41 protein-coding genes, 1 tRNA gene and 1 riboswitch are annotated in these 45,621 nt (G+C 74.0%); of the genes, 29 read left to right on the forward strand and 13 right to left on the reverse strand.

What is annotated here, in order from left to right:
* The first annotated feature begins 125 nt into the window (after nt 1-125).
* Nucleotides 126-770, forward strand: a complete 645-nt coding sequence (locus AB0O29_RS17025; protein ID WP_365152359.1) for a DJ-1/PfpI family protein — start codon at nt 126-128, stop codon at nt 768-770.
* Here AB0O29_RS17025 and AB0O29_RS17030 read toward each other — a convergent pair.
* Nucleotides 739-1,518 carry an enoyl-CoA hydratase/isomerase family protein gene (locus AB0O29_RS17030; RefSeq protein WP_365152361.1) on the reverse strand — a complete coding sequence of 260 codons (780 nt, stop codon included), beginning with the start codon at nt 1,516-1,518 and terminating at the stop codon, nt 739-741. The genes AB0O29_RS17025 and AB0O29_RS17030 overlap by 32 nt on opposite strands.
* Before the next feature lie 80 nt (nt 1,519-1,598).
* On the opposite strand from AB0O29_RS17030, the gene AB0O29_RS17035 reads away from it, so the two are divergent.
* Nucleotides 1,599-2,249, forward strand: coding sequence for a DUF308 domain-containing protein (locus AB0O29_RS17035; protein ID WP_365152363.1), 651 nt, complete (start codon nt 1,599-1,601; stop codon nt 2,247-2,249).
* A 94-nt stretch (nt 2,250-2,343) separates the two neighbouring features.
* Complete coding sequence (locus tag AB0O29_RS17040; protein ID WP_365152365.1) at nt 2,344-2,874, forward strand: ATP-binding protein; 531 nt, start codon at nt 2,344-2,346, stop codon at nt 2,872-2,874.
* A gap of 41 nt (nt 2,875-2,915) precedes the next feature.
* Here AB0O29_RS17040 and idi read toward each other — a convergent pair whose 3' ends face one another.
* The 3 genes from idi to AB0O29_RS17055 all read right to left on the reverse strand — a co-directional run bounded on the left by idi (nt 2,916) and on the right by AB0O29_RS17055 (nt 5,490).
* Nucleotides 2,916-3,518, reverse strand: coding sequence for an isopentenyl-diphosphate Delta-isomerase (idi, locus tag AB0O29_RS17045; protein ID WP_365152367.1), 603 nt, complete (start codon nt 3,516-3,518; stop codon nt 2,916-2,918).
* Between the two features lie 131 nt (nt 3,519-3,649).
* A complete protein-coding gene (locus tag AB0O29_RS17050; RefSeq protein WP_365152434.1) occupies nt 3,650-4,900 on the reverse strand; it encodes a bifunctional class I SAM-dependent methyltransferase/N-acetyltransferase in 1,251 nt (416 codons plus the stop codon).
* Between the two features lie 452 nt (nt 4,901-5,352).
* Nucleotides 5,353-5,490, reverse strand: a complete 138-nt coding sequence (locus AB0O29_RS17055; RefSeq protein WP_365152369.1) for a hypothetical protein — start codon at nt 5,488-5,490, stop codon at nt 5,353-5,355.
* On the opposite strand from AB0O29_RS17055, the gene AB0O29_RS17060 reads away from it, so the two are divergent.
* The 15 genes from AB0O29_RS17060 (at nt 5,458) to AB0O29_RS17130 (ending at nt 22,545) form a co-directional block, all read left to right on the forward strand.
* Nucleotides 5,458-7,095, forward strand: coding sequence for a DUF5941 domain-containing protein (locus tag AB0O29_RS17060; RefSeq protein ID WP_365152371.1), 1,638 nt, complete (start codon nt 5,458-5,460; stop codon nt 7,093-7,095). The two genes, AB0O29_RS17055 and AB0O29_RS17060, sit on opposite strands and share 33 nt — an antisense overlap.
* On the forward strand, nt 7,092-7,844 hold the full coding sequence (locus AB0O29_RS17065) for a phosphocholine cytidylyltransferase family protein (RefSeq protein ID WP_365152373.1): 753 nt from the start codon (nt 7,092-7,094) through the stop codon (nt 7,842-7,844). The genes AB0O29_RS17060 and AB0O29_RS17065 overlap by 4 nt, the downstream gene beginning before the upstream one ends.
* Nucleotides 7,832-8,893: an iron-containing alcohol dehydrogenase family protein gene (locus AB0O29_RS17070; protein ID WP_365152375.1), complete on the forward strand. Its 1,062-nt coding sequence runs from the start codon at nt 7,832-7,834 to the stop codon at nt 8,891-8,893. The genes AB0O29_RS17065 and AB0O29_RS17070 overlap by 13 nt, the downstream gene beginning before the upstream one ends.
* Nucleotides 8,871-9,650 (forward strand): CDP-alcohol phosphatidyltransferase family protein, encoded by a 780-nt coding sequence (locus tag AB0O29_RS17075; RefSeq protein WP_365152377.1) that lies wholly within the window; start codon nt 8,871-8,873, stop codon nt 9,648-9,650. Before AB0O29_RS17070 ends, AB0O29_RS17075 begins: the two co-directional genes overlap by 23 nt.
* Nucleotides 9,647-10,531, forward strand: a complete 885-nt coding sequence (locus AB0O29_RS17080; protein WP_365152379.1) for a glycosyltransferase — start codon at nt 9,647-9,649, stop codon at nt 10,529-10,531. Before AB0O29_RS17075 ends, AB0O29_RS17080 begins: the two co-directional genes overlap by 4 nt.
* A gap of 96 nt (nt 10,532-10,627) precedes the next feature.
* Nucleotides 10,628-11,563, forward strand: a complete 936-nt coding sequence (locus tag AB0O29_RS17085; RefSeq protein ID WP_365152381.1) for an ABC transporter permease — start codon at nt 10,628-10,630, stop codon at nt 11,561-11,563.
* Nucleotides 11,556-12,338, forward strand: a complete 783-nt coding sequence (locus tag AB0O29_RS17090; RefSeq protein WP_365152383.1) for an ABC transporter ATP-binding protein — start codon at nt 11,556-11,558, stop codon at nt 12,336-12,338. Before AB0O29_RS17085 ends, AB0O29_RS17090 begins: the two co-directional genes overlap by 8 nt.
* Nucleotides 12,339-12,659: 321 nt before the next feature.
* On the forward strand, nt 12,660-13,598 hold the full coding sequence (gene hpnC, locus AB0O29_RS17095) for a squalene synthase HpnC (RefSeq protein ID WP_365152385.1): 939 nt from the start codon (nt 12,660-12,662) through the stop codon (nt 13,596-13,598).
* Nucleotides 13,595-14,545 (forward strand): presqualene diphosphate synthase HpnD, encoded by a 951-nt coding sequence (hpnD, locus tag AB0O29_RS17100; protein WP_365152387.1) that lies wholly within the window; start codon nt 13,595-13,597, stop codon nt 14,543-14,545. Before hpnC ends, hpnD begins: the two co-directional genes overlap by 4 nt.
* Before the next feature lie 196 nt (nt 14,546-14,741).
* Nucleotides 14,742-16,133 (forward strand): hydroxysqualene dehydroxylase HpnE, encoded by a 1,392-nt coding sequence (hpnE, locus tag AB0O29_RS17105; protein WP_365152389.1) that lies wholly within the window; start codon nt 14,742-14,744, stop codon nt 16,131-16,133.
* Entirely contained in the window at nt 16,130-17,287 is a 1,158-nt protein-coding gene (locus AB0O29_RS17110; protein WP_365152391.1) for a polyprenyl synthetase family protein, read from the forward strand. Before hpnE ends, AB0O29_RS17110 begins: the two co-directional genes overlap by 4 nt.
* Nucleotides 17,288-17,402: 115 nt before the next feature.
* Nucleotides 17,403-19,460 (forward strand): squalene--hopene cyclase, encoded by a 2,058-nt coding sequence (shc, locus tag AB0O29_RS17115; RefSeq protein WP_365152393.1) that lies wholly within the window; start codon nt 17,403-17,405, stop codon nt 19,458-19,460.
* Entirely contained in the window at nt 19,460-20,095 is a 636-nt protein-coding gene (locus AB0O29_RS17120) for a 1-hydroxy-2-methyl-2-butenyl 4-diphosphate reductase (protein ID WP_365152395.1), read from the forward strand. Before shc ends, AB0O29_RS17120 begins: the two co-directional genes overlap by 1 nt.
* A gap of 6 nt (nt 20,096-20,101) precedes the next feature.
* Nucleotides 20,102-21,133: an adenosyl-hopene transferase HpnH gene (gene hpnH, locus AB0O29_RS17125; protein WP_365152397.1), complete on the forward strand. Its 1,032-nt coding sequence runs from the start codon at nt 20,102-20,104 to the stop codon at nt 21,131-21,133.
* The gene (locus tag AB0O29_RS17130) at nt 21,130-22,545 is read left to right on the forward strand and encodes an aspartate aminotransferase family protein (protein WP_365152399.1); all 1,416 of its coding nucleotides are present in this window, start codon (nt 21,130-21,132) and stop codon (nt 22,543-22,545) included. The genes hpnH and AB0O29_RS17130 overlap by 4 nt, the downstream gene beginning before the upstream one ends.
* 54 nt (nt 22,546-22,599) lie before the next feature.
* On the opposite strand, the gene AB0O29_RS17135 is transcribed toward AB0O29_RS17130, so the two are convergent.
* Complete coding sequence (locus AB0O29_RS17135) at nt 22,600-23,418, reverse strand: tyrosine-protein phosphatase (protein WP_365152401.1); 819 nt, start codon at nt 23,416-23,418, stop codon at nt 22,600-22,602.
* Nucleotides 23,419-23,734: 316 nt separating this feature from the next.
* A riboswitch (cyclic di-AMP (ydaO/yuaA leader) is annotated at nt 23,735-23,888 on the forward strand.
* Nucleotides 23,889-23,892: 4 nt separating this feature from the next.
* On the opposite strand from AB0O29_RS17135, the gene AB0O29_RS17140 reads away from it, so the two are divergent.
* The 8 genes from AB0O29_RS17140 to AB0O29_RS17175 all read left to right on the forward strand — a co-directional run bounded on the left by AB0O29_RS17140 (nt 23,893) and on the right by AB0O29_RS17175 (nt 31,298).
* Nucleotides 23,893-24,900 (forward strand): LysM peptidoglycan-binding domain-containing M23 family metallopeptidase, encoded by a 1,008-nt coding sequence (locus AB0O29_RS17140; protein ID WP_365152403.1) that lies wholly within the window; start codon nt 23,893-23,895, stop codon nt 24,898-24,900.
* A gap of 163 nt (nt 24,901-25,063) precedes the next feature.
* On the forward strand, nt 25,064-25,849 hold the full coding sequence (locus tag AB0O29_RS17145; protein ID WP_365152405.1) for an SGNH/GDSL hydrolase family protein: 786 nt from the start codon (nt 25,064-25,066) through the stop codon (nt 25,847-25,849).
* Nucleotides 25,850-26,060: 211 nt separating this feature from the next.
* On the forward strand, nt 26,061-27,272 hold the full coding sequence (locus tag AB0O29_RS17150; RefSeq protein ID WP_365152407.1) for an MBL fold metallo-hydrolase: 1,212 nt from the start codon (nt 26,061-26,063) through the stop codon (nt 27,270-27,272).
* A 236-nt stretch (nt 27,273-27,508) separates the two neighbouring features.
* Nucleotides 27,509-29,200 carry an ATP-binding protein gene (locus AB0O29_RS17155; protein ID WP_365152409.1) on the forward strand — a complete coding sequence of 564 codons (1,692 nt, stop codon included), beginning with the start codon at nt 27,509-27,511 and terminating at the stop codon, nt 29,198-29,200.
* 71 nt (nt 29,201-29,271) lie between these two features.
* Nucleotides 29,272-29,712: a roadblock/LC7 domain-containing protein gene (locus AB0O29_RS17160; RefSeq protein ID WP_365152436.1), complete on the forward strand. Its 441-nt coding sequence runs from the start codon at nt 29,272-29,274 to the stop codon at nt 29,710-29,712.
* A gap of 41 nt (nt 29,713-29,753) precedes the next feature.
* A complete protein-coding gene (locus tag AB0O29_RS17165) occupies nt 29,754-30,137 on the forward strand; it encodes a DUF742 domain-containing protein (RefSeq protein ID WP_365152411.1) in 384 nt (127 codons plus the stop codon).
* Entirely contained in the window at nt 30,115-30,750 is a 636-nt protein-coding gene (locus AB0O29_RS17170) for an ATP/GTP-binding protein (protein WP_365152413.1), read from the forward strand. The genes AB0O29_RS17165 and AB0O29_RS17170 overlap by 23 nt, the downstream gene beginning before the upstream one ends.
* Nucleotides 30,747-31,298, forward strand: a complete 552-nt coding sequence (locus AB0O29_RS17175; RefSeq protein WP_365152415.1) for a GAF domain-containing protein — start codon at nt 30,747-30,749, stop codon at nt 31,296-31,298. Before AB0O29_RS17170 ends, AB0O29_RS17175 begins: the two co-directional genes overlap by 4 nt.
* On the opposite strand, the gene AB0O29_RS17180 is transcribed toward AB0O29_RS17175, so the two are convergent.
* Together AB0O29_RS17180 and AB0O29_RS17185 are read right to left on the reverse strand one after the other, a co-directional pair.
* Nucleotides 31,279-32,169, reverse strand: a complete 891-nt coding sequence (locus AB0O29_RS17180) for a transketolase (RefSeq protein ID WP_365152438.1) — start codon at nt 32,167-32,169, stop codon at nt 31,279-31,281. The genes AB0O29_RS17175 and AB0O29_RS17180 overlap by 20 nt on opposite strands.
* A 71-nt stretch (nt 32,170-32,240) precedes the next feature.
* Complete coding sequence (locus tag AB0O29_RS17185) at nt 32,241-32,942, reverse strand: transketolase (protein WP_365152417.1); 702 nt, start codon at nt 32,940-32,942, stop codon at nt 32,241-32,243.
* A 166-nt stretch (nt 32,943-33,108) separates the two neighbouring features.
* On the opposite strand from AB0O29_RS17185, the gene AB0O29_RS17190 reads away from it, so the two are divergent.
* Nucleotides 33,109-33,182 (forward strand) — tRNA-Pro (locus AB0O29_RS17190).
* Between the two features lie 202 nt (nt 33,183-33,384).
* Complete coding sequence (locus tag AB0O29_RS17195; protein ID WP_365152418.1) at nt 33,385-34,689, forward strand: phosphatase PAP2 family protein; 1,305 nt, start codon at nt 33,385-33,387, stop codon at nt 34,687-34,689.
* On the opposite strand, the gene AB0O29_RS17200 is transcribed toward AB0O29_RS17195, so the two are convergent.
* The 5 genes from AB0O29_RS17200 to AB0O29_RS17220 all read right to left on the reverse strand — a co-directional run bounded on the left by AB0O29_RS17200 (nt 34,593) and on the right by AB0O29_RS17220 (nt 42,370).
* Complete coding sequence (locus tag AB0O29_RS17200) at nt 34,593-35,576, reverse strand: SigB/SigF/SigG family RNA polymerase sigma factor (protein ID WP_365152420.1); 984 nt, start codon at nt 35,574-35,576, stop codon at nt 34,593-34,595. The two genes, AB0O29_RS17195 and AB0O29_RS17200, sit on opposite strands and share 97 nt — an antisense overlap.
* A gap of 84 nt (nt 35,577-35,660) precedes the next feature.
* A complete protein-coding gene (locus tag AB0O29_RS17205; protein ID WP_365152422.1) occupies nt 35,661-37,958 on the reverse strand; it encodes a SpoIIE family protein phosphatase in 2,298 nt (765 codons plus the stop codon).
* A 9-nt stretch (nt 37,959-37,967) separates the two neighbouring features.
* Nucleotides 37,968-40,907, reverse strand: a complete 2,940-nt coding sequence (locus AB0O29_RS17210; protein ID WP_365152424.1) for a HAMP domain-containing protein — start codon at nt 40,905-40,907, stop codon at nt 37,968-37,970.
* A gap of 65 nt (nt 40,908-40,972) precedes the next feature.
* Nucleotides 40,973-42,073: a glutamate--cysteine ligase gene (locus AB0O29_RS17215; protein WP_365152426.1), complete on the reverse strand. Its 1,101-nt coding sequence runs from the start codon at nt 42,071-42,073 to the stop codon at nt 40,973-40,975.
* A gap of 66 nt (nt 42,074-42,139) precedes the next feature.
* A complete protein-coding gene (locus AB0O29_RS17220) occupies nt 42,140-42,370 on the reverse strand; it encodes a hypothetical protein (RefSeq protein ID WP_365152428.1) in 231 nt (76 codons plus the stop codon).
* Nucleotides 42,371-42,625: 255 nt separating this feature from the next.
* Here AB0O29_RS17220 and AB0O29_RS17225 point away from each other — a divergent pair, with 255 nt between their 5' ends.
* Complete coding sequence (locus AB0O29_RS17225) at nt 42,626-44,695, forward strand: SpoIIE family protein phosphatase (protein WP_365152430.1); 2,070 nt, start codon at nt 42,626-42,628, stop codon at nt 44,693-44,695.
* 72 nt (nt 44,696-44,767) lie between these two features.
* Here the strand turns inward: AB0O29_RS17225 and AB0O29_RS17230 are convergent, their stop codons facing one another.
* Entirely contained in the window at nt 44,768-45,418 is a 651-nt protein-coding gene (locus AB0O29_RS17230) for a DUF305 domain-containing protein (protein ID WP_365152432.1), read from the reverse strand.
* Between the last annotated feature and the right edge of the window lie 203 nt (nt 45,419-45,621).

Raw genomic sequence — 45,621 nt, forward strand, 5'->3', positions numbered from 1 at the left:
CCGCCCCGGACCCCTTTCCGTGCGCAGCACATTCCAGCCCCGCCGGCGTTTGAGGCGCGGGGGTCTGGGGGCGGAGCCCCCAGGAAACCCCGGCCCGCCGTCACGACAACCCCTCCGGAGGAGACATGCAGATCGCCGTCCTGCTCTACGACCGTTTCACCGCCCTCGACGCCATCGGCCCCTACGAGACCCTCAGCCGGCTCGACGGTGCCGAGACCGTCTTCGTCGCGGAGCGTCCCGGGCCGGTGCGCACCGACAACGGCGCGGCCGTCCTCGTCGCCGAGAAGGCGCTCGACGAGGTGACCCGCCCCGACATCGTCATCGTCCCCGGCGGCCCGCACCCCGAGATCGAGATGAAGAACCCCGCGGTCCTCGACTGGCTGCGCGCCGTCGACGCCACCACCACCTGGACCACGTCCGTCTGCACCGGCTCGCTGCTCCTCGCCGCCGCCGGCCTCCTCGAAGGGCGCCGGGCGACCAGCCACTGGCTCTACCTCGACCACCTGGCCCCCTTCGGCGCCGAGCCGACCGGGGAGCGGGTCGTCTTCGACGGGAAGTACGTCACCGCCGCCGGGGTCTCCTCCGGGCTGGACATGGGGCTCGGACTGCTCGGCCGGATCGCGGGGGACCAGTACGCGCAGACCGTGCAGCTGATGTGCGAGTACGACCCCCAGCCGCCCTACGACGCGGGTTCCCCGGACAAGGCCCCGGCCGAGATCGTGGCCCGGCTGCGCGCCGCTAGTCCCGTGACGGAGCGGGGCGCCAGCTGAAGTCGGGCTGCCGGCGTTCCAGGAAGGCGGCGACACCCTCGGCGGTGTCGCCGCTCGCGGCGGCCTGTGCGCTCCAGTACGCGTCCCGGTCGGTGCGGCCGTCCGCGAACTCCTTCGCCGCGGCCTGGGTCAGCCGTGACCGGGTGGTCAGGATCCGGGTGAACTCCGCCACCCGCCCGTCCAGCCGGCCGGCCGGCAGCAGCTCGTTCAGGAATCCGGCGCGCAGGGCGGTGTCCGCCCCGATCAGCTCCGCCGCGAACAGCAGGTACTTGGCCCACGCCGGGCCGACCAGCGAGGCCAGCCGCCGGGTGGAGGACGCCGGGTAGACGATGCCCAGCTTCGCCGGGGTCACCCCGAACCGGGCCCCCTCCTCCGCGAACCGCAGGTCGCACGCCGCCGCCAGCTGGCTGCCGCCGCCCACGCAGAAGCCGCGGATCGCCGCCACCGTCGGCTTGGGGAACGCGGCCAGGGCCTCCTCCGCCGCCACGGCCAGGGCCTGCGGGTCCTCGTCCCCCTTGAGGGAGGAGATGTCGGCGCCCGCGCAGAAGGTGGCGCCGGCCCCGGTCAGGACCAGCACCCGGACGGCCGGGTCGGCGGCCAGCGGCGGGAGCAGCTCCGGCAGGGCCCGCCACATCGCGGCCGTCATCGCGTTGCGTTTGGCGGGGTGGGAGACGGTGACCGTGGCGATCCCGTCGGCGACCGAGGTGAGCAGGGTCGCTTCCCCGGCCGTGTCCATGGCTGCGTCCATGCGCCGGATGCTATCCCGGGGCGACGATCCTATGATCAAGGGGACTCCGTCCCCGGGGGGTGCGAGGAGGTGGCACGCCCATGGGCGCCGACCGCGGTGAGCAGCAGCAGGACAAGAGCAGGCTGAACCGCAGCTTCGGGCTGCTGGCCCTGCTCGGGGTGGTCCTCGTACTGGCCGGGCTGGTGGGCCTGGTCTACGCCGGGGTGGCCACCCTGACCTCGATGTTCCTCTTCGGCTGGCTGCTGCTGCTCGGCGGCGTGGTGGGCCTGGTGCAGGCCGTGCAGTCCCGCAAGAGCAACTACTTCTGGCTGGCCGTGATCGTCGCCGCGGTCAACCTCGCCGCCGGGTTCGTGATCCTGCGCCGTCCCGAGGCGAGCGCCGAGGCGCTGACCATGTTCGCGGCGCTCCTCTTCCTCACCGGCGGGGTGTTCCGCCTCGCGGGCTCCCTGGTGGTGCGGGGGTCCAACTTCGGTCTCTCGCTCGTCCAGGGGGCCTTCGGCGTCCTGCTCGGCGTGCTGATCCTCTGGGGGTGGCCCGGCAGCAGCCTGTACGTGATCGGGACCTTCTTCTCCCTCGCCCTGCTGTTCGACGGGCTGAGCCTGATCGCGGTGGGCATGGGGGCCCGGCGGATCCTCGGCCTGGTCAAGGACGACCCGGGGACGGGCGGAGGGAAAGACGAGGCAGCCGCTGCCAAGCGGAGCGCACGGGATCAGGAACAGTCCAACAACTGACTCCGTCATACGCCGCCGGTCAGAAAGTGTCCGATTGCTGCTGACTTCTGGTCAGCGGCGCGGTCCGGACCAGGCTGCTCGCCACTCTTGACGCGTGGAGACGATCGAGCGTGAAGACGGGGGCCGGAAGATGGACGACAGCGGGAGCATCCCGCAGGCCAGGGGGGGTGAGGCGGCGGCTCCGGCCGACCCCCTCACGTACGAGGGGGTGTGGCGCTTCACCGCGCCGGCGGTAGAAGAATCCGTTCCGCAGGCCCGCCGGGCGGTCCGCGACCTACTCGGCCGCCAGGGGGTGCCGGCCACGCAGGACCTCGTGTACTCCCTGCTGCTGATCGTCTCCGAGCTGGTGACGAACTCGGTCCGGCACGCCGCCCTGCTCTCCCCGGAGGTGGCCGTCGAGGTGGCGGTGGGCCGGGAGTGGGTGCGGGTGGCCGTCGAGGACGACCACCCGTACCGGCCCAAGGCCCTGGAGGCCGACTTCGGCCAGACCGGCGGCCGGGGCCTGCTGCTGGTCCGGGAGGTCACCCTGGAGGCCGGCGGGGTGTGCGACGTCGAGCACACCTCCACCGGCGGCAAGGTGATCTGGGCGGCCCTGCCGCTCCAGGCCCCGGCCCGCCCCCTCTGAACCCCGTCCCCACCCCGCCCCCTACCTGAACGGCGTAGCGGCTACCAGCCGGCCGCGTCGCCGGTCAGCTCGCGGATCGCGGGACGCGCCGCGTCGAGCACCGTCATGAACCAGGCCGAGAACGGCACCTCCGCGTGCCGCTTCGCCAGCTCCTCGGCCGTGACGAAGGCGGTGTCCCCGACCTCCTCCGGATCCGGGTCCAGAGAGGCCTGGGCAAGTCCCACGAACAGGTGGTTGTACTCCTGCTCCACCAGGCCCGACGCGGGGTCCGGGTGGTTGTAGCGCACCGTCCCCGCCTCCGCGAGCAGCGAGGGCGACAGGCCGAGCTCCTCGTGGGTGCGCCGGGCCGCCGCCGCGAACGGGGACTCGCCGGGGTAGGGGTGGCCGCAGCAGGTGTTCGACCAGACGCCGGGGGAGTGGTACTTCCCGAGGGCGCGCTGCTGGAGCAGCAGCCGGCCCTGCTCGTCGAAGAGGAACACGGAGAACGCCCGGTGCAGCAGACCGGGGGCCTGATGCGCGGAGAGCTTCTCCGCCGTGCCGATGGTGTTGCCGGACTCGTCGACCAGTTCGAGCATGATCGATTCTTGAGAGCCGGTGCCGGCGGACGCGCTGCTGTTGGCGTCAGTGGCTGATGTGGTCGGCATACCCATCCTTCGCTTCGGACTTCGGTCTTCAGTCTGCCGTACAAAAGAGGCTTGTCCCCACTTCGGCCATCCGCGCATGTCCGCCCCCCGCCGCGTGATAAACGGCGGAGGGCGGACGAGCTGTCAGCGCATCAGATCCCGAACGGGGCCGGATACCCGATCGTGCCCGCCGGCACCGGAACGGAATCGTCCAGCACCAGCGCCATCATCGCCTCGTCGGGCACCTCGAAGGGCGGCCGGATCCCGTAGCGGGACGCCGGGACGAACCCGAAGCGCGGGTAGTACGACGGATGCCCCAGGACCAGCACCAACGACTCCCCGCGCCGCGCGGCGGCCGCGAGCAGCGCCCGGACGACGGCGCTGCCCGCGCCCGAACGCTGCAGGGCGGGGTCGGCCGCCACCGGCGCGAGCGCGAGCGCCGGTACGCCGTCCACCGTGCACCGGGTCAGCAGCGCGTGCGCCGCCACCCTCCCGTCCGGGCCCTCGGCCACGTACGAGAGGCCCGGGAGCCAGGACCCGTCGGCGCGCAGCGCGTCCACGAGATCAGCCTCCAGCGGGGTCTCGAAGGCCGCCAGGTTGACGGCCCGCACGGCCCCGGCGTCGGCGGCGGTCTCCGGCCGGGTCCGCCAGCGGCCCCCGCCCGGGGCTCCGTCCCCGGCGGTCACCGGGGCCAGCACCCAGCTCCGGTAGCCGTACTCGTGCCCGTGCCGCTTCCGTACGGCGAGCTCCTCGCGCACGCCGGCCAGCGCCGCCGCCCGCGCCGGGGTGTCGGCCGTGTACGCAGCGGCCCGCTCGCCGAGCGGCCCGTAGTAGCCGGCCCAGTCGGAGTCCGGCTGGAGGAAGCCGCCCAGCAGCCGGTAGCCGGCCGCCTGGACGGCCGCGGTGTTGCGGGCGGTGGAGCGCAACGGGTACTGCGGGTCCCAGAAGGCCCGGGCCCCGGCCGAGGGCTCGGCGGCGGTCCACTCGCACTCGGTGAGGACGAGCCGGCCGCCGGGCGCGAGCAGCCGCCTCCACTCGGCCAGCGCCCGGTCGAAGCCGAGGACGTAGGCGGATCCCTCCGCCCACACGAGGTCGAAGGAGCCGTCCTCGAAGGGGAGCGCGCCCATGTCGGCGCGCACCGCGCGCAGCCGCCCGTCGAGGCCCCGGGCCGAGGCGGCGGCGCGCAGCTCCTCCAGGAAGGGCTCGTGCAGGTCGACGGCGGTCACCTCGGCGAGGCCCGCCCCGCCCGCCTCGGCGGCGAGCAGCAGGGCGCTGCGGCCCGGACCGCAGCCGACGTCGAGGACGCGCGGCCGCTCGGGCAGCGGCCCGCACAGGGACAGCAGGTGCCGGGTGGAGGTGTCGGAGCCGGGGGCCTGCCGGGGCAGCCCTCGGTGCAGCTCCATGAAGGCCGCGAAGACCTCGTCGTCGGAGCTGTCGTGATCGGTGGTGGTGCTGGTGTTGTCGGTCAACGTGAACCCTTGAACGGGGGCTCCGGCCGACGGGGCCTGTCGCTGTGTGCGAGAAAGAGGATCAGACCCGGCCGGACGCCCGGGAAGACGGGGAGATGTACCGGAGTTCGCTGCGCACGGCAGCGATCGCTGCGACGGTCATCAATCCACCTCTTCCACGTTCCGAGTCGGCGTCCACCTTAACATCCGCTCTCAAACCGGACGGATGGGGGCCGAACGGCTGATGAATGCCGCCTTCCATTCATCCGATAGCCTCTGCCGACAGCCGCTGCCCCCGTGCCGCCGCGCTTTCTGCCGCCGCCCACGAGGCGCCCGCCCGGAATGTTCGTTGCAAGGAGTGAGTTCGTCTGTCGACCGTCATCCTCACCGGCCTGCCGGTCCCCGGATCACCGCTTGAAGACGAGCTCCGTCTCCTCGGGTTCGACGTCCGCCCGGTCCCCGCTCCCGAAGACACCGCCGCGGCCCTGGCCGGCGTGCCGGCCGGGGAGCGGGTGGCCGTCGTCGACGCGGGCTTCGTCGGGCACGCGCACGCGCTGCGCCTCGCGCTGACCGACCCGCGTTTCGACGCCTGCGCCGTGACCGGCGCCTTCGCCGTCCAGGCCGGGGCCCGCGCGGCCCTGGAGCGGGCCGCAGAGCCTTCCCCGGACGGCGAGGGCCCGTACCCGGACCGGCTCGCCGCCGCCGTCGAGGCCGCCGGGACCGCCGTGCAGTGGCCCGAGCTCGGCACCCTGGTCGCCGCCGTCCCCTCGACCGGGGCGGAGCGCGCCGAGGCGCTGGCCGCCGTCGCCGCCGTGGACGACGAGGCGGTCCGGCTGCGCACCGCCGTGAAGTCCCGCGACGGGTTCTTCACCACCTTCTTCATCAGCCCGTACTCGCGCTACATCGCCCGCTGGTGCGCGCGCCGGGGGCTGACCCCGAACCAGGTCACCACCGCCTCCCTGCTGACCGCGCTGATCGCGGCGGGCTGCGCGGCCACCGGCGAGCGCTGGGGGTACGTCACCGCCGGCGTGCTGCTGCTCGTCTCCTTCGTCCTGGACTGCACGGACGGGCAGCTCGCCCGCTACTCGCTCCAGTACTCGACGCTGGGCGCCTGGCTGGACGCCACCTTCGACCGGGCCAAGGAGTACTCCTTCTACGCGGGGCTCGCGCTGGGCGCGGCCCGGGGCGGCGACGACGTCTGGGCGCTGGCGCTCGGCTCGATGATCCTGATGACCTGCCGGCACGTGGTGGACTTCTCCTTCAACGAGGCCAACGTCGACGCCACCGCCGCGGGCAAGTCCGTCACCGGCAGCCCCACGGCCGCCCTCTCCACCCGCCTCGACAGCGTCGGCTGGACGGTCTGGGTCCGGCGGATGATCATCCTGCCGATCGGTGAGCGCTGGGCGATGATCGCGGTCCTCACCGCGGCGACCACCCCCCGGATCGTCTTCTACGCCCTGCTGATCGGCTGCGCCTTCGGCGCGCTGTACACCACGGCCGGCCGCGTCCTGCGCTCGGTGACGCGCAGGGCCGAGCGCACCGACCGGGCCGCGCGGGCCCTGGCCGACCTCGCCGACTCGGGCCCGCTCGCCGGGCTGGTCGCCTCCCACCCGCTGCGCACCCTGCGCCTGCCCTTCGCCGTGCTGGGCGCGGTCGTGCTGGTCGGCGCCGCCTGGTACGAGCCCTACGGCAGCCTGATGGTCGTCTTCGCCGCCCTGCTGTACGTCCTGCTCAGCGGTGACGCCGTGGGCGCCCCGCTGCGCGGCCCGCTGGACTGGCTGCTGCCCCCGCTGTTCCGGGCCGCCGAGTACACGACCGTGCTCCTCCTCGCCGTCAAGGCGGACGTCCCCGGGGCCCTTCCGGCCGCATTCGGACTGGTCGCGGCGGTCGCCTACCATCACTACGACACCGTCTACCGCATCCGCGGTGGCTCGGGCGCCCCGCCGCGCTGGCTGGTGCGGACGACGGGCGGCCACGAGGGCAGGGTCCTGCTGACCGCGGCCTTGGCCGCCGTCGTCGCCCGTGACGCGTTCCCCGTCGCGCTCACGGCCCTGGCCGTGTTCGTGGCTCTGGTGGTGCTCGTGGAGAGCATCCGCTTCTGGGTCTCCGCCGGAGCACCCGCCGTACACGACGAAGGAGAACCCGCATGATCGGCCTTGTACTCGCTGCCGGTGCCGGACGCCGTCTGCGTCCCTACACCGACACCCTGCCCAAGGCGCTCGTGCCCGTCGGCCCCGAGGGGCGGGAGGACAGCCTGACCGTCCTCGACCTGACCCTGGGCAACTTCGCCGAGGTCGGCCTCACCGAGGTCGCCATCGTCGTCGGCTACCGCAAGGAGGCCGTGTACGAGCGCCGCGAGGCCCTGGAGGCCAAGTACGGGGTCAAGATCACGCTGATCGACAACGACAAGGCCGAGGAGTGGAACAACGCCTACTCCCTGTGGTGCGCGCGTGAGGTCCTCAAGCAGGGCGTGATCCTCGCCAACGGCGACACCGTCCACCCGGTCTCCGTCGAGAAGACCCTCCTCGCCGCCCGCGGCAACGGCCAGAAGATCATCCTCGCCCTCGACACGGTCAAGAACCTGGCCGACGAGGAGATGAAGGTCGTGGTCGACGGCGCCGAGGGCGTGCGGAAGATCACGAAGCTGATGGAGCCGTCCGACGCGACCGGCGAGTACATCGGCGTCACCCTCATCGAGCCCGAGGCCGCCGAGCAGCTGGCCGAGGCCCTGAAGACCACCTTCGAGCGCGACCCCGACCTCTACTACGAGGACGGCTACCAGCAGCTCGTCAACGACGGCTTCACCATCGACGTCGCCCCCATCGGCGACGTGAAGTGGGTGGAGATCGACAACCACGACGACCTCGCCAAGGGCCGGACGATCGCATGCCAGTACTGACGCGGCTGATCCCCTCGCCGGTCGTCGTCGACATCAGCTGCGGGGCGATGGACAAGCTGGACGGCATCCTCGCCGACCAGCGGATCTCCGCCTCCGGCCGGCTCGCGATCGCGATCAGCGGGGGCTCCGGGCAGGCGCTGCGCGCCCGCCTGGAGCAGGCCCTGCCGCACGCCGACTGGTACCCGGTCGTCGACGGCACCATCGACTCGGCGGTCAAGCTCGCCGACGACATAAAGGGCCGCCGCTACGACGCCGTCGTGGGCCTGGGCGGCGGCAAGATCATCGACGTGGCGAAGTACGCCGCGGCGCGGGTCGGGCTGCCCATGGTGGCCATCGCCACCAACCTCTCCCACGACGGCATCTGCTCCCCGGTGTCCATCCTGGACAACGACAACGGCCGGGGCTCCTACGGGGTGCCCACGCCGATCGCCATGGTCATCGACCTCGACGTGATCCGCGAGGCGCCCACGCGCTTCGTCCGCGCCGGCATCGGCGACGTGATCTCCAACATCTCGGCCATCGCCGACTGGGAGCTCTCGCACAAGATCACCGGCGAGGCCGTGGACGGCCTGGCCGCCGCGATGGCCCGCACGGCCGGCGAGTCCGTGCTGCGCCACCCCGGCGGCTGCGGCGACGACGAGTTCCTCACCGTGCTCTCCGAGGCCCTCGTCCTCTCCGGCATCGCCATGTCGATCAGCGGCGACAGCCGCCCCTCGTCCGGCGCCTGCCACGAGATCAGCCACGCCTTCGACCTGCTCCACCCCGGACGCTCCGCGCTCCACGGCGAGCAGGTCGGCATCGGCGCCGCCTTCGCCATGCACCTGCGCGGCGCCCGCGAGCAGTCCGGGCTCTTCGTCGAGGTGCTGCGCCGCCACGGCCTGCCCGTACTGCCCGAGGAGATCGGGTTCAGCGCCGACGAGTTCGTCGCCGCCGTGGAGTACGCCCCCCAGACCCGCCCGGGACGGTTCACCATCCTGGAGCACCTCAACCTGTCCGCAGCCGAGATCAGGGACGCTTACGCCGACTATGCCCAGACCATCCGTAGCTGAACTGCGCCCCGTCGTTCACCCGGCGGGCGTCAAGGACCGGCGCAGTGGCGAGCACTGGGGCGGCCGCCTCTACATGCGCGAGATCTCCCTGCGCGTCACCCGCCTCCTGGTCACCACCAAGGTCACGCCCAACCAGCTGACCTACGTGATGACCCTGAGCGGCGTCCTGGCCGCGCCGGCCCTGCTGGTGCCGGGCATCTGGGGCGCCGTCCTCGGGGTGCTCGCCGTCCAGGGCTACCTGCTGCTCGACTGCGTCGACGGCGAGGTCGCCCGCTGGAAGAAGCAGTTCTCGCTCTCCGGCGTCTACCTGGACCGAGTCGGCGCCTACCTGTGCGACGCGGCGGTCCTCGTGGGCTTCGGGCTGCGCGCCGCCGACCTGTGGGGCGGCGGCCGGATCGACTGGCTGTGGGCCTTCCTGGGCACCCTCGCGGCGCTCGGCGCGATCCTGATCAAGGCCGAGACCGACCTGGTCGGCGTCGCCCGCCACCAGGCGGGCAAGCCCGTGGTCCAGGAGTCCGCCGCCGAGCCGCGCTCCTCCGGCATGGCCCTGGCCCGGAGGGCCGCCGCCGCGCTGAAGTTCCACCGCCTGGTCCTCGGGATCGAGGCCTCCCTGCTCATCCTGGTGCTGGCGGTCCTCGACCAGGTCCGCGGCGACCTGTTCTTCTCCCGCCTGGGCGTCGCCGTGCTGGCCGGCATCGCGCTGCTCCAGACGGTGCTGCACCTGGTGTCCATCCTCGTGTCGAGCAGGCTGCGGTGAGCGCCCCGCTGCGCGTCGGCGCGGTGATCATCACCATGGGCAACCGCCCCGACGAGCTGAAGGCGCTCCTGGAGTCGGTGGCCCGGCAGGACGGCGACCCCGTCGAGACCGTCGTCGTCGGCCAGGGCGTCGAGCTCACCGGCCTGCCCGAGGACGTACGGACCGTCCACCTCCCGGAGAACCTGGGCATCCCCGGCGGCCGCAACGCCGGCATCGATGCCTTCGGTCCCGGCGGCCGCGACGTGGACGTCCTGCTCTTCCTCGACGACGACGGGCTGCTGGAGCGCTCCGACACCGCCGAGTTGTGCCGGCAGGCCTTCACCGAGGACCCGGAGCTCGGGATCGTCAGCTTCCGGATCGCCGACCCGGACACCGGCGCCACCCAGCGCCGCCACGTGCCCCGGCTGCGCGCCTCGGACCCGATGCGCTCCTCCCGCGTGACCACCTTCCTGGGCGGTGCCAACGCCGTCCGCACGAAGGTCTTCGAGCAGGTCGGCGCCCTGCCGGCCGAGTTCTTCTACGCCCACGAGGAGACCGACCTGGCCTGGCGGGCCCTCGACGCGGGGTGGCTGATCGACTACCGCGCGGACATGGTGCTGCTGCACCCGACGACGGCCCCCTCCCGCCACGCGGTCTACCACCGTATGGTGGCGCGTAACCGGGTATGGCTCGCCCGCCGGAACCTGCCCGCCCCGCTGGTCCCGGTATACCTGGGGGTCTGGCTGGCGCTGACGCTGGTGCGCAGGCCCTCGGCGGCCGCGCTCAAGGCCTGGTTCGGCGGGTTCAAGGAGGGTCTGACCACCCCCTGCGGCCCCCGTCGCCCCATGCGGTGGCGTACGGTCTGGCGGCTGACGCGACTGGGCCGACCGCCTGTCATCTGAGAAGCTCGCGTCTGGGACCATGGGCCCCGACCACGGGTCCGGCGCTCCAGACCCGATGCCCCACCTGCGCATCTGGAAGACGGAAAGTTTCAACTTGTGAGTGACACAACCCCCGACGGCGCCCTCGCCACGAGCAAGCCGCCGTCCGACGACGCGGGGCTGACCCCGGCGCAGCTCGCCGCCAAGTACGGCCTGGCCGTCAGCGGCGCGCGGCCCACCCTGGGCGGTTACGTGCGCCAGCTCTGGGACCGGCGCCACTTCATCATGGCGTTCTCCCGGGCCAAGCTGGTCGCCCAGTACAGCGAGGCGAAGCTCGGCCAGATCTGGCAGGTGGCGACCCCGCTGCTGAACGCGCTGGTCTACTACCTGATCTTCGGCCTGATCATGAACGCGGGCCGCGGCATGGAGAAGGGCGTCTACATCCCCTTCCTGGTGACCGGCATCTTCGTCTTCACGTTCACCCAGAGCTCGCTGATGGCGGGCGTCCGGGCCATCCCCGGCAACCTCGGCCTGGTCCGCGCCCTGCACTTCCCGCGCGCCTCCCTGCCGATCTCCTTCTCGATGCAGCAGCTCCAGCAGCTGCTGTACTCGATGATCGTCGTGCTGATCGTCACGGTCTCCTTCGGCAACTACCCGAGGCTGTCCTGGCTGCTGGTGATCCCGACGCTGGCGCTGCAGTTCGTCTTCAACACCGGCCTCGCGCTGGTCTTCGGTCGGATGGGCTCGAAGACCCCCGACCTCGCGCAGCTGATGCCGTTCATCACCCGCACCTGGATGTACGCCTCGGGCGTCATGTTCTCGATCAGCGGGGCGCTCAAGGACCGGCACGTGCCCGGGTGGGTCACCGACGTGCTCCAGTGGAACCCGGCGGCCATCTACATGGACCTGATCCGGTACGCGCTGATCGACGACTACGGCCGGCACAACCTGCCGCCGCACGTGTGGATCTTCGCCGTGGGCTGGGCCGTGGTGATCGGCCTCGGCGGTTTCGTGTACTTCTGGAAGGCTGAGGAGCGTTACGGCCGTGGCTGAGAACAACCGGGGCAAGGTCCCCACCGTCATCGCCGACGACGTGCACATCGTCTACCGCGTCAACACCGGCAGCTCCGGCAAGGGCAGCGCCACCGCGGCCCTGAGCAAGATCATGCGCCGGGGCAACCGGGACGCGCCCGGTGTCCGCCGGGTGCACGCCGTGCGCGGCGTCTCCTTCACCGCCTACCGCGGCGAGGCCATCGGCCTCATCGGCTCCAACGGCTCCGGCAAGTCCACCCTGCTGCGCGCCATCGCGGGCCTGCTGCCCTGCGAGTCCGGCAAGGTCTACACCGACGGCCAGCCCTCGCTGCTCGGCGTCAACGCCGCCCTGATGAACGACCTCACGGGCGAGCGCAACGTGGTCCTCGGCGGTCTCGCGATGGGCATGAGCCGCGAGCAGGTCAAGGAGCGCTACCAGGACATCGTCGACTTCTCGGGGATCAACGAGAAGGGCGACTTCATCTCCCTGCCGATGCGCACCTACTCCTCCGGCATGGCGGCCCGCCTGCGGTTCTCCATCGCCGCGGCCAAGGACCACGACGTCCTGATGATCGACGAGGCGCTGGCCACCGGCGACCGCAAGTTCCAGGTCCGCTCCGAGGCGCGCATCCGCGAGCTGCGGGAGAAGGCCGGCACGGTCTTCCTGGTGAGCCACAACAACAACTCGATCCGCGACACCTGCAGCCGGGTGCTGTGGCTGGAGAAGGGCGAGCTCCTCATGGACGGGCCCACCGAAGAGGTCGTCGCGGCGTACGAGAAGGCCAGCAGCCACTGAGCCGCCCCCGCGCCGCACCGCCGGGCCCCTGCCGCACCTCGCGGCGGGGGCCTCGGCATGCGGCCGACATTCCGGGCACGGGGGCCACCCGATAGGCCCCCGCGGTGTTGTACAGCGTAAGCTGGACCAGTTCTCAATCGCGCCAAGAGGGGACGATTCCCCGCAGCCGGTTCGCCCGGGATACTCCCCGGTAAACTCCGCGGCGTGTCCGAAATGGGATGACTTGGGTCGGCAGTGTAGAACGGGAGACGTGACGGCAATGGCTACGGGAATTCTGCGGCCCCCAGGCACAGCGGCCGTCCCGGCCCCGGGCGGCGGGCGGTGACCCCCGGGCACGGCCTCCGCCCCCCGTCGGCCCCGGCCCCCGGCGCAGCCGCCGGCGCCACCCTCGCCAAGGCCTCCTCGGAGAACTTCCCCGTCGCCCCGGCCTTCCTGCCCCGCGCCTGGCGCCAGGGCCTCATGGCCGTCTACGGGTTCGCCCGCCTCGTCGACGACATCGGCGACGGCGACCTCGCCCCGGGCGGCCGCGACGCCGTCCTCCTCGGCCTCGACCCCGCCGCCGCCGACGACCGCCCCGCGATGCTCGACGCCCTGGAGGCCGACCTCCTGCGCGTCTTCGGCGGCACCGACGGCCCCCCGCGCCACCCCCTGCTGCTCGCCCTCCAGCCCGTGGCCCGCGAGCACCGCCTCAGCCCCGCGCACTTCCTCGGGCTCATCGAGGCCAACCGCCGGGACCAGCGCGTCGCGCGCTACGCCACGTACGGCGAACTCCTCGCCTACTGCGAGCTCTCCGCCAACACCGTCGGCCGACTCGTGCTGGAACTGACGGGCACCGGTACCCCCGAGCGGATCCGCCGCTCCGACGCCGTCTGCACCGCCCTGCAGATCGCCGAACACCTCCAGGACGTCGCCGAGGACCTCGGCCGGGACCGGATCTACCTCCCGGCCGAGGACATGCGGCGCTTCCACGTCACCGAGGCCGACCTCGGGGCCCGCTCCGCCGGAGCCTCCGTGCGCGCCCTCATCGCCTTCGAGGCGGAGCGCGCGCAGGGGCTGCTGGACGAGGGCCTCCCGCTCGTGGGCAGCGTCCACGGCCGGCTGCGGCTGCTGCTCGCGGGGTTCGTCGGAGGAGGGCGGGCCGCCCTGCGGGCCGTCTCGGCCGCCGGCTTCGACGTCCTGCCCGGCCCGCCCAAGCCCACCCGCGGCCTCCTCCTGCGCGAGGTGGCCGCCGTCCTGCGCACCGCGCCGAGAAAGGGGTGAGCCCCACCGTGGAGGGCCTCCACCACGCGTCCGCTCCGTCCGCCCCGGTCCTCGCCGCCTACAGCTACTGCGAGGCCGTGACCGGAACCCAGGCACGCAACTTCGCGTACGGCATCCGGCTGCTGCCCACCGACAAGCGGCAGGCGATGTCCGCCCTGTACGCCTTCTCCCGGCGCGTCGACGACATCGGCGACGGCACCCTCCCGCCCGAGGCCAAACTGGCCCGCCTGGAGGAGACCCGCGCCCTGCTCGGCCGGATCCGCGCCGAGGAGATCGACGAGGACGACACCGACCCGGTCGCCGTCGCCCTCGCGCACGCCGCACGCCGCTTCCCCATCCCGCTCGGCGGCCTCGACGAACTGATCGACGGGGTCCTGATGGACGTCCGCGGCCAGGAGTACGAGACCTGGGACGACCTCAAGACCTACTGCCGCTGCGTCGCCGGCGCCATCGGCCGGCTCTCGCTCGGCGTGTTCGGCACCGTCGGCCCCGGCGAGCACGCCGCGGAGTACGCCGACACCCTCGGCCTCGCCCTCCAGCTCACCAACATCCTCCGCGACGTCCGCGAGGACGCCGGCAACGGCCGCACCTACCTGCCCGCCGAGGACCTCGCCAAGTTCGGCTGCTCCGACGGCTTCGGCACCGGCCGCCTCCCGGCCGGCTCCGACTTCCCGGGCCTGGTCCACCACGAGGTGCGGCGCGCCCGCGCCCTGTTCACCGAGGGCTACCGGCTGCTGCCGATGCTCGACCGGCGCAGCGGCGCCTGCGTGGCCGCCATGGCCGGCATCTACCGGCGCCTGCTGGACCGCATCGAACGCGAACCGGGAGCCGTCCTGCGCGGCCGCGTCTCGCTGCCGCCCCACGAGAAGGCGTACGTGGCCGTCCGCGGCCTCTCCGGCCTCGACGCCCGCACCGTCTCCCGCCAGCGCGCCCGGAGGCGCACCTGATGCCCGCGACCACGCCCCCGGCCCGGGCCGGCGCCCCGGCGCGCCGAGCCCGTCACACCGGCCCGGCGCAGGCAACCATGCGGGGCGGGGTCGCGTCTGACGGTGCGGGCCGCACGGCACCCTCCGGCCCGGCGGGCCGGACCCGTACGAAGACACACCCGGGCCCGGCGGGCCCGCGCACCACCCCGGAGGGCTCATGACCGGCAGCACCACCCGCGGCGACGGCCGCGCCGTCGTCGTCGGCGGCGGGCTCGCCGGAGTCACCGCCGCCCTCGAACTCGCCGACGCCGGACTGCGGGTCACCCTCCTCGAAGGACGCCCCCGCCTCGGCGGCCTCGCCTTCTCCTTCAAGCGCGGCGACCTGACCGTCGACAACGGCCAGCACGTCTACCTGCGCTGCTGCACCGCCTACCGGTGGTTCCTCGACCGCGTCGACGGCGCCGCCCTCGCCCCGCTCCAGGACCGCCTCGACGTCCCCGTCCTCGACGTCGCCCACCCCGCCGGACCGCGCCTGGGCCGGCTGCGCCGCAGCGCCCTGCCCGTCCCGCTGCACCTCGCCGCCTCCCTGGCCCGCTACCCCCACCTCTCCCTCGCCGAACGGGTGAGCGTCGGCCGCGCCGCCCTCGCCCTGCGCCGCCTCGACCCCGCCGACCCGGCCCTCGACGGCCTCGACTTCGGCACCTGGCTCGCCCGCTACGGCCAGTCCCCGCGCACCGTCGAGGCCCTGTGGGACCTCGTCGGCATCGCCACCCTCAACGCCACCGCCGGGCAGTGCTCCCTGGGCCTGGCCGCCATGGTCTTCAAGACCGGCCTGCTCTCCGAGAACGGCGCCGCCGACATCGGCTGGGCCCGCGTCCCGCTCGGCGAGCTCCACGACACCCTCGCCCGCAAGGCCCTCGACTCCGCCGGAGTCCGCACCGAGCTGCGCACCCGCGTCACCGGGATCTCCCGCACCGCCGAAGGGGACTGGCGGGTCGACACCGACGGCGAGTCCCTCGACGCCGGCACCGTCGTCCTCGCCGTCCCGCAGCGCGAGGCCCACGGCCTGCTGCCCGCCGGCGCGCTCGCCGACCCCGACAAGCTCCTCGACATCGGCACCGCCCCCATCCTCAACGTCCACGTCGTCTACGACCGCAAGGTGCTCCGGCAGCCCTTCTTCGCCGCCCTCGGCACCCCCGTCCAGTGGGTCTTCGACCGCACCGACTCCTCCGGGCTCACCGACGGCGGCCAGTACCTCGCCGTGTCCCAGTCCGCCGCCCAGGACGACATCGACGAGCCCGTCTCCGTCCTGCGCGCCAAGTACCTGCCCGAACTGGAACGGCTGCTGCCCGCCGCCCGGGGCGCGAAGGTACGGGACTTCTTCGTCACCCGCGAACGCACCGCCACCTTCGCCCCCGGCCCCGGCGTCGGCCGGCTGCGCCCGGGCCCCCGGACCGACACGCCGGGGCTCTATCTCGCCGGTGCGTGGACCGCCACCGGCTGGCCCGCGACCATGGAGAGCGCCGTCCGCAGCGGCCTCGGCGCGGCACACGCCGCGCTCGCCGCTCTCGGCCGCCCCCGGGAACATCCTCTGCAGGAGGCGGTATGACGACCACCACGAGCACCACCAGCACAGCACGTACAGGAACCAGAGGAGAGCCAGTGAACCCGGGGAACCCGGCTGTCGAGAACACGGATGCCGGCGCCGGCACGGCCGGAGCGGGAGCCGAGAAGGTGGACACCCTCGCCCTCCTCGAACGCGGCCGCACGCTGTCGACCCCCGTGCTCCGCGCGGCCGTGGACCGGCTCGCGGCGCCCATGGACACCGTCGCCGCCTACCACTTCGGCTGGATCGACGCCGAGGGCAACCCGGCGGACGGCGACGGCGGCAAGGCCGTCCGCCCCGCCCTCGCCCTGCTCTCCGCCGAGGCCGCCGGAGCCGCGGCCGAGGTCGGCGTCCCCGGCGCCGTCGCGGTCGAGCTCGTCCACAACTTCTCCCTGCTGCACGACGACCTGATGGACGGCGACGAGCAGCGCCGCCACCGCGACACGGTGTGGAAGGTCCACGGCCCCGCCCTCGCCATCCTCGTCGGCGACGCCCTCTTCGCCCTCGCCAACGAGGTCCTGCTGGAGCTCGGCACCGTCGAGGCCGGCCGCGCCACCCGCCGGCTGACCACCGCCAGCCGCAAGCTCATCGACGGCCAGGCGCAGGACATCTCCTACGAGCACCGCGAGCGCGTCAGCGTTCAGGAATGCCTGGAGATGGAGGGGAACAAGACCGGAGCCCTGCTCGCGTGCGCCGTCTCCATCGGCGCCGTCCTCGGCGGCGCCGACGACCGCACCGCCGACAAGCTGGAGGAGTACGGCTACCACCTCGGCCTCGCCTTCCAGGCCGTCGACGACCTCCTCGGCATCTGGGGCGACCCCGAGTCCACCGGCAAGCAGACCTGGAGCGACCTGCGCCAGCGCAAGAAGTCCCTGCCGGTCGTCGCGGCCCTCGCAGCGGGCGGACCCGCATGTGAGGAGCTCGCCAGGCTGCTCGCGGCCGACGCCAAGAGCAACGACTTCGAGAACTTCTCCGAGGAGGAGTTCGCCCACCGCGCCTCCCTCATCGAGGCCGCCGGCGGCCGCCAGTGGACGGCCGACGAGGCGCGCCGCCAGCACGCGATCGCCGTACGGGCGCTCGACGACGTGGACATGCCGCAGCGGGTGCGGGAGCAGCTCGTCGCCCTCGCCGACTTCGTCGTCGTGCGCAAGAGGTGATCTCCGCCCGAAAGTGGATATGAATCGCGAGTCGCCGGCCGGGGACCCCTCCTAGGGACGCCCCGGCCGACGGCAGACCCGGGAACAGCCGAAGCACTGTTACGAAGGGGAAGCCATGACAGCGACGACCGACGGCGGCGGTGCGATCACCGGCGGCGCGGATCCGCGACACGACGCCGCGGCGGCCCCGGCCGCCGCGGCCGCAGTACCGTCCGGCGAGGACACCGGCCTGCACAAGGGCGTCCGGGAGGCCGCCGACCGGGCCGCCCGGGAACTGCTGGACCGCCAGGACCCGGACGGATGGTGGAAGGGCGACCTCCAGACCAACGTCACCATGGACGCCGAGGACCTGCTGCTGCGCCAGTTCCTCGGCATCCGCGACGAGGCCACCACCCGGGCCGCCGCCCTCTTCATCCGCGGCGAGCAGCGGCCGGACGGCACCTGGGCCACCTTCCACGGCGGCCCGCCCGAACTCTCCGCCACCATCGAGGCGTACGTGGCCCTGCGGCTGGCCGGCGACCCGCCCGACGCCCCGCACATGGCCCGCGCCTCCGCCTGGATCCGCGAGCGCGGCGGGATCGCCTCGGCCCGCGTCTTCACCCGCATCTGGCTGGCCCTCTTCGGCTGGTGGAGCTGGGAGGACCTGCCCGAACTCCCGCCCGAGCTGCTCTTCCTGCCGTCCTGGGCGCCGCTGAACATCTACGACTTCGGCTGCTGGGCCCGCCAGACCATCGTCCCGCTCACCGTGGTCTCCGCCCTGCGGCCCGTCCGCCCCGCCCCCTTCGCCCTCGACGAGCTGCACACCGACGCCCGCGACCCGAACCCGGCCCGGCCGCCCGCCCCCCTGGCCAGCTGGGACGGGGCCTTCCAGCGGATGGACAAGGCCCTGCACCTCTACCGGCGCGTCGCCCCGCGCCGGCTGCGCAGGGCGGCCATGGCCGCCGCGGGCCGCTGGATCGTCGAACGCCAGGAGAACGACGGCTGCTGGGGCGGGATCCAGCCCCCCGCCGTGTACTCCGTCATCGCCCTGCACCTGCTCGGCTACGACCTCGGGCACCCGGTCATGCGGGCCGGACTGGAGTCCCTCGACCGCTTCGCCGTCTGGCGCGAGGACGGCGCCCGCATGGTCGAGGCCTGCCAGTCCCCCGTCTGGGACACCTGCCTCGCCGCCATCGCCCTGGCCGACGCGGGCGTCCGCCCCGACCACCCGGCGCTGGTGAAGGCCGCCGACTGGATGCTCGGCGAGGAGATCCGGCGCAGCGGGGACTGGGCGGTGCGCCGCCCCGGACTCGCCCCCGGCGGCTGGGCGTTCGAGTTCCACAACGACACCTACCCCGACGTCGACGACACCGCCGAGGTCGTCCTCGCCCTGCGCCGCATCCGCCATCCCGAACCGGGGAGGATGGAGGCCGCCATCGCCCGGGGCACCTCCTGGACCCTCGGCATGCAGTCGAAGGACGGCGCCTGGGCCGCCTTCGACGCCGACAACACCAGCCCCCTCCCCAACCGGCTGCCCTTCTGCGACTTCGGGGAGGTCATCGACCCGCCCTCGGCCGACGTCACCGCCCACGTGGTGGAGATGCTCGCCGCCGAGGGCCGGGCCGCCGACCCGCGCGCCCGGCGCGGCATCGCCTGGCTGCTCGCCGAACAGGAGGCGGACGGCAGCTGGTTCGGCCGCTGGGGCACCAACTACGTGTACGGGACGGGCTCCGTGGTGCCCGCCCTCACCGCCGCCGGGATCGCCCCCGGCCACCCCGCCGTCCGGCGGGCCGTCGGCTGGCTGGAGTCCGTACAGAACGAGGACGGCGGCTGGGGCGAGGACCAGCGCTCCTACCAGGACCGCTCCTGGGCCGGGAAGGGCGCCTCCACCGCCTCCCAGACCGCCTGGGCGCTGATGGCGCTCCTCGCGGCGGGGGAGCGGGACGGGGAGTCCGTCCGGCGCGGGCTCGGGTACCTGGTGGAGACCCAGCGCGCCGACGGGACCTGGGACGAGCCGTACTTCACGGGCACCGGATTCCCCTGGGACTTCTCCATCAACTACCACCTCTACCGGCAGGTGTTCCCGCTCACCGCCCTCGGCCGCTACCTGTACGGGGACCCCTTCGCCCCCGCCGCCGCCCGGGGGGCCGGCGAGGCCGCGGCCGCCGCCCCCGTCCCGGCCGAGGAGGCCTGATGTCCGCCCGGGCGGACCCGTCCGCCGTGCCGCTGCTGATCGCCTGCGCCCTGCGCATCGAGCGGGCGGCCCTCGGCGGGGGCCGCGCCCCCGCCGGCGCCACCGTGCTGCGCACCGGCATGGGCCCGCGCGCCGCCGACCGGGCCGTGGCCCGCGCCCTGGACCGGCCCGGGATGGAACGGGCCGCCGTCCTCGCCACCGGCTTCTGCGCCGGCCTGCTCCCCGGGATGAACCCCGGGGACCTGGTCGTCGCCGAGGAGACCCGCGACCCGCGGGGAGCGGTCGCCTGCACCGGCACCGCCCTGCTCGCCGAGGCACTGGCCCGCGCCGCACCCGGCCGGACCGTGCACACCGGCGCACTGACCGGATCCGACCACGTCGTCCGCGGACAGGAGCGCGACCGGCTGCGCGCCGCCGGCGCCGTCGCGGTCGACATGGAGTCCGCGGCCACCCTGTGGACCGCCTCCGGGGCGGGCCGCCCGGTTGCGGCCGTCCGGGTGATCGTGGACGCTCCGGAGCACGAGCTCGTCCGCATCGGCACGGTGCGCGGTGGAATATCGGCCTTCCGCGTACTGCGTGCCGTACTGCCCGCGTTCTACGACTGGCACCGTTCGTTGCCGCTTTCCAGGAGGTGAAACCAGATGGCCATGCCGTTGCGACAGTCCATCAGGGTCGGGACGTATCTTCTCGAACAGAAGCTCCGCAAGCGCGAGAAGTTCCCGCTGATCGTCGAGCTGGAGCCGCTCTACGCGTGCAACCTGGCCTGCGAGGGGTGCGGGAAGATCCAGCACCCGGCCGGGGTCCTCAAGCAGCGGATGCCCGTCGCCCAGGCGGTCGGCGCCGTCCTGGAGTCCGGGGCGCCGATGGTGTCCATCGCGGGCGGCGAGCCCCTGATGCACCCCCAGATCCACGAGATCGTGCGCCAGCTCGTGGCCCGGCGGAAGTACGTCTTCCTCTGCACCAACGCCCTGCTGCTCCGCAAGAAGATCGAGAAGTTCACCCCGTCCCCCTACTTCGCCTTCGCCGTGCACATCGACGGACTGCGCGAACGCCACGACGAGTCCGTGGCCAAGGAGGGGGTCTTCGACGAGGCCGTCGCCGCCATCAAGGAGGCCAAGCGGCGCGGTTTCCGGGTGACGACCAACTCCACCTTCTTCAACACCGACACCCCCCAGACCGTCATCGAGGTGCTGAACTACCTCAACGACGACCTCAAGGTCGACGAGATGATGATCTCGCCCGCCTATGCCTACGAGAAGGCCCCCGACCAGGAGCACTTCCTCGGCGTCGAACAGACCCGGGAACTCTTCAAGAAGGCCTTCGCGGGCGGCAACCGGCGCCGCTGGCGGCTCAACCACTCGCCGCTCTTCCTGGACTTCCTCGAAGGAAAGGCGGATTTCCCCTGCACCGCCTGGGCCATTCCGAATTACTCCCTCTTCGGCTGGCAGCGCCCCTGCTACCTGATGAGCGACGGATACGTGCCCACCTACCGGGAACTGGTGAACGACACCGACTGGAGCAAGTACGGCCGCGGAAAGGACCCGCGCTGCGCGAACTGCATGGCGCACTGCGGGTACGAACCCACCGCCGTCCTCGCCACCATGGGCTCCCTCAAGGAGTCCCTGCGCGCCGCCCGCGAGACGGTCGGCGGCAACCGGGACGCGTCGGCATGACGCGGCCGCAGGCAGGTCCGGCCGGCGGGGGCGGCGGGTTCGACCTCGCCGCCCTGCTGGCCGAGCGCGGCGGCGAACGGTACGAGCTGCACGCCCGCCACCTCAACCACCAGCTGCCCCGCATGCTGCGCACCATCGGTTTCGACAAGGTCTACGTGCGCGCCGAGGGCGCCCACTTCTGGGACGACGAGGGCAACGACTACCTCGACATGCTCGCCGGCTTCGGGGTGATGGGCCTGGGCCGCCACCACCCCGTGGTCCGCCGGGCCCTGCACGAGGTCCTGGACGCCCAGCTCGCCGACCTGACCCGCTTCGACTGCCAGCCGCTGCCCGGGCTGCTGGCCGAGAAGCTGCTCTCCCACAGCCCCCACCTGGACCGCGTCTTCTTCGGCAACAGCGGCACCGAGGCGGTCGAGACCGCCCTGAAGTTCGCCCGCTACGCCACCGGCCGGCCCAGGGTCCTCTACTGCGACCACGCCTTCCACGGGCTCACCACGGGCTCCCTGTCGGTCAACGGGGAGGGCGGCTTCCGCGACGGCTTCGCCCCGCTGCTGCCCGACACGAGGATCGCGCTCGGCGACCTGGCGGCCCTGGAGCGCGAGCTGCGCCGGGGCGACGTGGCCGCCTTCGTCGTCGAGCCGATCCAGGGCAAGGGGGTGCACGCCGCCCCGCCGGGGTTCCTGCGCGCCGCCCAGGAGCTCCTGCACCGGCACAAGGCGCTCCTGATCGCCGACGAGGTGCAGACCGGGCTCGGCCGGACCGGGGACTTCTACGCGTACCAGCACGAACCGGGCGTGGAGCCCGACCTGGTCTGCGTGGCCAAGGCCCTCTCCGGCGGCTACGTGCCCGTCGGGGCGACCCTGGGCAAGGACTGGATCTTCCAGAAGGTGTACTCGTCCATGGACCGGGTGCTGGTGCACTCCGCGAGCTTCGGCTCCAACGCCCAGGCGATGGCCGCCGGGCTGGCGGTCCTCCACGTCATGGAGGACGAGGAGGTGGTGGCCAACGCGCGGGCCATGGGCGAGCTGCTGCGCGGGCGGCTGGCCGCGCTGGTGGACGAGTACGAGATGCTGCACGAGGTGCGGGGCCGCGGGCTGATGATCGGCATCGAGTTCGGCCGGCCCTCCTCGCTGGCCCTGCGCGGCCGCTGGACGATGCTCCAGGCGGCCCGCAAGGGGCTGTTCGCGCAGATGGTGGTGGTGCCGCTGCTGAACAGGCACCGGATCCTCACCCAGGTCTCGGGGGACCATCTGGAGGTCATCAAGCTGATCCCGCCGCTGATCGTGGACGAGGCGGACGTGGACCGGTTCGTGGCCGCCTTCCGGGAGGTCATGGACGAGGCGCACGGCGGGGGCTCGCTGATGTGGGACTTCGGCCGGACCCTGGTCAAGCAGGCGGTCGGCAACCGCTAGCCCGAGCCGGACGTACGGGGCCCCGGTCCGCCGGGGCCCCGCGCCGGTCCGGGGTCAGTCCAGCAGCCGGTCCCGCAGCCGCTCCCGCGTCGCCGGGGTCAGCCCCAGGCCCTCCGCGAGGTAGCGCTCCACCCCGCCCCAGTGCGCGTCGACGGTCTCGTACGCGGCGTCCAGGTACTCGGGCCGGGCCTCGAACAGCGGCGCCAGCAGCTCCGTCACCTCGGGGTCGCGGGTCTCGGGGGTGTCGTCCCCGCGCAGCAGCCGGTAGCGGTTGTGCGGGGCGTTCGAGGCCATGTAGTCCGCCGTGATCGCCTCGCGGTCGACCCCGATCGCGAGCAGGGTCACGGCGATCGACAGGCCCGCCCGGTCCTTGCCCGCCGCGCAGTGCAGCAGCGCCGGGACGCTGTCCTCGGCGAGCGCGCGGACCACGCGGCCGTGCTCGGGGGTGCGGTGGCGGACCATCTCCCGGTACGACTCCGCCATGCGGGCGGCGGCCCGGCCCTCGCCCAGGAGCGCGCGGAGCCGGTCGAGGCCCCCCTCGCGGACGATCCGCCAGAACTCCCCGCCGTCGGCCGGGTCCGAGAGCGGGATGTTCACGTTGCGCACGCCCGGCAGTTCGACGTCCGGGCCCTCCAGGGCGCGGTCGGCGCGGTTGCGGAAGTCGAAGACGGTGTGCAGCCCGAGGGAGGCGAGGAACTCTGCGTCGGTTTCGGTGGCATGCGCCAGATGTCCGCTTCGGAACAGTCGTCCCGGCCTGACCGATCGTCCGTCCGTGGTCGGCAGCCCGCCCACGTCACGGAAATTGCGCACTCCGGTCATCTCGGGCGTGGGCTCGGGGTGTGCGGGCAGGTCCTGGGGTATCTGCTGGGTCACGTCTGCTCCTTCGCGTGTGCCGCGTGTCCGAATTGCTCTGGTTGGAACCAACTTGCCATAGGTGGACGAGAGATCGGGCCGAACTCCGTGAGCCAGATCATACGGTGACCGTGCGTGCCTGATCGCGAAAACCGAATTCCCCTGTCGGAGCGGCCGTTGCGGATCCGGAATGGACGCAGGGTGACCGTCATTCCGTTGATCCCTCATACCTGCTATTCCGTCAGGGAATTCACGGCTTGTTGCCCGCGGTCCCGCTGGATTACCTTCGCGAGCGATCCGGGTGGACCGCCTAATCCTGCCGCCGCCCGGGAACCGCACCCGACCAACGACGCGCGCGGCAGGAGCGGGGGAACCAGGAAAGCCGCCGTTCCGGATCATTCCGGAACGGCTCGGGGTGAAGCCGTGACCGTACGGCCGGACATCTCCAGTCCGAACCCGACAGCTCACCTCGCAGGCGCCGGAGAGGAATTCGCCATGCCCGGAAAGGGTAAGCACCGCCGTCCGAAGTCCCGTTCCATATCCCGCGGCCTCGCCCTCGCCGGCACCGGCGGCGCGGCCCTCGCGCTGCCGCTGACGGTCGCCACGGGCGCCCAGGCCGCCGCTCCCGCCGCGGCGGCGCCGGCCGCCGCACCGGACCGGGCCCCGGCGGCCGTGCGGACGGCCGCCCCCGCCGCCGCGCCGTCCGCCGCCCCCTCCGTCTACACGGTCGCCCCCGGCGACTGCCTCTCGACGATCGCCGCCGGGCGCGGCCTCTCCGGCGGCTGGGAGCGGCTGTACGCCGACAACCGTGAGGCCGTCGGCGACGACCCCTCCCTCATCCACCCGGGCCTGCGCCTGACCCTCGGCGGGCAGGGCGCGGCCCCGGCCCCGAAGGCGGCTGAAGCGCCCGCCGAGGAGACCTCGACCGGTACTCCGGCGGCCGATGAGGGCGGGTCCGGCTCCGCCGCCTCCGACGGCGCCGCCGCGGCGCAGGGCGCGTCCCGCCCCGCCGGCGGTACGCCGCTGAAGGGCTCCGCCGCCCCGTCCCGCGGAATGAAGCAGTCCGCTCCGGCCGCCCAGTCCGCCCCCGCGAGCGCCGCCGGGTTCGTCGCCCCCGTCGCCGGCGGCGTCTCCACCGCGTACCGCACGCCCGGTGCCATGTGGTCCTCCGGCTACCACACCGGCGTCGACTTCATCGCGAGCACCGGCACCACCGTCCGGGCCGTCGGCGCGGGCACCGTCGTTTCCGCAGGCTGGGGAGGCGCGTACGGCAACCAGGTCGTCATCCGGCACGCCGACGGCAAGTACTCCCAGTACGGCCACCTGTCCCAGCTGAACGTCTCGACGGGCCAGACCGTCACCGCCGGCCAGTCCATCGGGCTCTCCGGCGCCACCGGCAACGTGACCGGCCCGCACCTCCACTTCGAGATCCGCACGGGCCCGTCCTACGGCTCCGACATCGACCCGCTGGCCTACCTCCGCTCGAAGGGCGTCAGCGTCTGAGGCCGTCCGGCGGCGGAGCGCCGCCGCGCGTGGGGCCGGGACCCGAGGGGGGTCCCGGCCCCGCTTGTACTTATTCCTTATCCCCCGGGTGGTATAGATCACGGTCCGTCAACCCCTCATTACGTTGGCGTAGGTTGGCGGCGGGGGTGAAGGATGGGTTCCCGTGGCAGCGACGAAGACGACACTCAAGACCATCGGCTCGTACGCGGCGATCGGGGACAGCTTCACCGAAGGCGTGGGGGACCCGGGACCCGGGGATTCCTATCTCGGCTGGGCGGACCGGTTCGCCGTACTCCTGGGAGATCAGCGCGACGAGCACGACTTCCGATACGCGAACCTCGCGGTACGGGGCAAGGTGCTCGACCAGATCGTGGAGGAGCAGGTCCCGCGGGCCAAGGAACTCGCCCCCGACCTGGTGTCCTTCTGTGCGGGCGGCAACGACATCATCCGGCCCGGCAGCGACCCCGACGACGTGGCCGAGCGCTTCGAGGCGGCCGTGGCCGACCTCACGGCCTCCGTCGGCCTCGTGATGATCACCACCGGGTTCGACACCCGGGGCGTCCCCGTCCTCAAGCACCTGCGGGGCAAGATCGCGACGTACAACGTCCACGTGCGGGCCATCGCGGACCGCTACGGCTGCCCGGTCCTGGACCTCTGGTCGCTGAAGACCGTCCAGGACCGCCGCGCCTGGGACGGCGACCGCCTCCACCTCTCGCCCGAGGGCCACACCCGCGTCGCGCTGCGCGCCGCGCAGGTCCTCGGCTACGAGGTGCCGGCCGACCCCGACCAGCCCTGGCCGCCGGCCGCGCCCCGCGGCTCCGTGGACGTCACCCGCGACAACATCCAGTGGGCGCGCGAGCACCTCGTGCCCTGGATCGGGCGGCGGCTGCGCGGGGAGTCCTCCGGCGACCACGTCGAGGCCAAGCGCCCGGACCTGCTCCCGCTGTAGGCCGTACGGCCGGGCCCGGCGCCGTGCCGGGCCCGGCCGCCGGGGCGTGCCGCCAGCCGTGCGGGGCCCCGCGCCGGCCCGGCGCGGACCGGGCGCGGACCGGGCGCGGACCGGCGGGACCCGGCGGGGCGGAATCCTCGGAAGCCGGTGCGCGTTGGGATGGTCGTGGGCGTACCCCGCCCCACCCCACCCGCACTACCCAGGAGGCGCCTTGACCGGCTCCCTTCCCCTGCGTCCCCGGCTGCGCGCCCTGCGGCCCGAAGCCTTCGGCGCGGACGCGTCCGGCGCGCGGCTGGAGCGCATCCTGCGCTCGCCGAACTTCGCCGACGGCGTCTTCCAGAACCCGGTGGGGGCCAGGACCAGGCCTTCCGGCTCGATGCTGGAATTCGCCAAGATCTACTTCCACAAGGAGCAGCGGATCCGGCGCAACCCCGGCGCACCGATCCCCGTCTACCCCACCACCCTCGCCGAGCTGGCCAAACCGCCGGCGAGCGGACTGCGCCTGACCTGGATGGGGCACTCCAGCGTGCTCGCCGAGATCGACGGCCGCCGCGTGCTCTTCGACCCCGTCTGGGGCGAGCGCTGCTCCCCCTTCCCCTTCGCCGGCCCCAAGCGCCTGCACCCCGTACCGGTGCCGCTGGCCTCCCTGGGCCCGGTCGACGTGGTGGTCATCTCCCACGACCACTACGACCACCTGGACCTGCCCACCATCAAGGCCCTGGCCGGCACGGACACGGTCTTCGCCGTCCCGCTCGGCGTCGGCGCGCACCTGGAGCGCTGGGGCGTCGCCCCGGGCCGGCTGCGCGAACTGGACTGGAACGAGTCCGCCGAGGTCGCCGGGCTCACCCTGACGGCCACCCCGGCCCGCCACTTCTGCGGGCGCGGCCTGCGCAACCAGCAGTCCACCCTGTGGGCCTCCTGGGTGGTCGCGGGCCAGCGGCACCGGATCTTCCACAGCGGGGACACCGGCTACTTCCCCGGCTTCAAGGAGATCGGCGCCGAGCACGGCCCCTTCGACGCCACGATGATCCAGATCGGGGCGTACTCGGAGTACTGGCCCGACATCCACATGACCCCCGAGGAGGGCATGCGGGCCCACCTCGACCTCCAGGGCGGCGCCCCGGCCGGCACCATGCTGCCCATCCACTGGGGCACCTTCAACCTGGCCCCGCACCCGTGGGACGAGCCCGGCGAGGGCACGGTCGCCGCGGCCACCGCCGCCGGCGCGGCCGTCGCCCTCCCGATCCCGGGCCAGCCCTTCGAACCCGCCGCCCCTGACGCCCCGTCCGCCCCCTGGTGGCGCCCCTTCATCGCGGGCACCACGCCCCCCGCCGGCCTCCCCGCCCCCGCCGCGACGGGCGCGGCCGCACCGGCCCCCGCCCCGTCCGCCGGGATCGGCGAGCCGGAGGCCGTGGGTTCCTGAACCCGCGGCGGTCCCCCGAGCCGTGGAGCGCGCACGCCCCGAGCCGTACGGGCGTGCGCGCTCCCGGCGCATTCGGGCTGTCGTACGAGCGCTCCGTCGGGAGCTTGAAGCAGCGCGGTGAAGTTCCCCAACTGGGCAACGGCCGCGGGAGCGTGCGGTCTAGCGTGGGTATCCGGTGATCAACACCGGGCCCCGGAACTGGAACCGGGGGCCGGACCCACGTACCGAGGACGCCGATGTCCGGACTCCGCACCGCCCGCCACGCCCCGTCGAGACACGCCGCCACGGGTTCCGGCCGGCAGATAAGCCCCCAGCCGGTCCGCGCCGCCGTGCTGCCCACGCTCGCCGCCGGGCTCAGCGGCGCCGCCGCCGTGATCTTCACCCTGCAGCTCGGCGGGGGCGCCGGGGAGCGGGACGCGCGGCTGTGGCCGGTGCTCGCCGGCTGCGCCCTGCTGGCCGTCGGCGCCCTCGCCGCGGCCCTGCTGGGGGCCCAGCGCACGGCCAAGGCCGTCCGGGACCGGTGCGAGGCGCTGCGCCGCTCCAGCATGCGCGGCCGCCAGGAACTGCGCACGGCCGCCGAGCGGCTGGAGCGCGGGGAACGGCCCGGACGCCTCCTGCGGTCCGGACGCGGCGACCCGCCGGCCGGGGCCCGTCCGGCCGGGGCGGACGGGTTCTGGCTGCTCGCCCAGGAGCTGCGCGGTGCCCGCGAGCAGGCGCACGAGACCCTCGTACGGCTGGCCGCCCCGGCCGCGCCCAGCGACAGCGACCGCAAGGTGGAGGTCTTCGTCAACCTCGCGCGTCGGCTTCAGTCGCTGGTGCACCGCGAGATCTCGCTCCTCGACGAGCTGGAGGACACGGTCGAGGACCCCGACCTGCTCAAGCAGCTCTTCCACGTCGACCACCTCGCCACCCGGATCCGCCGGCACGCCGAGAACCTCGCCGTGCTCGGCGGGGCCGCCTCCCGGCGCCAGTGGACGCGGCCCATCGACCTGAGCGAGGTGCTGCGGTCCTCCGTCGCCGAGGTGGAGCAGTACACCCGGGTCAAGGTGGTCCCCCCGGCGGGCGGCACCGTACGCGGGCACGCCGTCGCCGACGTGGTGCACCTGCTCGCCGAACTCGTCGAGAACGCGACGGTGTTCTCCGCCCCCGACACCGACGTGGTGGTGCGGGCCGAGCGGGTCACCGCCGGGATCGCGGTCGAGGTGGAGGACCGCGGGCTGGGCATGCCGCCGCAGGAGCAGAACCGGATGAACACCCTGCTGGGCGACCCCGACCAGGTCAGCGTCCGGCACCTGCTGGCGGACGGCCGGATCGGCCTGTTCGTGGTCTCCGCGCTGGCCCGGCGGCACGGGATCGCCGTCGAGCTGAAGTCGAACATCTACGGCGGGGTGCTCGCCGTCCTGGTGCTGCCCCAGGGCCTGCTGGGCGCGGAGGCCCCGGGCGCCGCCGACGCCCTGGGCGGCTCCCGCACCACCTCCTGGGGCACCGCCGAGACCGCCCCGCCCCTCGAACCGGCCCGCGTGCCCGCCCCCGCGTCCCCGCCCGCGCCGGGGCCCGCCCCCGCCGGGGGAGCCGGCCGCACCCTGGACCTCGGCCTGGTGCCGGCCTCCCCGGAGGGGTTCACCGCCCCGCACGCCCCGGCCGGCGGCGGCCCCGGGCCGCTGCGGGCCCGGGAGCCGCAGGCCCGCGACGCGGCAGGGCACCCCGAGCCCCTGCCCCGCCGGGTGCCCGCCGCCCGGGCCGACCGGGACGACCGGCCGCCGCTTCCCCGGCGGCTGGCCCAGACGCACCTCGCGCCGCAGCTGCGGGAGGCCCCCGCCCCCCGCACGCCGGAGGCGGACTCGGAACAGCCCGTGCACGACCCCGGCCTGATGGCGGCCTTCCAGCGGGGCTTCGGCCTCGCCCAGACCTCCGAGCAGCAGACATGACCCCCCACGTGAACCTCCGCGTGAACCCCCGCACGAACCCCAGCAAGGAGCACACCCCCATGGCCGGCGAAGTGGCGACGCAGACGAAGACAGGCAGCCTCTCGGACCTCGACTGGCTGCTCGGCGGACTGGTCCAGCGCGTGCCGTACACGCGCGCCGCGGTGCTGCTGACCAACGACGGGCTCGTCACCTGCGTGCACGGCCTGGACTCCGACAGCGCCGACCACATGGCCGCGCTCGCCTCCGGCCTGTACTCCCTCGGCCGCAGCGCGGGCGCCCGCTTCGGCGACGGCGCCGAGGTCCGCCAGGTCGTCGTCGAGCTCGACACCGCCCTCGTCTTCGTCTCCGCCGCCGGCTCGGGCACCTGTCTGGCCGTCCTCGCGGACCGCGAGGCGGACGCGGGCGTCCTCGGCTACGAGATGGCGATGCTGGTCAAGAGCGTCCGGCCGTACCTGGCGGCCCCGCCGCGCCGCCCCGTCGGCGCCGCCCGCGACGCCGACGCCGGGCGATGAGGGTACGGGCCGGGGGGGCTCACGGAACACCGGCCGGGGCGATGCGCGACACGCCCTGGCTCGACGACTCGGCCGGCCGCGTCATGCGCCCGTACACGGCCAGCGGCGGCCGCACCCGGGCCGCCGTCGCCCTCGACCTGCTGTCCCTGGTGAGCGCCACCGGGGTCCGGCCGAGGGTCCCGCTCGGGGCCGAGCACGTCCTCGCCCTGCGCAGCTGCGCGGCCGCGCCCGCGGTGACGGTCGCCGAGGTGGCCGGGCACCTGCGGCTCCCGGCGGTGGTGGTCAAGGTGCTGCTGTCCGACCTCATGGAACACGGGGCCGTGACGGCGCTGGCACCGAGGTTCCCGGGCGGCGGCGGCTCCTTCGCCGCCGACGACCAGACCCTCCTGAGGGCGGTGCTCGATGGCCTGCGCCGCCGGCTCTGAGGCCCCGGCCCTGCCCGCGACCCTGAAGATCCTGGTCGCGGGCGGGTTCGGGGCGGGGAAGACCACCTTCGTGGGCGCGGTCAGCGAGATCGCGCCGCTGTGCACGGAGGAACTGCTGAGCGGGATCGGCGAGGCCGCCGACCCGCTCGAAGGGGTGGAGGCCAAGACCGCGACCACCGTGGCCCTGGACTTCGGCCGGCTCACCCTCGACGACCGGCACGTGCTCTACCTGTTCGGCACGCCCGGCCAGCAGCGCTTCTGGTTCCTGTGGGAGGAGCTCTGCGCGGGCGCGCTCGGCGCGGTGGTCCTCGCGGACACCCGCCGGCTCGCCGACTGCTTCCCCGCCGTGGACTTCTTCGAGCGGCGCGGCATCGGCTTCGTCGTCGCCGTCAACGAGTTCGACGGCGGCCACCGCTACACCGCCGAGGAGGTCCGCGCGGCGGTGGGGCTCGGCCCGGAGGTGCCCGTCGTCCACTGCGACGCGCGCCTGACGGGCTCCGGCACGGGGACGCTGGCCGCCCTCGTCCACCACCTGCTGTCCACGGCCCGGCGCACCGCCGCCGGGCCGCCGGGACGGTACGCACACCACTTCCGACCGGGGGAACCGCCATGAACCGCTACGAGACGACCGGACACCTCCTGCTCACCCCCGTGGACCGGGAGGCGCCCGCACGGGCCGTCCGGCTGCGCGAGATGGGCCTGGGGGAGCGGGTGGACGCCGAACTCGACGCCTTCGCCCGCCGGTTCGCGCAGACCCTCGACGCCCCGTACGCGGGGGTCAACTTCGTAGGCGAGGACCGCCAGTTCTTCGCCGGACTGCACCACGGGCCGGACGCCCCGGCGAGCGGCTACCCGGCGCGGGTGCTGCCCCGCGACCACGGCTACTGCCCGCACGTGGTGGTGCGCCGCCGGGCCCTGGTCCTGGAGGACGTACGGGACTTCGCGCGCTTCGCGGGCAACGCCGTCGTGGACGGGAGCGGGGTCCGCTCCTACCTCGGGGCGCCGCTCACCGACCGCGGGGGCGTCGTCCTCGGCACGGTGTGCGCGGTGGACACGGTGCCCCGGCGGTGGGGGCCGGCGGGCCTGACGACGGCGAAGGCGCTCGCGGCCGAACTCGCCGACCTGCTCCAGGAACGGGCCGTCAGCGCAGGAAGGCCGTGATCCGGCGCCGGAGGGAGGCGGCGTCCAGGCCGTGGGCGGAGGTGTGCTCCGCGATCGTCCCGAACCGGCGGAGCTCGGCGCGCCCCACCCCGAGCGGCAGCACCCGGTGCGGGACGTCGATCAGCGCCTGCCCGGCCGCCGCCGAGGAGGTCCCGGCCAGGTAGGGCTCGACCAGCACCACGTCGGCCGTGGCCCGCCCCACGGCGGCGCGCAGGGCGTCGTCGTCGAAGGGGCGCACCGTGGCGGCGTACAGGACGGTGACGTCGAGCCCCTCGGTCGCGTCGAGGACCCCGTCCAGCATCGGTCCGACGGCGAGCACCACGCCCGCGCGGCCCTCGCGCACGGTCCGGAACCGCAGGTCCCCGCCCAGGGCCAGCGGGGCGGCGTTCGACATCTGGGAGAGCCGGACGTAGACCCGGTCGTCCCCGGCGGCGTAGGCGTGGCGCAGCAGCGCCTCCGCCTCGTCGGGGTGGCCCGGCACGTGCACGGTCCAGCCGTCGAGGGTGTCCAGCAGGGCCACGTCACCGGGGGCCATGTGGGTGTACCCGCCGGCCGGCCAGTCGTAGCTGGCGCTGGAGCTGACCAGGACCCCGCCCGTGTCCTGGTGCCCGAAGTCCAGCTTGACCTGCTCGAACGGGCGCTCCACGAGGAAGCTGGCGAAGGTGTGGACCACCGGCCGCAGCCCGGTGAGGGCCAGGCCGCCGCCCACGCCGATGAGCAGCTGCTCGCGGATCCCGACGTTGATCACGCGATCGGGGTGGCGCCGCTGGGCGGGCCGGAACCCGTCCATGGTGATCTCCGCGAGGACGAGGGCCAGCCGCGGGTCCTCGTCGAGGAGCCGGGAGGTGACCGAGATGAACCGCTCGCGCATGGTGTCCGCGGTGGTTGCGGTGGCGGTGTCCGTGGTGGTGACGGTGTCCGTGGTGTTCACGGGGTTCCCCCTCAGTACTTCTTCTCGACGCGGGCGACGACGGCGTGCGGCCGGCCCGGATGCGGTGCGGTGAAGGCGGCGTACAGCGCCGCGTGGTCGCGTCCGTCGACGGTGGCGGTGCTCCAGCCGGCGGCCTCGAAGCGGGAGGCGATCCCGCCGGGCCAGCCGTGCGTGGCGGAGCCGTTGTCGACGACCACGGTGTGCAGGGCGTCCAGCCCGGCCGGGCCGGCGTAGGCGATGGCCTCGTGGTTGCTGCCCTCGTCGAGTTCCGCGTCCCCGATCAGCACCCAGACGGCCGGGTCGTCCAGCCCCTGGGCCCGCAGCCCGAGCGCGCTGCCGACGGCGAGCGGCAGGCCGTGCCCGAGGGAGCCGCTGGCGATCTCCACGCCCGGGACCAGCACGCGGTCGGGGTGGTGCCCGAGGGGGGAGTCGAAGGTGCCGAAGCCGGGCAGCCAGTCGACGGGGAGGAAGCCCTTGGCGGCGAGCACGGCGTAGTAGGCCATCGGCCCGTGTCCCTTGGAGAGCAGGAACCGGTCCCGGCCGGGGTCCTCGGCGGTCTCGGGCGAGACCCGCAGCACCCGGTCGTAGAGCACCCACAGCACGTCCAGGGTGGAGGTGGCGGCGGGCCCGTGCTTCTCGTCCCCGGTCATGAGGGCCATCAGGCGGCCCAGGTCCTCGTGGCGGAAGCGGGCGTCCGCGGTTGCGTGTGTCATGCAAGAACCATGCGACCTCAAGCGGACTTGAGGTCAAGTGTCCGCCGTCCGGTCCGTCAAGTGGCCGGGATCCGTACGCCCCGTAAAAGGTGCGCGCGACCACCCGTGGAAGTGCGGTATGGTTCTCATGCCGGTTCAGCCGGGGGAAACCCCAGGTCAGCGGCATCGGGACGTGGCGCAGCTTGGTAGCGCACTTGACTGGGGGTCAAGGGGTCGCAGGTTCAAATCCTGTCGTCCCGACTGTGCGGAAACGCAGGTCGGAGGCCGTTCTCTCTATGTGAGAGGACGGCCTTTCGCGTACCCGGGGGCTCTCTCCGCCCCGTAGCTCCGATAGCATGTTCGGCCTAACAATGATCACGTCGAAACATGAACATCGGCTGAAAAATTGATATCTGCGGTATCGCGAGTGTTTTCCGGAAATGACGATGGAATCGAGCCCCCCGTGTGGCGCCGGCCCCGGGTCGTGCTGTGGGCTGCCGCGAGCGTGGTGGGCCTGGGATTCATGATCGGTCTGGAGATCGTCTCGCGGCATTACGGTACGCCGGGTCCGATCACCACCCAGGCGCGCGAAGTGATCTTCCCCCCGAAGTCGGGGACGGTGCTCTACGCCGCCATGACGCTGATGCTCGTGGTCCTCACCTGGCGGCAGCGGTTCATCGCCGTCGGCGCCGCGGTCGGCATCGACCTGGTCTTCTGGCTCGTGCGGTGGCTGGCCGACGCCCCCATGATGTTCGGCAACGGCGCGCTGATCGTCACGCTGGCCTGCGCCGTCATCGCCGTCACGCGCCGCACCGGCCGGGAGCGCGTCCTGCTGCTCAAGGGCGTCGGGCTGGCCCTGCTGCTGGTGGCCGGCCGCAAGACCGGCTACACCTGGCTGGACATCACCGCGACCACCCGCCCGATGGTGCTCGACCAGTACGTGGCCACCGCCGACCACGCGCTCGGCAACCCGTCGTGGGTGGCCGGGCAGATCGTGCGGGCCACCGGCCCCGTCGGCGCGCACGTCCTGGAGTGGGTCTACATCCAGCTCGCGGTGGGCGCGGTCGTCGTCGCCCTCTACCAGCTGCGCCGGGTGGCGGTCGAGCGCCGCTTCCCGACGCACCACCTGGTGCGCAGCTTCCTCGTGATCGGGCTGCTCGGACCGGCCATCTACATGATCTTCCCGGTGGTCGGCCCGATCTTCGCCTACGGCGCGGACGGCGGCCGGTGGGCCCTGGCCGACCTCTGGCCGAACACGCCCCCGCCACTGGGAACCCCGCAGGCGATGCTCTTCGACGGGGTCACCCCGCGCAACTGCATGCCGAGCCTGCACACGGCGTGGGCCACCGCGATCTTCATCCATTCCCGGAAGGGCCCCCGGGCCCTGCGTTTCCTCGGTGTGTTCTGGCTGGTCGCCACCCTGGGGGCGACGCTGGGATTCGGCTACCACTACGGCGCCGACATCCTCGGCGGCGTGGTGTTCACCGCCGCGATCGAAATGGCGCTGCGCGCCTTCGACCGGGGCTGGGACCGGCGGGGGGTCCTGGTGGCCGGCTACGGCGCCGTGGTCTTCACGGCGCTGCTGCTCTCCTACCGCTTCCTGCCCCAGCAGCTGGCCGCGCTCCCGTGGCTGTGCGGACCGCTGCTCGTGCTGGCGACGGCCTCGGTGGTCTACGCCTCCGTGCGGACCGTCCGGCTCTGGGACCGCGAGGCCCCGGCCGTGTCCGTGCCTGCGCCGCGCCGCGAGACGCAGCCCGAGCTGGTCTGAGCGGCGGGCCCGTCCTCGTCGGGCTCCGGCGGCCGGTCCGTCAGCAGGCCCGTCCGCAGGCTCGTGAGGGTGCGGGTGAGCAGCCGGGACACGTGCATCTGCGAGATGCCGAGCCGTTCGCCGATCTGCGACTGGGTGAGCTCCTGGCCGAAGCGCAGGGACAGGATCTCCCGGTCCCGCTCGGGGAGCTCCGCCAGCAGCGGCTTGAGGGACTCCAGGCACTCGATGCGCTCGTAGACCGGCTCCTCCTCGCCCAGCGGGCGCTGGGCCGTGCCCGAATCGGAGTCGTCCTGCGCCGGCGCGTCCAGCGAACGCGAGGCGTACACCTGGGCGGCCCGGCGGCCCTCGGCCAGCTCGTCCTCCGTCACCCCCAGCCGGTCGGCCAGCTCGGTGTCGGTGGCGCCGCGCCCCAGGTCCTGCTCCAGCTCGTCCGAGGCCTTGGCCAGGTTCAGCCGGAGCTCCTGGAGCCGGCGGGGGACCTTCACGGCCCAGCTGGTGTCGCGGAAGAAGCGCTTGATCTCACCGGTGACGGTGGGCAGCGCGAAGGTGGTGAACTCGACCCCGCGGTTGACGTCGTACCGGTTGATGGCCTTGATCAGGCCGATCGTGCCGACCTGGACGATGTCCTCGAAGGGCTCGCTGCGGCCGCGGAAGCGGCGGGCGGCGTACTTGACCAGGCTGAGGTTCAGCTCGACGAGGGTGTTGCGCACGTAGGAGTACTCGGGCGTGCCCTCCTCCAGTGAGTCCAGCCGGTGGAACAGGGCCCGCGAGAGGGTCCGGGCGTCGGCGGTGCTGGCCTTGAGCGGCTCGGCCAGGAGGTCGGCCACGGGCCGCCCCAGGGGAATCGCGTGGGTGGTGCGGGTGCTGGTCTGCTGGATTCGGATCATGGAACGGACCTCCGGCCCGTGGGGGTGTACGACTGTTTCATACCCGTTCCGGCCGGTAATGACCCTTTTGTTCATTCGGTCGCGTCAGGTCACCCGCACCACCACCAGGCTCGTGTCGTCGTCCGTGTCCCCGAGGACCGCGGCCATCAGCCGGTCCGCGAGCTCCTCCGCCGGGCCGGGCCGCAGCCGCTCCGTCGCCGCGCGCAGCGTCTCCAGGCTCTCGTCCAGCCCCACGTGCCGGCGCTCGACGAACCCGTCCGTGTACAGCAGCAGGGTGTCCCCGGAACGCAGCTCCGTGAACGTCTCCCCGTACCCGGCCCCCGGCAGCGCGCCGAGCAGGATGTTCTCCGCGCCCTCCAGGAACCGCGCCCGCCCGCCGCGCAGCAGCAGCACCGGCGGATGCCCGGCCCCCGCCCAGAACAGCGAGCGGTCGGCGGGGTCGAACAGGGCGCACACGGCCGTCGCCGTGGGCTGCCCGGGCGTGCGCAGGGCCACCTCGTTCAGCCACTCCATCAGCCGGCCGGGGGAGTTCCCCGTGAAGGCCAGACCGTGCAGCGCCCCGCGCAGGGCGATCATGGCGGTGGCCGACCCGATCCCGTGCCCGGCGATGTCCCCCACCGTGACCAGCACCTTCCCGTCGGGCAGGGACTGGACGTCGTACCAGTCGCCGCCCACCCGGTACTCGGCGGCGGCCGGCCGGTAGCGGGCCGCCACCCGCAGCCCCGGCGGGGTCTCCAGGGCCGGGGCCTCCGGGACGATGGCGTGCTGGAGCCCCAGCACCAGGTGGTCGCGCAGCTCCGCCTCGGTCCGCGCGGCGGACAGCTGGTCGTAGGTGGCGGTGAGCGCGACCTCCGTGTGGTGCTGCGAGGAGACGTCCTGGAACACGCCGACGATCCCGGTCAGCGCGCTGCCGGTGAGCACCGGCTCGGCCGCCACGCGGACCCGGCGCACCCCGCCGCCGGGCCGCACCACCCGCACCAGCACCTGACCGCCCTCGTGCCGGTCGGTGAGGGTAGCCAGCAGGCCGTCCAGCCGCCCCGCGTCCTCCCGGTGCAGCCGCGCGCCCAGCGCCCGCAGCGGCACCGCCGGTTCCTCGGGGTGCAGCCCGAACACCGGGTACGCGTGCGCGCTCCACACGGTGCTCCCGGCGACGAGGTCCTCCTCGAAGACCGCCAGCTGGTCCGGCCGCGCGAGCGCCCGGGTCACCGGCGGGCCGCGCCGGTCGTCCGCCCGCCACATCACCGCGGTGCGCCCGCCGCCCAGCGGCAGCACCCGGACCTCGGCCATCGCGGGCCCGGCCGCCCCCGCCCGCGCGGGCGGGGCGTTCGAGGGGGCGGCCGGCAGGGCGGGGACGTACTGCGGCGCGCCGGTGGCGTTCGCCCGCGCGAGCAGCCCGAGCAGCTCCTCGTACACGGCGGGGAAGAGCTGTGCGACGGGCCGCCCGGCCGGTGCCGGGAGGGGGCCGAGGACGCGCAGCGCGGCCGGGTTGAGGTAGTCCACGGTGTGGGTCCGCCCGAACCCGTACCCCTCCTCCTCGCCCGCCGGAACCGCCACGCTGACGAGCATCGCGGGCAGCACCAGCTCGGCCAGGACGGCGGTGAGCCGGGGCGCGGCGGCCGCGTCGGAGCCGCCGTGGTCCAGCGCCTGCCCGGCCGGACGGCACAGGGCCGCGACGGTGGCGCGCACGGCGCCGTCCAGGGCCCGGGCGGCGGGCCAGACGACCAGGGCGAGCCCCGCGCTCCGCCCGGCCCGGTCCAGGGGGACCAGCCCCCGGGCCGCCTCGGCGTGCGGACCGGGCAGCCGGCCCTCCGCCCCCGGCCCGTCGGGGAACCACGCGGGCAGGCCCACCGTGAGCACGCGGTGCAGCGGCCCGTCGGTCTCGGGGGGCACCCAGCGCCAGTGCCCGGCCTCCAGCGGGGTGGCCCCGGCGTGTCCGGCCAGTTCCAGGCAGTCGGTCTCCGTACGCCGCCACAGGTAGACGGATTCGACGCCGAGCCGCCGCAGCCCGCCCTCCAGCAGCGCCGCCGCGGCGGCCCCGGCCGTGTCGGAGGCCAGCACGGCGGTGGTCCCGCGCCGGATCCGGCGGGTCTCCGGCGTCGGCGCCGCGCCGGGGGCCTGCCCCGGGACCGGCTCACGGGCGACGTCCGGACCGGCGGCCGCGTTGACGACGTCCGCCGCGAGGTCGGCCGCGCTCAGCCCGGTCGACACGGCCAGCCGCAGCAGGTGGTCGGCCGCCTCGGCGGGGGACAGGGACAGCTGGGCCATCAGCACCCCGCAGGCGAGGTCCAGGAGGCTGCGCCGGGCCCGGTCGGCGTGCAGGGCCGCCACCTCGGCCGTCAGATCCGCGACGGCCGAGGGGAGTCCGGTCTCGGACAGGCCCATCACGCCTCCTCAGCGGGGTGCCAGCCAGGTGCGCAGGGCCGTGAGCAGCCGGTCGGGGGCCACGGGCTTGACCACGTAGTCGGACGCCCCGGCGGCCAGGGCCTCGGTCCGGTCGCCCGGCATCGCCTTCGCGGTCACCACCACCACGGGCAGCTCCGCGTGCCCGGGCATGGCCCGGATGGCCCGGGTGGTCGCGTAGCCGTCGAGGCCGGCCATCATCAGGTCCATCACGACCAGCCCGACCTCCGGGTGCGCGGCCAGCAGCCTGATCCCGGCCTCCCCGTTGTCGGCGCTCAGCACCTGCATGCCGGCCGACTTGAGGACCTCGGTGAGGGCGTAGACGTTGCGGGGGTCGTCGTCGACGAGGAGCACCGTCCGGTCCCGCAGGCCCTCGTCGTCCACCGGCGCCGCGAGGCCGGCCGCCGGCGTGCCCTCGTCCTGCTTCCCGCCGGCCCCGTCCGCGGCCTCCCCGTCCGGTGCGCGTCCGTCGTGTTCCGGCAGGTAGAGGGTGAAGCGGCTGCCCTGGCCGGCCGTGCTCTCGGCGGTGATGGTCCCGCCGAGGAGCCTGGAGACCTCACGGCTGATGGACAGGCCCAGCCCGGTGCCGCCGTACGCCCGGTCCGCGCCGCTGTCGCCCTGCTGGAAGGCGTCGAACACGGACTCCAGCTGCTCGGCGGGGATGCCGATCCCGGTGTCGACGACCTGGAAGGCGAGGACGGGGCCGGTCCCGCGCAGGGGGTCGGGCACCTCGTGCGGGGCGGCGGGCCGCACGCGCAGGGAGACCCCGCCGGTCCGGGTGAACTTCAGGGCGTTCGAGACCAGGTTGCGCAGCACCTGGCGCAGCCGCCCCTCGTCGGTGACCAGCCCCTCGCCCGCCGACGGGGCGCCGCTGACGGTGAACTCCAGCCCGCGCTCGTCCGCGACGGGCCGGAAGGTGACGTCCACGTAGTCCAGGACCCGCTGGAGGGCGACCGGTTCCGGGTGCACGTCCATCCGTCCGGCCTCGACCTTCGACAGGTCGAGGATGTCGTTGATCAGCTGGAGCAGGTCCGAGCCGGCCGAGTGGATGACCGCCGCGTAGTCCGCCTGCTTCTCCGTCAGATTGCCCTCCGGGTTCTGGGCGAGGAGCTGGGCGAGGATCAGCAGGCTGTTGAGCGGGGTGCGCAGCTCGTGGCTCATGTTGGCCAGGAACTCCGACTTGTAGAGGGAGGCCCGGGCCAGCTCCCGGGCGCGCTCCTCCAGTTCCTGGCGGGCCTGCTCGATCTGGTGGTTCTTCCGCTCGATGTCCCGGTTGCGGTCGGCCAGCAGGGCCGCCTTGTCCTGGAGTTCGGCGTTGCTGCGCTGCAGTTCGCGCTGGCGGGCCTGGAGTTCGCCCGACCGGGCGCTCAGCTCGGCCGTCAGCCGCTGGGAGCGCTCCAGCAGCTCGTCGGTCCGGGCGTTGGCGGTCAGGGAGCTGACGTTGACCCCCAGGAGCTCGGTGAACTGCTCCAGGAACGCCCGGTGCAGGGGGGCGAGGGGGCGCAGGGACGCGAACTCCAGAGCGCCGAGCACCTGCCCCTCGAAGACGATGGGCAGCACGATCAGGGCGGACGGGTCGGCCGAACCCGTTCCGGTGACGACCGGCGCGTACCCGGGCGGCAGGTCCTCCACGACGAGGATCCGGTGGTCGGCGGCCGCCTGGCCGACCGGGGAGCGGCCCGGGCGGAAGCGGCGCGGGCCGGACGCCGGGTCGTCGGGCAGCCCGTACGAGGCGATCGCCACCAGCTCCGCCCCGCCGGTCCCCTCGGCGCCCTCGGGACCGTCCTGGGACAGGAAGAAGCAGCCGTACTGCGCGTGGACCAGCGGCGGCACCTCCCGCATGACCAGCCGGGCCACCGTGGTGAGGTCGCGCCGGCCCTGGATCCCGCCGGAGATCCGCGCGAGGTGGGTCTTGAGCCAGTCCTGCTCCTCGTTGGCCCGGGTGGTGGCGCGCAGCGACTCCACCATGGCGTTGATGTTGTCCTTGAGCTCCCCGACCTCGCCGGGCGCCTCGACGGCGACGGTACGGGTCAGGTCCCCGCGGGCCACGGCGCCGGTGACCTCGGCGATGGCCCGCACCTGCCCGGTCAGGTTGGCCGCGAGCTCGTTGACGTTCTCGGTCAGCCGGCGCCAGGTGCCCGAGACGTCCGCGACCTCGGCCTGGCCGCCGAGCCGCCCCTCGCTGCCGACCTCGCGCGCCACCCGGGTCACCTCGGCGGCGAACGAGCCCAGCTGGTCGACCATCGTGTTGATCGTCGTCTTCAGCTCCAGGATCTCGCCGCGGGCGTCCACGTCGATCTTGCGGGTGAGGTCGCCCTCGGCGACGGCCGTGGTGACCTGGGCGATGTTGCGGACCTGGTTCGTCAGGTTGTCCGCCATCGAGTTCACGTTGTTGGTCAGGTCCATCCAGGTGCCCGACACCCCGTGGACGGTGGCCTGGCCGCCCAGCTTCCCGTCCGTGCCGACCTCGCGGGCCACCCGGGTGACCTCCTCCGCGAAGGAGGACAGCCGCTCGACCATCGTGTTGATGGTCTCCTTCAGCTCCAGGATCTCCCCGCGCGCGTCGACCCTGATCTTCTGGGTCAGGTCGCCCCGGGCCACCGCCGTGGCCACCTGGGAGATGTTGCGCACCTGCGAGGTCAGGTTGTCGGCCATGCTGTTGACGCCGTCGGTGAGCTCGCGCCAGACCCCGCCGACCGGCGGCGGCACCCGGGCCTGCCCGCCGAGCCGCCCCTGCCCGCCGACCTCCTGGGCCACCCGGGTGACCTCGGTGGTCACCAGCGACAGCTGCGCGACCATGCCGTTGAAGACGGCCGCGATGTTCCCGGGCAGTCCGCCGGCGTCCTCCGGAAGCCGGATGTCCAGATTTCCCTCGCGGACCGCCGTCAGGCCCGCCAGCAGCTGCTCCAGCGTTCTGTCTGTGTCGTCCATGACCAGCCCTGAAGAGGAACCATCGCCTCCACTGTGACACGGGCGGGCCCCGCAGGGACGTCTGCCTACACCGACGCGGTGGCGTCGGCGAGGGCGTCGACCACCTCGGTGAGGCGGCCGTGCCGGTTCAGCACGGCGCGCTGGCGGGCGGCTCCGCTGCCCTCGCGGCGCAGCCGCCGCAGCAGGTCCTCCACCAGGGCCAGGTCCCCGCTGGCCTCCAGCCCGGGGGCCGCGCGGGCCAGCATGCGCTCCACGAGCGTGCCGGCGGGCAGCCGCCCGCCGGTGGCGGGGTCGAGTCCCCAGCCGTCCAGCCCGTCGGCGGCGGCGAGTTCGTGCGCGGCGCGCAGCCGCCGGTCGGACACCTCCGGGGGCGGCCGGTCGTCCTCGGCCTCCAGGAGCAGGGCCTGCGCGAGACCGCGGAGCAGGGCGGCGACGAGGACCACCGTGTCGAGGTCGGCGTTGGCGTCGGCGACGCGGACCTCCAGGGTGGGCACGTGCTCGGAGGGGCGGGCGTACCAGTAGAGCATCCGCCGGTCCAGCAGGATCCGGTCCTCGACGAGGGCGCCCACGTACGCCTCGTACTGCGCTTCGCGCATCACCGGGGCGGGACCCACGGTCGGCCAGCGGGCGAACTGCTTGAAGCGCCAGCTGTCGAAGCCGGTGTCACGGCCCAGGGCGAAGGGGGAGTTGCCGGTCAGGCACTGCAGCACGGGCAGCCAGGGGCGCATCCGGTGCGACAGGCTCAGGGCAGTGGCCCGGTCCATGCTGCCGAGGTGCACGTGGCAGCCGCACACCAGGCCGTCGTAGCGGCCGACGAGCGGGGCGAACGCGCGGGCCATGCGCCGGTAGCGGTCGGAGTCGGTGACGGTCAGCGGCCGGGCGGGAGGGACCGCGGGGGTCCCGGTCGCCACCAGCCGGCACCCGTACTCCCCGGCGGCGGCCACCGCGGTACGCCGCAGCCGCGCCAGCTCGGCCCGCAGCCCGCGGGTGTCGGAGACGGGCCGCGTGCACACCTCCACCTGCGCGTTGTAGAACTCCGACTGGACCTGCTCGCCCAGCTCGACGGCGGCAGCCGCGATCACTTCGGGCGCCCGTTCCGCGGGGCGCCTGCCGGCCGCGTCGACGAGGAGGAACTCCTCCTCCACTCCCATCGTCAGCGTGCGCATCGGGGTCTCCTCCCTCGGGACCCCGCGCCTACCCGCCCGTGGCGCGCCCAGTCCCGCGCACGGGCGTCAGCGGTCGTCGCGCATGCCGTCCAGGTCCTCCTCGCGCAGGTCCCTCATCACGTCGCGCATCGTCGCGTCCTCGCGGCCCCGCTCGTGCGTGACCTCGTCGGGGGTGCGCGGCCGTCCGCCGGTCCTCAGCTGCCCGGGCTCCGGCGACCGCCCGCGGATCCGCCGTCCGTGGCCCCGCTCGGGGGTCCCGTCCCGGCTCCGGCCCTCGTCCCGCTCTCTCTCACCCATGACGCACACTCCTCGGCCCCACCCTCTCGGTGGTTTTCCTCCCCCTTTCGAACCTACCCCCGTGCGTTTGCCGCCACCGCCCCCGGGAAGACGCCGACGTGCCGCCCCGTGGTCTCGAACGCGGGGCGGTCCACACGGGCCGGGAGGCGGCCGGGCGCGGGGCGGCAGACGATGGAGGGGATGCTGGGTTTCCCGCGGGCCGGCCGGGTGTCCGGGCGGCCGGCGGGACGGGCTCGGGCGTGGGGTGCGTGCCGGATGAACGAGGACATCCAGGTCGACGACCTGATCGACAGCGCGGCGCAGGCCGCCGGCGGCTGGCTGGGCTCCCTCCCGGTGGCGCTGGTGGCCACCAGCGCCACCGGGACGATCGTCCGCTGGAACCAGGTCGCCCAGGAACTGCTCGGCTACGCCCCGCCGCAGATGCTCGGCCACAACATCGCCGACCTCCTCCACCCCGGATCCGACCGCAGTCTGGGCCGTTCCCTGTGGGAGACCGCGGCCACCGGGCGGGGGGTGATGGGCACGGTGACCGCCTGGCACCGCGACGGGCACCCCATGGAGCTGGAGATATGGGCCTCACCCGTGGCGGACCGGCAGGGCCACGGCGCCGCGACGGTCCTGGTCTTCGCCGCCGACGCCCCCGCCGCCCGCCGTATCCGGGGCTCCTCGGCGGTCTGGGACGGCCTGTTCGCCCGCTCGCCCGTCGGCATCGCCATCCTCGACACACAGCTGCGGTTCCTGCAGGTCAACGCCGCCCTGGAGGTCATGAACGGGCTGCCGGAGTCCGCCCACGTCGGGCGCCGCCTCGCCGAGATCCTCCCCGCGGTCAACGCCCGCGAGATGGAGGAGGCCATGCTCCAGGTCCTGGAGAGCGGCGAGCCGGTCCTCGACCGCCGGCGCGTCGGGCGCACCCCGGCCGAACCGGAACTCGACCGGGTCTGGTCCTGCTCCTACGTCCGCGTGGAGGACCCCGCCCACATGCCCATCGGGATCATCGCCTCCCTCGTGGACATCACCGAGCAGCGGCGCGACCACGTCGAGGCGGAGGCGGGCCGGCGCCGGCTCGCCCTGCTCAGCGAGGCCAGCATCCGGATGGGCTCCAGCCTGGACCTGGAGCGGACCGCGCAGGAACTCGCCGACCTCGCCGTCCCGCGCCTCGCCGACGCGGTCACCGTCGACGTCCTCGACGCCCTGGCCCGGGGGGACGAGCCCGGCATGGGCCTCACCGGCGGGGCGGCCCTGCGCCGGCTGGGCCGGGCCCCGCTCGGCGGATCGCGGGTGACGGACATCCTCGCCCCCCTCGGCCGCACCCTCTCCTTCCCCGCGACCGCCCCCTACACCCAGGCCCTCGCCGGACGGCAGCCCTTCCTGGTGGCGCACCTCGACGAGCGGACGATCGCCCCCGCCGCCCGGCACACGGCCAGACCGGCGCAGCTCGTCGAGGCGGGGGTCCACTCCCTCGTCATGGCCCCGCTGGTGGCCCGGGACCGGGTCCTCGGCGTGGCCGGCTTCTACCGCACCCGCCCGATCGGCCCCTTCGGCTCCGAGGACGTCACCCTCGCCTCCGAACTCGCCGCCCGCGCCGCCCTCAGCATCGACAACGCCCGCCTCTACCACCGCGAGCACGAGACCGCCGTCATCCTCCAGCGCAGCATGCTGCCCCAGCACATCACCCCGCCTGCGGGCATCGACGTCAGCCACCGCTACCTGCCCGCGAGCGACGTCAACGAGGTCGGCGGGGACTGGTACGACGTCCTGCCCCTGGCCGGCGGCAAGGCCGCGCTGCTGATCGGCGACGTGATGGGGCACGGCATCGGCGCCGCCGCCGTCATGGGCCGGCTCTCCGCCTCCGTACGCTCCCTCGCCCGCCTGGACCTGTCGCCCGTGCGGCTGCTGCACCAGCTGGAGGCGGCCCTCGCCGACCTCGCCGAGCCGATGCTCGCCACCTTCCTGTACGTGGTCGTCGACCCGGCGGCCGGGCGCTGCACCGTCACCCGGGCCGGGCACCCGCCGCCCGCCCTGGCCCTGCCCGACGGCACGGTCCGGATCCTCGACACCCCGCCCGGCGTCCCCCTGGGGGTCGGGGGCATCGCGTTCACCCCGGTCGAGGTGGAGGTGCCGCCGGGCAGCCTCCTCGTCCTCTACACGGACGGCCTGATCGAGGCGCGGGGCAGCGACCTCGACGAGCGGCTGGCCGAGCTCGCGCAGCTCCTGGCGGACCCGAGGCGCCAGCCGGACCACGTCTGCGACTCGCTGATCAGCCACCTGGTGCCGGCCGCCGCGGACGACGACATCGCCCTCCTCGTCGCACGGGTCGGCGGCTGACCCCGGAGGGCCGCGGCCCCGCGCCGCCCGGTGGGGGCGGGGCGGGGCCGCGGCCGGTGTCCGGCGCCGGGGTCAGTTCTTGCCGAGGAGGCCGTTCATCCGGGTGATCTCGGCGCTCTGGGAGCCGATGATCGAGGCGGCCATGTCCTTGGCGGGCTGGTACGCGCCGCCCGTCCGCTCCGTCTTCGCCATGGCGACGGCGCCCTCGTGGTGCTTGACCATCAGCTGGAGGAACGCGGTGTCGAAGGCCTTGCCGGAGGCCTTCGACAGCTGGTCCATCTCCTCGCCGGTCATCATCCCGGACATGGAGTGGCCCGAGTGGCCGCCGCCCTCGGCGGCGGGTACCTGCTCGCCCCAGGAGGTGAGCCAGCCGGAGAGGGTCGTGATCTCCGGGTCCTGGGCCTTCTTGATCTCGTCGGCGAGCGCCTTGACCTCGGCCGACTCGGCGCGGGTCGCGGCGAGCGAGGCCATCTCCACGGCCTGGCGGTGGTGCGGGATCATCCCCTGGGCGAAGGCGGTGTCGGCGGCGTTGTTCGCGCCCGACCCCCGCGCGGGGCCCGAGGGGGCGGCGGGGGCGGAGGCGGACGCGGAGGCCTCGTGGCCGCCCGCGTGCCCGGAGGCGGCGCCGTCGGACTTCCCGCCGCAGGCGGCGAGGACGAGGGCGGCGGTGGCGGCCGCGGCGAGCGCGGTGGTGCGGCGGATCAGGGAACGCTTGGCGTACATGGTGGTGCTTCTCCTGTGCTGGAACGTGTCGGAACGGGCTCGGCCGGCGGGAACGCCGGAGAGCCGCCCTATATGCGCAGGAGCTGCAGTTCGCTCTCGACGCGACGACCGACCTCCTCGAATCCGGCGGCTACGGCGCCCTGACCATCGAGGGGGTCGCCCGCCGGTCCGGCGTGGCCAAGAGCACCACCGGTAGATGGTGC

Origin of the sequence: Streptomyces sp. NPDC089915 (assembly GCF_040684675.1) — a bacterium.
Classification (GTDB): Bacteria; Actinomycetota; Actinomycetes; order Streptomycetales; family Streptomycetaceae; genus Streptomyces.

Coding starts and splice junctions, on each gene's coding strand:
- hpnH (WP_365152397.1), top strand. CDS start 20,102: ATGGCCATGCCGTTGCGACAGTCCATCAGGGTCGGGACGTATCTTCTC.
- AB0O29_RS17180 (WP_365152438.1), bottom strand. CDS start 32,169: ATGCGCGAGCGGTTCATCTCGGTCACCTCCCGGCTCCTCGACGAGGAC.
- AB0O29_RS17200 (WP_365152420.1), bottom strand. CDS start 35,576: ATGATCCGAATCCAGCAGACCAGCACCCGCACCACCCACGCGATTCCC.
- AB0O29_RS17065 (WP_365152373.1), top strand. CDS start 7,092: ATGATCGGCCTTGTACTCGCTGCCGGTGCCGGACGCCGTCTGCGTCCC.
- AB0O29_RS17025 (WP_365152359.1), top strand. CDS start 126: ATGCAGATCGCCGTCCTGCTCTACGACCGTTTCACCGCCCTCGACGCC.
- hpnE (WP_365152389.1), top strand. CDS start 14,742: ATGACCGGCAGCACCACCCGCGGCGACGGCCGCGCCGTCGTCGTCGGC.
- AB0O29_RS17155 (WP_365152409.1), top strand. CDS start 27,509: ATGTCCGGACTCCGCACCGCCCGCCACGCCCCGTCGAGACACGCCGCC.
- AB0O29_RS17205 (WP_365152422.1), bottom strand. CDS start 37,958: ATGGGCCTGTCCGAGACCGGACTCCCCTCGGCCGTCGCGGATCTGACG.
- idi (WP_365152367.1), bottom strand. CDS start 3,518: ATGCCGACCACATCAGCCACTGACGCCAACAGCAGCGCGTCCGCCGGC.
- AB0O29_RS17130 (WP_365152399.1), top strand. CDS start 21,130: ATGACGCGGCCGCAGGCAGGTCCGGCCGGCGGGGGCGGCGGGTTCGAC.
- AB0O29_RS17140 (WP_365152403.1), top strand. CDS start 23,893: ATGCCCGGAAAGGGTAAGCACCGCCGTCCGAAGTCCCGTTCCATATCC.
- AB0O29_RS17070 (WP_365152375.1), top strand. CDS start 7,832: ATGCCAGTACTGACGCGGCTGATCCCCTCGCCGGTCGTCGTCGACATC.
- AB0O29_RS17220 (WP_365152428.1), bottom strand. CDS start 42,370: ATGGGTGAGAGAGAGCGGGACGAGGGCCGGAGCCGGGACGGGACCCCC.
- AB0O29_RS17165 (WP_365152411.1), top strand. CDS start 29,754: ATGCGCGACACGCCCTGGCTCGACGACTCGGCCGGCCGCGTCATGCGC.
- AB0O29_RS17050 (WP_365152434.1), bottom strand. CDS start 4,900: ATGGAGCTGCACCGAGGGCTGCCCCGGCAGGCCCCCGGCTCCGACACC.
- AB0O29_RS17175 (WP_365152415.1), top strand. CDS start 30,747: ATGAACCGCTACGAGACGACCGGACACCTCCTGCTCACCCCCGTGGAC.
- AB0O29_RS17120 (WP_365152395.1), top strand. CDS start 19,460: ATGTCCGCCCGGGCGGACCCGTCCGCCGTGCCGCTGCTGATCGCCTGC.
- AB0O29_RS17210 (WP_365152424.1), bottom strand. CDS start 40,907: ATGGACGACACAGACAGAACGCTGGAGCAGCTGCTGGCGGGCCTGACG.
- AB0O29_RS17075 (WP_365152377.1), top strand. CDS start 8,871: ATGCCCAGACCATCCGTAGCTGAACTGCGCCCCGTCGTTCACCCGGCG.
- shc (WP_365152393.1), top strand. CDS start 17,403: ATGACAGCGACGACCGACGGCGGCGGTGCGATCACCGGCGGCGCGGAT.
- AB0O29_RS17230 (WP_365152432.1), bottom strand. CDS start 45,418: ATGTACGCCAAGCGTTCCCTGATCCGCCGCACCACCGCGCTCGCCGCG.
- AB0O29_RS17225 (WP_365152430.1), top strand. CDS start 42,626: ATGAACGAGGACATCCAGGTCGACGACCTGATCGACAGCGCGGCGCAG.
- AB0O29_RS17035 (WP_365152363.1), top strand. CDS start 1,599: ATGGGCGCCGACCGCGGTGAGCAGCAGCAGGACAAGAGCAGGCTGAAC.
- AB0O29_RS17185 (WP_365152417.1), bottom strand. CDS start 32,942: ATGACACACGCAACCGCGGACGCCCGCTTCCGCCACGAGGACCTGGGC.
- AB0O29_RS17170 (WP_365152413.1), top strand. CDS start 30,115: ATGGCCTGCGCCGCCGGCTCTGAGGCCCCGGCCCTGCCCGCGACCCTG.
- AB0O29_RS17215 (WP_365152426.1), bottom strand. CDS start 42,073: ATGCGCACGCTGACGATGGGAGTGGAGGAGGAGTTCCTCCTCGTCGAC.
- AB0O29_RS17030 (WP_365152361.1), bottom strand. CDS start 1,518: ATGGACGCAGCCATGGACACGGCCGGGGAAGCGACCCTGCTCACCTCG.
- AB0O29_RS17110 (WP_365152391.1), top strand. CDS start 16,130: ATGACGACCACCACGAGCACCACCAGCACAGCACGTACAGGAACCAGA.